The 57,671-nt window shown below is 50.5% G+C and carries 50 protein-coding genes (2 of these 50 cut by a window edge); 33 read left to right on the forward strand and 17 right to left on the reverse strand.

Annotation, left to right across the window (positions count from 1 at the left end; genetic code table 11):
- The 3 genes from acnD to D9T21_RS11085 all read left to right on the forward strand — a co-directional run.
- A protein-coding gene (gene acnD, locus D9T21_RS11075; RefSeq protein ID WP_123325003.1) for a Fe/S-dependent 2-methylisocitrate dehydratase AcnD crosses the window boundary here: on the forward strand, positions 1 to 1,556 show its 3' portion. 1,036 nt of this gene lie to the left of the window's left edge; the window shows 1,556 of its 2,592 coding nt (coding positions 1,037-2,592); its start codon lies beyond the left edge, outside the window; its stop codon occupies positions 1,554 to 1,556.
- Between the two features lie 60 nt (positions 1,557 to 1,616).
- Complete coding sequence (prpF, locus tag D9T21_RS11080) at positions 1,617 to 2,795, forward strand: 2-methylaconitate cis-trans isomerase PrpF (protein ID WP_123325004.1); 1,179 nt, start codon at positions 1,617 to 1,619, stop codon at positions 2,793 to 2,795.
- 185 nt (positions 2,796 to 2,980) lie between these two features.
- Entirely contained in the window at positions 2,981 to 3,400 is a 420-nt protein-coding gene (locus tag D9T21_RS11085) for a hypothetical protein (protein ID WP_105936444.1), read from the forward strand.
- Here the strand turns inward: D9T21_RS11085 and D9T21_RS11090 are convergent.
- Together D9T21_RS11090 and arcB are read right to left on the reverse strand one after the other, a co-directional pair.
- Positions 3,397 to 3,831 carry a hypothetical protein gene (locus D9T21_RS11090; protein WP_123325005.1) on the reverse strand — a complete coding sequence of 145 codons (435 nt, stop codon included), beginning with the start codon at positions 3,829 to 3,831 and terminating at the stop codon, positions 3,397 to 3,399. The genes D9T21_RS11085 and D9T21_RS11090 overlap by 4 nt on opposite strands.
- 24 nt (positions 3,832 to 3,855) lie before the next feature.
- The gene (arcB, locus tag D9T21_RS11095) at positions 3,856 to 6,216 is read right to left on the reverse strand and encodes an aerobic respiration two-component sensor histidine kinase ArcB (RefSeq protein ID WP_123325006.1); all 2,361 of its coding nucleotides are present in this window, start codon (positions 6,214 to 6,216) and stop codon (positions 3,856 to 3,858) included.
- 741 nt (positions 6,217 to 6,957) lie between these two features.
- Between arcB and gltB the strand changes: the two genes are divergently transcribed.
- Together gltB and D9T21_RS11105 are read left to right on the forward strand one after the other, a co-directional pair.
- Complete coding sequence (gltB, locus tag D9T21_RS11100; RefSeq protein WP_123325007.1) at positions 6,958 to 11,424, forward strand: glutamate synthase large subunit; 4,467 nt, start codon at positions 6,958 to 6,960, stop codon at positions 11,422 to 11,424.
- Between the two features lie 15 nt (positions 11,425 to 11,439).
- Positions 11,440 to 12,855 (forward strand): FAD-dependent oxidoreductase, encoded by a 1,416-nt coding sequence (locus D9T21_RS11105; protein ID WP_123325008.1) that lies wholly within the window; start codon positions 11,440 to 11,442, stop codon positions 12,853 to 12,855.
- Between the two features lie 66 nt (positions 12,856 to 12,921).
- On the opposite strand, the gene D9T21_RS11110 is transcribed toward D9T21_RS11105, so the two are convergent.
- A complete protein-coding gene (locus D9T21_RS11110; protein ID WP_123325009.1) occupies positions 12,922 to 14,610 on the reverse strand; it encodes a protein adenylyltransferase SelO in 1,689 nt (562 codons plus the stop codon).
- A 427-nt stretch (positions 14,611 to 15,037) separates the two neighbouring features.
- Between D9T21_RS11110 and D9T21_RS11115 the strand changes: the two genes are divergently transcribed.
- Both D9T21_RS11115 and D9T21_RS11120 read left to right on the forward strand, forming a co-directional pair.
- Positions 15,038 to 15,463, forward strand: a complete 426-nt coding sequence (locus D9T21_RS11115) for a hypothetical protein (protein ID WP_123325010.1) — start codon at positions 15,038 to 15,040, stop codon at positions 15,461 to 15,463.
- A gap of 132 nt (positions 15,464 to 15,595) precedes the next feature.
- Positions 15,596 to 16,195 (forward strand): DUF2726 domain-containing protein, encoded by a 600-nt coding sequence (locus D9T21_RS11120; protein WP_123325011.1) that lies wholly within the window; start codon positions 15,596 to 15,598, stop codon positions 16,193 to 16,195.
- A gap of 73 nt (positions 16,196 to 16,268) precedes the next feature.
- On the opposite strand, the gene D9T21_RS11125 is transcribed toward D9T21_RS11120, so the two are convergent.
- Together D9T21_RS11125 and D9T21_RS11130 are read right to left on the reverse strand one after the other, a co-directional pair.
- Entirely contained in the window at positions 16,269 to 16,709 is a 441-nt protein-coding gene (locus tag D9T21_RS11125; protein ID WP_241155691.1) for a hypothetical protein, read from the reverse strand.
- Complete coding sequence (locus D9T21_RS11130) at positions 16,709 to 17,860, reverse strand: hypothetical protein (protein ID WP_123325012.1); 1,152 nt, start codon at positions 17,858 to 17,860, stop codon at positions 16,709 to 16,711. Before D9T21_RS11130 ends, D9T21_RS11125 begins: the two co-directional genes overlap by 1 nt.
- A gap of 250 nt (positions 17,861 to 18,110) precedes the next feature.
- Between D9T21_RS11130 and D9T21_RS11135 the strand changes: the two genes are divergently transcribed.
- The 6 genes from D9T21_RS11135 to D9T21_RS11160 all read left to right on the forward strand — a co-directional run bounded on the left by D9T21_RS11135 (position 18,111) and on the right by D9T21_RS11160 (position 22,035).
- Positions 18,111 to 18,824, forward strand: a complete 714-nt coding sequence (locus tag D9T21_RS11135) for a 5'-methylthioadenosine/adenosylhomocysteine nucleosidase (protein WP_123325013.1) — start codon at positions 18,111 to 18,113, stop codon at positions 18,822 to 18,824.
- 18 nt (positions 18,825 to 18,842) lie between these two features.
- Positions 18,843 to 19,781 carry a cobalamin biosynthesis protein gene (locus D9T21_RS11140; protein ID WP_164464655.1) on the forward strand — a complete coding sequence of 313 codons (939 nt, stop codon included), beginning with the start codon at positions 18,843 to 18,845 and terminating at the stop codon, positions 19,779 to 19,781.
- Positions 19,778 to 20,590: a cobalamin-binding protein gene (locus D9T21_RS11145; RefSeq protein ID WP_123325015.1), complete on the forward strand. Its 813-nt coding sequence runs from the start codon at positions 19,778 to 19,780 to the stop codon at positions 20,588 to 20,590. The genes D9T21_RS11140 and D9T21_RS11145 overlap by 4 nt, the downstream gene beginning before the upstream one ends.
- Positions 20,591 to 20,598: 8 nt before the next feature.
- Positions 20,599 to 20,976 (forward strand): rhodanese-like domain-containing protein, encoded by a 378-nt coding sequence (locus tag D9T21_RS11150; protein ID WP_123325016.1) that lies wholly within the window; start codon positions 20,599 to 20,601, stop codon positions 20,974 to 20,976.
- Between the two features lie 92 nt (positions 20,977 to 21,068).
- Complete coding sequence (locus D9T21_RS11155; RefSeq protein WP_105936458.1) at positions 21,069 to 21,464, forward strand: DUF2721 domain-containing protein; 396 nt, start codon at positions 21,069 to 21,071, stop codon at positions 21,462 to 21,464.
- Entirely contained in the window at positions 21,445 to 22,035 is a 591-nt protein-coding gene (locus tag D9T21_RS11160; protein ID WP_377908298.1) for a GNAT family N-acetyltransferase, read from the forward strand. The genes D9T21_RS11155 and D9T21_RS11160 overlap by 20 nt, the downstream gene beginning before the upstream one ends.
- A 41-nt stretch (positions 22,036 to 22,076) precedes the next feature.
- Here D9T21_RS11160 and tyrS read toward each other — a convergent pair whose 3' ends face one another.
- Positions 22,077 to 23,276, reverse strand: a complete 1,200-nt coding sequence (gene tyrS / locus D9T21_RS11165) for a tyrosine--tRNA ligase (protein WP_123325018.1) — start codon at positions 23,274 to 23,276, stop codon at positions 22,077 to 22,079.
- A 184-nt stretch (positions 23,277 to 23,460) separates the two neighbouring features.
- Here tyrS and D9T21_RS11170 point away from each other — a divergent pair, with 184 nt between their 5' ends.
- From D9T21_RS11170 to D9T21_RS11185, 4 genes are all read left to right on the forward strand, one after another.
- Positions 23,461 to 24,777, forward strand: a complete 1,317-nt coding sequence (locus tag D9T21_RS11170) for an OapA family protein (RefSeq protein ID WP_123325019.1) — start codon at positions 23,461 to 23,463, stop codon at positions 24,775 to 24,777.
- Between the two features lie 4 nt (positions 24,778 to 24,781).
- Positions 24,782 to 25,909, forward strand: a complete 1,128-nt coding sequence (locus D9T21_RS11175) for an anhydro-N-acetylmuramic acid kinase (RefSeq protein WP_123325020.1) — start codon at positions 24,782 to 24,784, stop codon at positions 25,907 to 25,909.
- Between the two features lie 33 nt (positions 25,910 to 25,942).
- Positions 25,943 to 26,407 carry an Lrp/AsnC family transcriptional regulator gene (locus tag D9T21_RS11180; protein ID WP_105936462.1) on the forward strand — a complete coding sequence of 155 codons (465 nt, stop codon included), beginning with the start codon at positions 25,943 to 25,945 and terminating at the stop codon, positions 26,405 to 26,407.
- Positions 26,408 to 26,482: 75 nt separating this feature from the next.
- Complete coding sequence (locus D9T21_RS11185) at positions 26,483 to 27,607, forward strand: alkene reductase (protein WP_123325021.1); 1,125 nt, start codon at positions 26,483 to 26,485, stop codon at positions 27,605 to 27,607.
- A 72-nt stretch (positions 27,608 to 27,679) separates the two neighbouring features.
- On the opposite strand, the gene D9T21_RS11190 is transcribed toward D9T21_RS11185, so the two are convergent.
- Entirely contained in the window at positions 27,680 to 29,461 is a 1,782-nt protein-coding gene (locus D9T21_RS11190) for a trans-sulfuration enzyme family protein (protein WP_123325022.1), read from the reverse strand.
- A 102-nt stretch (positions 29,462 to 29,563) separates the two neighbouring features.
- Here D9T21_RS11190 and D9T21_RS11195 point away from each other — a divergent pair, with 102 nt between their 5' ends.
- Entirely contained in the window at positions 29,564 to 30,526 is a 963-nt protein-coding gene (locus D9T21_RS11195) for a D-2-hydroxyacid dehydrogenase (protein ID WP_123325023.1), read from the forward strand.
- On the opposite strand, the gene D9T21_RS11200 is transcribed toward D9T21_RS11195, so the two are convergent.
- Together D9T21_RS11200 and erpA are read right to left on the reverse strand one after the other, a co-directional pair.
- Positions 30,523 to 31,095, reverse strand: coding sequence for a glutathione S-transferase family protein (locus D9T21_RS11200; RefSeq protein ID WP_123325024.1), 573 nt, complete (start codon positions 31,093 to 31,095; stop codon positions 30,523 to 30,525). The two genes, D9T21_RS11195 and D9T21_RS11200, sit on opposite strands and share 4 nt — an antisense overlap.
- Before the next feature lie 66 nt (positions 31,096 to 31,161).
- Positions 31,162 to 31,506, reverse strand: coding sequence for an iron-sulfur cluster insertion protein ErpA (gene erpA / locus D9T21_RS11205; protein WP_105936467.1), 345 nt, complete (start codon positions 31,504 to 31,506; stop codon positions 31,162 to 31,164).
- 210 nt (positions 31,507 to 31,716) lie between these two features.
- Between erpA and D9T21_RS11210 the strand changes: the two genes are divergently transcribed.
- From D9T21_RS11210 to D9T21_RS11225, 4 genes are all read left to right on the forward strand, one after another.
- Positions 31,717 to 34,161, forward strand: a complete 2,445-nt coding sequence (locus D9T21_RS11210) for a CHAT domain-containing protein (RefSeq protein ID WP_164464656.1) — start codon at positions 31,717 to 31,719, stop codon at positions 34,159 to 34,161.
- A 27-nt stretch (positions 34,162 to 34,188) separates the two neighbouring features.
- Positions 34,189 to 34,968 carry a phytanoyl-CoA dioxygenase family protein gene (locus D9T21_RS11215; RefSeq protein WP_123325026.1) on the forward strand — a complete coding sequence of 260 codons (780 nt, stop codon included), beginning with the start codon at positions 34,189 to 34,191 and terminating at the stop codon, positions 34,966 to 34,968.
- Between the two features lie 86 nt (positions 34,969 to 35,054).
- Positions 35,055 to 35,594: a PH domain-containing protein gene (locus tag D9T21_RS11220; protein WP_123325027.1), complete on the forward strand. Its 540-nt coding sequence runs from the start codon at positions 35,055 to 35,057 to the stop codon at positions 35,592 to 35,594.
- 2 nt (positions 35,595 to 35,596) lie between these two features.
- Positions 35,597 to 37,132 carry a PH domain-containing protein gene (locus D9T21_RS11225; RefSeq protein ID WP_123325028.1) on the forward strand — a complete coding sequence of 512 codons (1,536 nt, stop codon included), beginning with the start codon at positions 35,597 to 35,599 and terminating at the stop codon, positions 37,130 to 37,132.
- 28 nt (positions 37,133 to 37,160) lie between these two features.
- Here the strand turns inward: D9T21_RS11225 and D9T21_RS11230 are convergent, their stop codons facing one another.
- The gene (locus D9T21_RS11230; RefSeq protein ID WP_123325029.1) at positions 37,161 to 37,871 is read right to left on the reverse strand and encodes a DUF6776 family protein; all 711 of its coding nucleotides are present in this window, start codon (positions 37,869 to 37,871) and stop codon (positions 37,161 to 37,163) included.
- 153 nt (positions 37,872 to 38,024) lie between these two features.
- On the opposite strand from D9T21_RS11230, the gene D9T21_RS11235 reads away from it, so the two are divergent.
- From D9T21_RS11235 to D9T21_RS11245, 3 genes are all read left to right on the forward strand, one after another.
- Complete coding sequence (locus D9T21_RS11235) at positions 38,025 to 39,701, forward strand: chloride channel protein (protein WP_123325030.1); 1,677 nt, start codon at positions 38,025 to 38,027, stop codon at positions 39,699 to 39,701.
- Positions 39,702 to 39,715: 14 nt separating this feature from the next.
- The gene (locus D9T21_RS11240) at positions 39,716 to 40,144 is read left to right on the forward strand and encodes a CopD family protein (protein WP_123325031.1); all 429 of its coding nucleotides are present in this window, start codon (positions 39,716 to 39,718) and stop codon (positions 40,142 to 40,144) included.
- Between the two features lie 72 nt (positions 40,145 to 40,216).
- On the forward strand, positions 40,217 to 40,405 hold the full coding sequence (locus D9T21_RS11245; protein WP_123325032.1) for a hypothetical protein: 189 nt from the start codon (positions 40,217 to 40,219) through the stop codon (positions 40,403 to 40,405).
- Between the two features lie 9 nt (positions 40,406 to 40,414).
- Here D9T21_RS11245 and D9T21_RS11250 read toward each other — a convergent pair whose 3' ends face one another.
- Entirely contained in the window at positions 40,415 to 41,038 is a 624-nt protein-coding gene (locus D9T21_RS11250; protein WP_123325033.1) for a UPF0149 family protein, read from the reverse strand.
- 90 nt (positions 41,039 to 41,128) lie between these two features.
- Between D9T21_RS11250 and D9T21_RS11255 the strand changes: the two genes are divergently transcribed.
- Positions 41,129 to 42,313 carry an Nramp family divalent metal transporter gene (locus tag D9T21_RS11255; protein WP_123325034.1) on the forward strand — a complete coding sequence of 395 codons (1,185 nt, stop codon included), beginning with the start codon at positions 41,129 to 41,131 and terminating at the stop codon, positions 42,311 to 42,313.
- A 53-nt stretch (positions 42,314 to 42,366) separates the two neighbouring features.
- Here D9T21_RS11255 and D9T21_RS11260 read toward each other — a convergent pair whose 3' ends face one another.
- From D9T21_RS11260 to typA, 3 genes are all read right to left on the reverse strand, one after another.
- Positions 42,367 to 43,497 (reverse strand): MalY/PatB family protein, encoded by a 1,131-nt coding sequence (locus D9T21_RS11260; protein ID WP_123325035.1) that lies wholly within the window; start codon positions 43,495 to 43,497, stop codon positions 42,367 to 42,369.
- A gap of 39 nt (positions 43,498 to 43,536) precedes the next feature.
- The gene (locus D9T21_RS11265; RefSeq protein WP_105936479.1) at positions 43,537 to 43,923 is read right to left on the reverse strand and encodes a response regulator; all 387 of its coding nucleotides are present in this window, start codon (positions 43,921 to 43,923) and stop codon (positions 43,537 to 43,539) included.
- A 112-nt stretch (positions 43,924 to 44,035) separates the two neighbouring features.
- Positions 44,036 to 45,865 carry a translational GTPase TypA gene (gene typA, locus D9T21_RS11270; protein WP_123325036.1) on the reverse strand — a complete coding sequence of 610 codons (1,830 nt, stop codon included), beginning with the start codon at positions 45,863 to 45,865 and terminating at the stop codon, positions 44,036 to 44,038.
- A 409-nt stretch (positions 45,866 to 46,274) separates the two neighbouring features.
- On the opposite strand from typA, the gene glnA reads away from it, so the two are divergent.
- The 4 genes from glnA to glnG all read left to right on the forward strand — a co-directional run bounded on the left by glnA (position 46,275) and on the right by glnG (position 50,908).
- Positions 46,275 to 47,684: a glutamate--ammonia ligase gene (gene glnA, locus D9T21_RS11275; protein WP_123325037.1), complete on the forward strand. Its 1,410-nt coding sequence runs from the start codon at positions 46,275 to 46,277 to the stop codon at positions 47,682 to 47,684.
- 96 nt (positions 47,685 to 47,780) lie between these two features.
- Positions 47,781 to 48,275, forward strand: a complete 495-nt coding sequence (locus tag D9T21_RS11280; protein WP_241155692.1) for a DUF4124 domain-containing protein — start codon at positions 47,781 to 47,783, stop codon at positions 48,273 to 48,275.
- A 141-nt stretch (positions 48,276 to 48,416) separates the two neighbouring features.
- The gene (glnL, locus tag D9T21_RS11285) at positions 48,417 to 49,496 is read left to right on the forward strand and encodes a nitrogen regulation protein NR(II) (protein ID WP_123325039.1); all 1,080 of its coding nucleotides are present in this window, start codon (positions 48,417 to 48,419) and stop codon (positions 49,494 to 49,496) included.
- Positions 49,496 to 50,908: a nitrogen regulation protein NR(I) gene (gene glnG / locus D9T21_RS11290; protein WP_123325040.1), complete on the forward strand. Its 1,413-nt coding sequence runs from the start codon at positions 49,496 to 49,498 to the stop codon at positions 50,906 to 50,908. The genes glnL and glnG overlap by 1 nt, the downstream gene beginning before the upstream one ends.
- Positions 50,909 to 50,962: 54 nt before the next feature.
- Here glnG and D9T21_RS11295 read toward each other — a convergent pair whose 3' ends face one another.
- Entirely contained in the window at positions 50,963 to 52,117 is a 1,155-nt protein-coding gene (locus tag D9T21_RS11295; RefSeq protein WP_123325041.1) for an HD domain-containing phosphohydrolase, read from the reverse strand.
- A gap of 268 nt (positions 52,118 to 52,385) precedes the next feature.
- Here D9T21_RS11295 and D9T21_RS11300 point away from each other — a divergent pair, with 268 nt between their 5' ends.
- Positions 52,386 to 53,111: a 1-acylglycerol-3-phosphate O-acyltransferase gene (locus D9T21_RS11300; RefSeq protein WP_123325042.1), complete on the forward strand. Its 726-nt coding sequence runs from the start codon at positions 52,386 to 52,388 to the stop codon at positions 53,109 to 53,111.
- Positions 53,112 to 53,150: 39 nt separating this feature from the next.
- Positions 53,151 to 53,528 (forward strand): ribonuclease E inhibitor RraB, encoded by a 378-nt coding sequence (rraB, locus tag D9T21_RS11305; protein ID WP_105936487.1) that lies wholly within the window; start codon positions 53,151 to 53,153, stop codon positions 53,526 to 53,528.
- Positions 53,529 to 53,739: 211 nt separating this feature from the next.
- Here the strand turns inward: rraB and D9T21_RS11310 are convergent, their stop codons facing one another.
- Complete coding sequence (locus D9T21_RS11310) at positions 53,740 to 54,201, reverse strand: hypothetical protein (RefSeq protein ID WP_123325043.1); 462 nt, start codon at positions 54,199 to 54,201, stop codon at positions 53,740 to 53,742.
- A gap of 157 nt (positions 54,202 to 54,358) precedes the next feature.
- Positions 54,359 to 55,546, reverse strand: coding sequence for an FAD-dependent oxidoreductase (locus D9T21_RS11315; protein WP_123325044.1), 1,188 nt, complete (start codon positions 55,544 to 55,546; stop codon positions 54,359 to 54,361).
- Positions 55,547 to 56,039: 493 nt separating this feature from the next.
- On the opposite strand from D9T21_RS11315, the gene D9T21_RS11320 reads away from it, so the two are divergent.
- Positions 56,040 to 57,671 carry the beginning of an ExeM/NucH family extracellular endonuclease gene (locus tag D9T21_RS11320; RefSeq protein ID WP_123325045.1) on the forward strand. It continues 2,775 nt past the right edge of the window, so 1,632 of the gene's 4,407 nt are visible here — the first part of the coding sequence; the start codon lies at positions 56,040 to 56,042; its stop codon lies beyond the right edge, outside the window.

Consider the following 57,671-nt stretch of genomic DNA (forward strand, 5'->3'; position numbering starts at 1 on the left):
AATACGAGCGCGTACTGACCTTTGATTTATCATCAGTGACCCGCAACATGGCTGGTCCTTCTAACCCTCACGCACGTTTGGCTACCAGCGATCTGGCTGCGCGCGGCATTGCCGGTAAATGGGAAGAACAGGAGGGCCTGATGCCCGATGGCGCGGTAATCATTGCCGCCATCACCAGTTGTACCAACACCAGTAACCCGCGTAACGTGGTGGCAGCCGGTCTGTTAGCCCGTAATGCAAACGCGAAAGGTCTGGTGCGTAAGCCTTGGGTGAAAAGCTCATTGGCGCCGGGCTCCAAAGTGGTGAAGATGTATCTAGAAGAAGCCAACCTGCTGCCCGAATTGGAGCAACTTGGCTTTGGTGTGGTAGCCTTTGCCTGTACTACCTGTAACGGCATGAGCGGCGCGCTGGATCCACGCATCCAGCAGGAAATTATCGACCGCGACCTCTATGCAACCGCAGTACTTTCCGGTAACCGTAACTTTGATGGCCGTATCCATCCATACGCCAAACAGGCTTTCCTGGCCTCACCACCGTTGGTAGTGGCCTACGCTATTGCTGGTACCGTGCGTTTTGATATCGAAAAAGACGTACTGGGCCACGATCAGGACGGCAATCCGGTTACCCTGAAAGACATTTGGCCGACAGACGAGGAAATCGATGCGGTAGTCAAAGCCTCAGTAAAACCTGAGCAGTTCAACAAGGTTTACGAGCCAATGTTTGACCTCTCGGTTGACTACGGTGACGACATCGACCCACTCTACGAGTGGCGCGAAATGAGTACTTATATCCGTCGTCCGCCCTATTGGGAAGGCGCCCTGGCCGCCGAGCGTACCTTAAAAGGGATGCGTCCGCTGGCTATCCTGCCGGACAACATCACCACCGATCATTTATCGCCGTCGAACGCGATTCTGGCGTCGAGTGCTGCCGGTGAGTACCTGGCCAAGATGGGCCTGCCGGAAGAGGACTTCAACTCTTACGCCACCCACCGCGGCGATCACCTGACAGCCCAGCGGGCTACGTTGGCTAATCCGAAAATTTTCAACGAGATGGTGGTTGAAAACGGCGAGGTGAAACAAGGCTCTCTGGCGCGAATTGAGCCGGAAGGTAAAGTCACCCGCATGTGGGAAGCTATCGAAACCTACATGGAACGCAAGCAACCACTGATTATCATCGCCGGTGCCGACTATGGTCAGGGCTCGTCTCGTGACTGGGCGGCAAAAGGGGTGCGTTTAGCCGGGGTAGAAGCCATTGTGGCGGAAGGCTTTGAGCGTATTCACCGTACCAACCTGATTGGTATGGGCGTCTTACCGCTTGAGTTCAAACCGGGCACTACCCGCAAAACGCTGGAGCTCGATGGTACTGAAACGTTTGATGTCATAGGTGAACACACCCCGGGTAACACCCTGACACTGGTGATCCACCGTGCCAACGGCGAAACCGTTGAAGTACCGGTAACCAGTCGTCTGGATACCTTTGAAGAGGTCTCCATTTACTCCGCTGGCGGTGTACTTCAGCGTTTTGCCAAGGACTTCCTGGAAGCCGAGGCAAACTAATCTGATAGCAGGGGGCAATGCGCCCCCTTTAGCAGTTAACAATCTTTTAGTGAGAGACTCATGGCTTTTGCACCACAAATAAAAATTCCGGCCACCTATATGCGTGGCGGTACCAGTAAAGGCGTGTTTTTTAATCTGGCCGACTTGCCTGAAGCTGCGCAACAACCCGGCGCATATCGCGACGCCATGCTGCTGCGCGTGATTGGCAGCCCGGACCCCTACGGTAAACAAACCGACGGTATGGGCGGCGCCACCTCAAGTACCAGCAAAACCGTTATTCTGAGTAAAAGCGAGCATGAAGGTTACGATGTGGATTACCTGTTTGGTCAGGTGTCTATCGATAAAGCCTTTGTGGACTGGAGCGGCAACTGCGGTAACTTAACCGCTGCGGTAGGCGCCTTTGCGGTAAATAATGGTTTGGTCGATGCCGCTCGTATCCCTGACAACGGCATTGTTGTGGTCCGTGTCTGGCAGGTGAATATCAGCAAAGCCATTAATGTGCATGTGCCCATTACCAATGGCGAAGTGCAGGAAACCGGTAACTTCGAGCTCGACGGTGTTACCTTCCCGGCTGCCGAAGTGAAAGTGGAGTTTATGGATCCGGCCGACGGCGAGGGCGATATGTTCCCCACCGGCAACCTGGTGGATGAACTCACCACACCGGAATTTGGCACCCTGAAAGCCACTATGATCAATGCCGGCATCCCAACGATTTTTGTGAATGCGGCGGATATTGGCTATACCGGCACCGAGTTGCAGGACGATATAAATAGCGACCCTATAGCACTTGCCAAATTTGAATCACTGCGCGCCCACGGCGCGGTAAAAATGGGCCTGATAGAAACTGTCAGCGAAGCAGCCGGTCGTCAGCATACGCCTAAAATCGCGTTTGTGGCGCCCCCTAAAGAATATACCTCATCAAGCGGCAAGCTTATTGAGATTGACGACATTGATGTACTGGTACGCGCCTTATCCATGGGCAAACTGCACCACGCAATGATGGGCACGGCGGCCGTAGCGATTGCCACTGCAGCAGCTATTCCCGGCACGCTGGTGAATGATGCAGCCGGCGGTGTAGACCGTTCTAACGTAGTGTTTGGCCACCCTTCCGGCACCCTTGGGGTTGGCGCAGAAGCAGCGTTAGTTAACGGCAAATGGACTGCCACCAAAGTGGTGATGAGCCGTTCAGCGCGAATTCTGATGGAAGGTCGCGTACATATCCCCGAACCTCAGGTTTAGCTTTAACTAACCCGCTGTGCACAGGTTACGTGCACAGCGACGCTTACGATTTCTCTGGGTGGCCAGCTACTATTGGGCATGGGCTGGTCACCCCTTTTCTTTTACAACACTGGCAATCTGCTTCTTTAAAGCGCACAATAATCATTCATCAGCGTAGTGGAGATGGACATACCTGGAGATGGAATATGGCAGGTAAATTTAATAAACACGGCTCTTTAAGTGTTGCCATTGACGGCAGACTGATTGTGTTAAATGGTGAAGGCCCTTGGAATGCAGAATCACTGCACTTATCTGACGATAAGATCATGCAGAACCTGCGTGCCATGTACGGCTCTCCCTGGGGCGTGCTGGCCATTTTTCGTGGCGAGGCCGTATATGTTCCCGAAGCATTCGCATTACTTCGCAAGCAAATTAAAAAAGAAATTACTCTCGGCCGGGTAGCCACGGCAGTAGTGTTTGAGGACGTCAACTCGCCGTTGTTGTCAAAGCACCAGTTTGAATCGATTTATGAGATGCCAGGCCATGAAGTGGCGTTTTTTGATTCGGCCGACGACGCCAAAACCTGGTTGAATTCACTGATTAATCAGCAGCAACAGCAAGCTTAAAAACGGTAAGCAATTGAGGCCAGTGGCGACCAGTCCTCACCGTCATACAGATAACTCGCCCCCAGCACGACGCCGGGCTTATTTTTACCCGCAAAGTAGATTTTGATACCCGTGGAGCCACCAAACTCATGATCTACATCACCGCTGTACGCATTGCTGGTGGAATTCATCCCGCCATAAGCACTGACGGCGAAATACTTATTGAGAAAAACACTGGCCCCCATGCCGCCGCGAAACGAGCCACCGGCTTCAGATGAACCATCAACCCCCACGGTGGCGAAAATTTCTAATGGTTTAAATGGCGTTTGCAAGGCTACCTGGGAGCCGATAACGCCGTACTCCCAGCCAATACCCGCTTCTGCCCGCAGACGCTCTGCACACTGACCGGCTGAAGCGGTCAGTAATAAGATAACAAACCCGATCCCTTTCATAGCGCTTCCTTGTTATTTTTCGAATCAATCGTCGATGGTTTGCTCTTTTAACCAGTCGTGCAGTTTTTCCATGTCGTGAGGTACCGCCATTTGCAGCTCCTCTACCCAGTCATGAACATTTTGCCACCACGCAGGGTGGTCGCCCTGCTGGATTTGATTGGCGATTCGTTGCACTCTTGCCAGGCCAACAGAGCTGGCTGCCCCCTTAATCTTATGGGCCTGGGCGCACACTTCCGATTTCTCATCGGCACTTAAGCTTAGCTGCAGAATTTCCATATATTCCGGCATTTTTTCGTGGAACACTTTCACACTGGCGCGCACCATATCCTCGCCAATGGTATCCACCAGCATCTGTAGCAACTCCATGTCCAGAATATTGGTCAGCAATTTACTGCTGTCGAGCTTCTTACGTGGCGGCGCTTCCGGCGCCGGCTGATCCACCTCAGATTCTGCAAACAGCATGTTAAGGACTTCAACCACCCGGCTCTTCTTAACCGGCTTGGCTATCACATCGTCCATTCCGTTTTGCAGATATTCTTCACGCTTTTTAATCACGTTAGCGGTGAGCGCCACGATTGGCGTTTGCATAACCAGGTCTTCTTCGTGCAGTGTGGCTGCCACATCAAAGCCATTCATATCCGGCAACTGAATATCGAGGAAAATAAGGTCGTAGGTCGTTTCCCGTGCTTTATCTATGGCTTCCTGACCGGTCATGGCCACATCCACATGCTGGCCTAACTTCTCCAGCAATGCCTTGGCGACCATTACATTAAGCTCGATGTCTTCAACCAGCAGAATATTAAGTCCGGTTACCTGTAACTGTGCCACCTGCATCGGACGGCTGGAAACCTGTAATGGCAATTCAACGATAAAGCGGGTGCCTTTGCCCTGCTCGCTCTCAACCCGGATATCACCGTGCATTAAATCAACCATCTGCTTACAAATTGCCAGCCCGATCCCGGTACCGGTAGCCGATTGATGGTCGGGATGATCCACCTGATAGTACATGGCAAAGATCTTATCGATTTCGCTGTCGGGGATCCCCACGCCGGTATCTTCAATAACATAGGTCACCAGCGAGATATCGTTATCCGGACGGGTGGCCGAAACGGTAAGCGACACATGTCCCTTCTGGGTGAACTTGACGGCATTGAACAGGATGTTCCACAGGATCTGACGTAACCGCGTGCCGTCTACTTCCACCTGCTTAGGTAACGGTTCAACGATATTAGTGATCAGCTCCAGTGATTTGTCTTTTGCCAGTAAACGAATAATCGAGCTCAGCTCGTCGGTGAAGTCACGCAGTGATACGGTTTTAAGCGAAAGCTCCAGCTTGTCGCGGTCGAGCTTATCCAAATCGATTATATCGTTGAAAATATTGCCCAGGGTAATCGCACTGGCATAAATGGTGCTCACCCAGCTCCACTGTTCTTCGTTAAGCTCAGTATCACGCAGCATGCGGCTTAACCCTACAATACCGTTAAGCGGCGTACGAAGTTCGTGGCTGATGGTGGCAATAAAGCGGGTTTTGTCGGTACTGGCTTTAGCTGCCGCACTTTCCGCCTGTTTACGCTCGGTCATATCACGGCCAAACGCGAGCAGACCTAAACGGGTACCATCCTGGTCGAAAAACGGTACCTTGCGCATTTCAAAGTAGCGCCGACGACCGTCAGCAAAACGTAACCACAGTTCTTCAGTAATACTGGCATTGGCTTCCAGTACTTCATGATCACTGGCCACCACCTGACGGGCCAAATCTTCTTCATATACATCGTGGGGTGTTAATCCAAGCAGCTCTTTCTCAGTTTTGCCAGTCATCTGTTCGGCCACCCGGTTACAACCGGCAAAGCGCCCTTCTTCGTTACGGTAATAGATCAGATCAGGCGAGGCATCAATAATAGAGCGTAACAGCGTGGACAAGCGTCGGGCCTGGGCCTCTTTCTCCGACTTATCCTGGATTTCTTTTTCCAGCTCCTTAAACACCGTTTCCCGTTCTTCCTGGGCGTGTTTACGTTGTTCTATTTCATGGTTGAGCTGACGTATATTGTTTTGCAGTTCGCGGTTGAGAAACACATCTTCTTCACGCAGGTGTTCCAACTGGCTGACCACTTCTTTTAAATTCGTCCGCGAATGTTCCAGTTGCTTTACCAGTTCACTGAAAAAGTACAACACCCAGGGCGCCGACAGCATGGTAAGAATAACGGCGCTGATAAAGTCATCAGGCTGCACGTCACTACCCAGGCTCACACGGATGACGTAAGAACCGCCTACCGTAAATGCCAGCGTTAATACGACAAACAATACACTTAGCTTAATAGTGCCAAAGCGCTCTACAAACTGCGCAAAACGTATCGCCCAGGAATCATTCGGAGTTTCTTGATGCATAACTGAAATACTTCGTTGTTTAGTGCCGCTATCCTAGCAGGTCTTAGCGACATTCGCATAGGTTACTACGCAGCAAAAAGCCGATAAAATGGCCTTATAGTAACTGTTTACCTTTATTCCCCTGCAATAATTGTCTATGCAACACTGGGCTTTTGCGGTAATTATTGGTTTAATGGAATCCTAGCCTGCCTTTATAATAGGTTCAATCCAACCGTACAGCGGACACCACCTGGTAAAACTGATGCGGTAGCCTTGTTCACTGCTGTCTATGAAGCAGCCGGATTAATTTAAAATAAACATTCAGCGTTGTTTGCGAAAACTGGGTAAATACCCAAATATTACGACTTTTTATGCAACTTAAGTTGTAGACATAAAAGCCTGATAATGGTTTCCAAGCTTCTATTGAGTATTTTTTTTCGATTTTTTTTGCGTCCAAGAATACACCTAAGCAGTTGATATTTATATGCAAAAAAGATTGTATACGATTTCAAAAAACCCGGCCCACACATTCCGATTGATTTTAGGAATCAATATCGGTATTTTGTACGGCCCGCTTGGCAATAGTGCATAAAAATGCGGTACATGACTGGTATCCACTAATAATAATTAACGACAAACCGGCGCAGACTGATTTTTCTTTATTTTTCAGTTTATTACGCGTTGTTACGACGTTGCGAAGTCACTTCTGGCTAAAAATGCAGCGCATACCTTGCCCAGTCTAAGGTTTAAGGAGTTAAGAGAATGAGTTTATATAATCCCAACGATTCACGGGATAACTGTGGATTTGGTTTGATTGCCCACATAGAAGGTGAGGCCAGCCATAAGCTGGTAACCACCGCTATAGAAGGGCTTGACCGCATGCAACATCGTGGCGGCATTGCCGCAGACGGCAAAACCGGTGACGGTTGTGGTCTGCTATTACAAAAGCCCGATGCCTTCTTCCACATGATCGCAGAACAGCATGGCTGGAAGCTCAGCAAGAAATATGCTGTAGGAATGATTTTCCTTAATCAGGACGAGTCACTGGCGCAAGCTGCGCGGGAAGTCGTTAACGAAGAACTGCAAAAAGAAACCCTGGATGTGGTGGGCTGGCGTGAAGTACCGGTTAATCACGACGTACTGGGTGAGTTGGCATTAACCGGTGTACCGCAAATCGAGCAAGTATTTGTTAACGCGCCAGCTGGCTGGCGTAAACGCGACCTTGAGCGCCGTTTATTTATGGTGCGTCGCCGGGTAGAAAAACGCCTCGAAAACGATCCTGACTTTTACATTGCCTGTCTGTCTGGCCTGGTAACCATTTATAAAGGTCTGGTAATGCCTAAAGACTTACCGGCCTTTTATAAAGATCTTGCCGATGAAAATCTGAAAAGCAGCATCTGTGTATTCCACCAGCGCTTTTCTACCAACACATTGCCTAAATGGCCATTGGCACAGCCTTTCCGCTATCTGGCGCACAATGGTGAAATTAATACCATTAAGGGTAACCGTGACTGGGCAATGGCCCGTACCGGGAAATTCGCTACGCCACTGATCCCGGATCTGAAAGACGCAGCACCTTTTGTTAACACAGAAGGTTCTGACTCATCGTCACTGGATAACATGCTGGAACTGTTCCTGGCCGGTGGTATGGATTTATTCCGCGCCATGCGCTTACTGGTGCCACCAGCGTATCAGAACAATGACACCATGGATCCAAAACTGCGTGCATTCTACGAGTTTAACTCTATGCACATGGAACCCTGGGATGGTCCTGCCGGTATCGTAATGACTAACGGTCGTCACGTTGCCTGTAACCTCGACCGTAACGGTCTGCGCCCGGCGCGGTATGTACTGACCAAAAACGGCTTCATTACCCTGGCATCAGAAATTGGTATCTGGGACTACGAACCCGAAGACGTAGTAGAAAAAGGCCGTGTGGGTCCGGGCGAAATGCTCGCAGTCGATACCTACAATGGTAAAATCTGGCGTTCTACCGAAATTGATGACGAACTTAAAGACCGTCACCCCTATCATGAGTGGATTGAGAAAAACATCCGTTCATTAACGCCGATTGAAAATATGGATGCCTCTCTGATTGGTCAGCGGGTATTCAACGACGACACCATGGCGGTGTATCACAAGCTGTTTAACTACAGCTATGAAGAAATTCATCAGGTTATCAAAGTACTGGGTAAAGACGGCCAGGAAGCTGTAGGCTCAATGGGTGATGACACACCAATGGCAGTGTTATCTTCCAAACACCGTACCCTGTACGATTATTTCCGTCAGCAGTTTGCGCAGGTCACGAACCCGCCTATCGATCCGCTGCGGGAAAACCACGTAATGTCACTGGCGACATGTATTGGTCGTGAGCAAAACGTATTCAGCGAAACCAGTGGTTACGCCGATCGCGTATTATTTAAATCGCCCATCCTGATGTACACCGATTTAAAACAGTTACGTGAATTCAACCCTGAACACTATTATTCAGAAGTGATTGACCTGCAGTATTCACAGGATGAAGGCCTGAAGAAAGCCATTGAGCGTGTGTGCCACGAGGTAGAGTACCTGGTGAAACAAAAACGCGCCGCTTTTGTCGTGCTGTCAGACCGTAACATCAAGCCAAACAAGCTGCCTATCCCTGCCGCGATGGCCGTTGGTGCGGTACACCGCCGTTTAGTGGATCAGCAGTTACGTTGTGACGCCAACATCGTGGTAGAAACCGCTTCTGCCCGTGACCCGCATCACTTCGCCGTTCTGATTGGTTTAGGTGCTACCGCGGTTTATCCGTTCCTGGCCTATGAAACCATCGAACAGCTGTGCGAAAAAGGCGAGCTCGACGTAACCGCTATGCAGGCAGTATTGAACTACCGTAAAGGTATCAATAAAGGCCTGTATAAGATCATGTCAAAGATGGGTATCAGTACCGTTGCGAGCTACCGTAGCTCGAAACTGTTTGAAGCCATCGGTATCAGCCATGACGTGATGCAAATGTGCTTTAAAGGGGTTACCTCAAGAATTGAGGGCGCTTCTTTTGACGACTTCCAGCAGGACGCTATCAATCTGTCGCGCGTTGCCTGGCTGAAGCGTAAGAAAATGTCCCATGGTGGCTTACTTAAGTATGTTCACGATGGCGAATACCACGCCTACAACCCGGATGTGGTCAAAACCCTGCAGAAAGCGGTGGTTAGCGGTGAATATACCGATTACCAGCAGTATGCAGCACTAGTTAACGACCGCTCTCCTTCTCACCTGCGCGACTTAATGAAAGTACTACCAGCGGGTGAAGCTGTGGATATCAGCGAAGTTGAACCGGCGGAAAAACTGTTCCCACGGTTTGACACCGCGGCAATGTCTATCGGCGCACTGAGCCCGGAGGCCCACGAGGCGCTGGCGATTGCCATGAACCGTTTAGGCGGTCAGTCAAATTCAGGTGAAGGTGGTGAAGATCCAAAACGCTTCGACACTGAAAAGAACTCTAAAATCAAGCAGGTTGCCTCTGGCCGGTTTGGCGTTACGCCACATTATCTGGTGAATGCCAATGTCATCCAAATCAAGGTTGCACAGGGTGCTAAACCAGGTGAAGGTGGTCAGTTACCTGGTGATAAAGTCAATAAGTATATCGCGCAGTTGCGTTTCTCGGTGCCAGGCGTAACCCTGATTTCACCACCACCGCATCACGATATTTACTCTATTGAAGATTTAGCTCAGTTAATCTTCGATCTGAAGCAAGTGAACCCAACCGCACTTATTTCAGTGAAACTGGTTTCTGAGCCAGGTGTAGGCACCATCGCAACCGGTGTTGCTAAAGCCTATGCCGACCTCATCACAATTTCTGGCTACGACGGCGGCACCGGTGCCAGCCCGTTAACGTCAGTAAAATATGCGGGTAGTCCGTTCGAGCTGGGTCTGTCTGAAACTCAGCAAGCACTGGTCGAAAATGGCCTGCGTCACAAGGTTCGCGTACAAACCGACGGCGGTTTAAAAACCGGTCTGGATGTGGTGAAAGCGGGTATCCTCGGTGCGGAGAGCTTTGGTTTTGGAACCGGCCCAATGGTTGCGCTAGGGTGTAAATACCTGCGAATTTGTCACCTCAACAACTGTGCAACCGGTGTAGCAACCCAGGACGACAAACTGCGCAGCGACCACTTTATTGGCCTGCCGGAAATGGTCATGAACTACTTTAAGTTTGTGGCACAGGAAGTCCGTGAAATCATGGCTTCTATGGGCGTTCGTAAGTTCGATGAATTGATCGGCCGCACTGAATTACTGGAAGTGTTAGACGGTTATACCGCCAAGCAAAATAAACTGGATCTGTCGCCCATACTGGCTAAGCCGGTTGCCGGTGAGCACACTCGTTTGTTCTGCAGCGAAACAACCAACGCGCCGCTCGATAAAGGTGTACTTAACGCGAAAATGCTTAAGGATGCCAAAGAGGCCGTTGTTAAAGGTTGTGGAATCAACTTAAGCTATCCAATCCGCAATACCGACCGCTCAGTAGGTGCCTTACTGTCTGGTGAAATCGCCAAACATTACGGCAACCATGATATGGAAGAAATGCCAGTCACCGTTACCTTTAAAGGTACCGCGGGTCAGAGCTTCGGTGTGTGGAACGCAGGTGGTCTGAACATGTACATCGAAGGCGACGCCAATGATTACGTAGGTAAAGGTATGACCGGCGGTAAGCTGGTTATTTATCCGCCGCGCAAAGGCGAATTCAATGCCCACGAAAGTGCTATTATGGGTAACACCTGCCTGTACGGTGCAACCGGCGGTAAACTGTTTGCTGCTGGCCGTGCCGGTGAACGTTTCGGTGTTCGTAACTCTGGTGCGATTGCGGTAGTAGAAGGTGTTGGCGACAACGGGTGTGAGTACATGACCGGTGGTATTGTGGCGGTACTGGGTCCGGTAGGCATTAACTTTGGTGCCGGTATGACAGGTGGTTTCGCTTATCTTTACGATGAGCAGGGCGATCTGAACAGCCGTGTTAACCAGGAGTTGGTTGAAGTAATGGATATCGACGATAAAGTCATCCTGGCCGAGCATTTACGCGGCCTCATCAACCAGCATTATGAAGAAACCGGCAGCCAGTTCTCACTGGATCTGCTGCACGATTTCGCCAATACCATGAAACGCTTTAAGCTGGTTAAGCCAAAAACCAGTGATGTGAAAAATCTGTTGGGCCATATTAGTCGTTCCAGCGCGGAACTGCGCATTCAGGCGCAATAGAGGGGTTAGAAGATAATGGCTAAGAATGTATATCAATTTATTGACGTAGAAAGGATTGATCCGCCGAAGAAACCGATAATGGATCGTAAAAACGGCTTTGCTGAGATCTACCATCCTCTGACCAACTCACAGGCAGAAGGTCAGGCAGATCGCTGCCTGGACTGTGGTAACCCATACTGCGAATGGAAGTGCCCGGTGCACAACTATATTCCTCAGTGGCTGGCACTGGCTAACGAAGGTAAATTTATTGAGGCAGCCGAGCTGTCTCACCAGACCAATAGTTTGCCGGAAGTGTGTGGCCGGGTTTGCCCGCAGGACCGTCTGTGTGAAGGTGACTGTACCTTAAACGATGAGTTTGGTGCGGTAACCATTGGTTCTATCGAAAAACACATTACCGACACCGCCTTTAAAATGGGCTGGCGTCCGGATATGAGCGGCGTTACCTGGACCGATAAGAAAGTGGCTATCGTAGGTGCTGGCCCGGCTGGCCTTGCCTGCGCAGACATTTTGGTGCGTAACGGCGTAAAGCCTGTGGTATTTGATAAATACGAAGAAATTGGTGGTCTGCTGACCTTCGGTATTCCTTCATTCAAACTGGAAAAAGACGTTATTAAACTGCGTCGCGAAATCTTTACCGAGATGGGCGTCGAGTTTGTAATGAATACCGAAATTGGTAAGGACGTGCCGTTTCAGGATCTGATTGACCAGTACGATGCCGTGTTCCTGGGCATGGGTACTTACAAGTCAATGAAAGGTGGTTTTGATAACGAAGGTGCCGACGGTGTATACGAAGCCCTGCCGTTTTTGATTTCAAATACTAACCGGGTCATGGGTCTGGAAAAAGACGCCGCCGACTTTATTGATATGAAAGGTAAAAAGGTAGTCGTACTGGGCGGTGGTGATACCACCATGGACTGTGTACGAACCTCCATTCGTCAGGGTGCTGAGCAGGTAACCTGTGCCTATCGTCGTGATGAGGCAAGCATGCCGGGCTCACGCCGCGAAGTGGTGAATGCCCGGGAAGAAGGCGTTGAATTTGAATTTAACGTCCAGCCGCTGGATATTGCTGTGGATGAAACCGGTAAAGCCATTGGCGTTAAGCTGGTACGCACCGAAATGGGTGAACCCGATGCAGCAGGGCGTCGTCGCCCGGTTGTGGTGGAAGGCTCTGAGTTTGTCCAGGAAGCCGATGCGGTCATTATCGCTTTTGGTTTCCAGCCAAGTCCGGCCCCGTGGTTTGCCGACTACGGTATTATTCTGGACGAGAAAGGCCGCGTGCGTGCGCCGGCAAAAGGCCAGTACGCTTATCAGACATCCAATCCGAAAATCTTCGCCGGTGGCGATATGGTTCGCGGCAGTGATCTGGTGGTGACAGCTATTGATGAAGGCCGTAAAGCCGCTGATGGTATCCTCGATTACATCGGTGCCTGATATAGCCTGACAGCAAGCTAAACCAAAAATGGAGCCGCAAGGCTCCATTTTTTTATCCGGTGTTTTTCATGAAGAGCAGCTGTAATGCGAAACTCCTCCGGCATCCAGGTACTCGGCAGGACGCAAGCGATAATAACTTGCCTCAATATTTTCAGACTGCTCGTCATAAGGGGCTGTTAATACGCTCTGCAGCTCCCTTAACAGTGTGAAATCGCCCTTTTCAGCCTGTTTATAGGCCGGTACCACTAACCATTCCCGCCAGGTATATTTGGGGTTAACATGTTTCATTCTGGCGGTAATTTCAGCGTAACTAAAGCGGTCGTCCAGATGTCGGTGCCAGCTTTGCAACCAGTCATTCCACTGCTGTTTTAATGCCGCATCCGCTGGTTGATAGAAACACTTTGTTATCGCTGAAACTTCATCGGGAAGCTGACACAGCTCGCGAAACAGCAGAGTGTAGTCCACTGACGAACGCACCATCAGCTTGAGTAACGACATTACCAGCTCAGGGTCGTAAACCTTAAGGCCCAGTTTAGACGCCCACATGCCCGCCAGTTTGTTTTCCATCATGGCGGCAAAGCCACTGCGGATGGCTTCCAGCTCGTTTACCCGGTCAGGCTCGTCCTGAAGCAGCGGCGCCAGTGCCCCACAGAACATCATAAAGTTCTTGTCGGCAGCCGCAGTTTGATTAAAAAAAGAAAAATGCCGGCCACCACCCGTCCAGGGCTGATAAACGGGATCAAACAGTTCGCAAAAACCAAAAGGGCCGTAGTCCAGAGTAAAACCACCAGCGGCGCAGTTATCACTGTTAAAGTTGCCCTGGCAATACCCGACACGTATCCAGTTGGCCACCAGCGAAGTCAGACGTTCCTGAAAAATTTCGGCCAGTTGAATGATCTGTTCTGACAAAACCAGACTGGTGTCTATTTCAAGGGAATATTCGCGCTCAATCAAATGGCTTACCAGCGCTTGTAATTCGGTAATAGCCTCCGGATGCTGTTGACTGCGCGCGCGACGACCAAACAATTCCAGTTGACCAACACGAATAAACGACGGCGCCACGCGCGTGGTAATGGCGACAGGATTGGCCACCATCACTTCAGGCTCAAAAGACGACGATCCTTCGTAATACCACGGCCGGTTAACGGTTTCAGCGTGCGACATCACTAAACTGAGAGAGCGCGATGTGGGCACACCGAGACTATGCATGTGTTCCTGGGCCAGAAACTCCCTGACACTGGAACGCAATACGGCACGTCCGTCTGCGCCCCGACAATAAGGCGTTCGCCCGCCGCCCTTAAGTTGCATCTCCCAGCGCTTGCCGTTAAACAGTCCCTCAAATACCGACATCGCCCTGCCATCCCCATAACCATTGCCGGTACCAAAGGGGCATTGCTGGGTATATTCTGTGCCGTAGATAGACAGAGCATAGCCTGTTGCCCAACCAGTCTTGTGCATAGGCTCAGGGGCTTGTGAAAGATCGCCGGAGAAGAAGCGAACAAACCCTTCGGTTACTGCCAGCTCGTCATCCAGACCCAGCTCGCGAAACAGGGAATTACTGTGCGCAACATAACCCGGCGCTTTTAATGGCGTTGGCGATACCGGCACATAGTGACCACAAAATACCTGCCGTGGCTGATGATCAACACCATCAGATGTAGCCTGAGGGTCTGCCTTAAGAGACGCTAAAAAAGAGTAATCGGCGCAGGCCGCCATGTCACTCAGAGTAGTAATTGAAGAAGTTTTGTCTGGCATTATGTCATACCTCTTAGCCCCCGCGGCAGCGATCACTGCCGCAGGCTGAAGAGCACGCCCCTACCTGAACGTGCTGAAGTGAATTGCACCAGGGTATTGTGCATTATGGTAAATAGTATGGAAAGCTTTCACAAAGTTACTCTGCGCAGCCCTGATACTGTCTTTCGCATAAGAGTTGCTTTATGTGTTATTCACATCGTTACAGGCAGTGTAGATCTTATTTGCCCTTTACGGTCGAAACGTAATTTAAGTGGCAGGAAAAAAACGAGGAATGGAGGACAACGTGCGTTGCCTGTCGACAAGCTGCACTTCGCATCGGGAATTATACTTATAGCTGCGTTGCAATACTTTAATCAAGGCCACTGCAATTGCTTAGCGTTCAGAGCTCTCCTATAGTAACAGTATGTACAAAAGTAAACGTCAGACTATGAAATTCACGCCGCGTAAACTCATTCTGGTAACCAGCCTGATGGTGATGGCTTCGTCGCTGATGGCAACCGACTCAATGGCCACTACGGCCCCGCAGTCACAGCCGCAAATCACTAGCTGTCCGGCCGAGTTTTTTGCCGTCAAAATTCACGAGGATGCCAGGCAGTGTCAGCCTTTTGACACAGAAATGCCAGCTTCTATGGTTTACTTTATTGGCGATACGCCCGACGCCATTGTGGCTTACTATCTGGCGCTGATGCCAGACCTATCGCTGAAGGGCGAGCACAACGAACGTGTGCTGCTGGTCAATGACGCCCAGAATGTCCGCGTGGTGGTGTCACCGGATGGTGATGGCGCCCAGGTAGATATTCTGGTGCTGGGCTCAGCAACACCTGCTCCCCTGGCCAGCCTGACCAACGACTAACTTTTATTTCTCTTGCCTGCCAGTATTTCGAATAACTGGCACCGCCTTTGCAATTTCTCTGACAAGTTTGTCCTGCCGCCCGGGTGTGTCATTTTATTGACGCTCGTGCGCATTGAATTGTTGAGGAAGCGTATGGAACTTGCCATTATTTTGTTTATGCTGCTGATAGTTGTCACTGTTGGTGCACTTAAACTCTCTGATCACGGTATGAGCTTTCCCTTTCGTAAAAAACAACAGCTTTTTACTCAGGTAGAGCATACCTTTATCAATTTGCTGGAACAGGCCGTTGGCCGTGAATTCAGAATTGTCTCACGGGTTCGCCTTAACGACCTGCTTGCCGTGCGCGACAGCACCAATAAACGTCAGGCTCGCCAGGCGCTTTTGCGTGCTGGCAGTAAGCAACTCGACTTTGTGCTGTGTCGTCGCGACGATATGACACCGGTACTGGCCATTGATTTGGTCCACAAGCAGGGCAAGGAAGGGTACAAAACACAGCGCGACTGGTTTGTATCCGGCGCCCTGGATGCAGCCGGTATTCCCCACGCCCGCTTTAAGGTGAAATCCGGTTACTCAGTAGAAGAGGTCAAAGAGTGCGTAGAAACTAAATTGATCCCGCTACGTAAACAGCAGGCTAAACTGGCCGCCAGTAAAATGAACCCACCGCAGCCAAAGCGCCCTACCCGGCCGCTGCGTTCCAGCCGTCAGCCTGGCGGTGAACAGGTAGCGGCGTAACTTGAGTTGCAACGTAAGCTCAAACGCAAAAAGGGCCCGAGGGCCCTTTTTGCGTTTTATAGATAGTTACTCTTTACATCTTTGCCGTTGAATATACCACAGTAAGATGAGCCGGGATGTCAGCACTAACCGGAACAAAAGCCACCGTATCCTTATGGCTGGATACATAACTTATCAACTGATCCACAGTCGATATTTCCCTTGGCGGACGAGAACGTCCGCTAAAGCGCATCTGCGACCAGTACGACTGGATCCGCGATTCGGTTAAGCCGATTATCTTGGTGTTAAATACCGCTCTGGCCAGAGTTTGTGGCGGCAGCGACACCGGTTCAAGCCCCACATTGCTGGCATTACCCATAAACAGATTGCGGATTTCGACCTTGTCCAGTTTCACTGTCTGGTTGTCAATATTGGCCACCACCATAATGTCGTGTTCCTGCGCTGGGGCGTTTACAGTGTAAATCCCGAACACGGAAGCCATTAACAGCTTTCTGAGAGAATGTGTTATTTGCATCAGAAGACAAACTCCATACCCACCTGATAGAGGTTCACCCGCTCATCGAAGGCGTCTCTGTCACCCAACGCCTCAAAGGTTGAGATCCCCAGGGCTCCCCGGTAATGGGTTACCTCGGCTTTAAAAGCCCCCCTCACCCCGGCATCCCAGCGGACACCAAGGGTTATACTTTCCAGATCAGCAGCCTGAGTTCTGGCAAAAACGGTTTGATAGGCGTAATAAAGCTGGTCGAGATCCGGTGCTAAACCCAGTGGAATATCGCTTGCCGCCGACTGCGGATTCGTTGCCATATCAGCATAAGTCAGATGTACGGTAATTGGCTGGAACACTAACCCGCCCTGCATATAGTAACTTTCGATATTCGGCGCCAGTACGGTATCAGACTCAATTTTCATCCATTCCCAGGCAAGATTATAATCGAGCTCATCCAGTGCCAAACCCACCTGGTAAATATCAAACTCACCTTCCATTGTCAGAGAATCGGCACTTTCAACAAAGCCAAAGCTTCGAAGCTGATCGGCAAACGCAGTGATTTCGGCCAGATTCACACTAAAATCGGCGGTGGTATAAGATGCTCTGAAACGCACATTTGCGTTGTAAACACCGCTGAAAACAAGCCCGGTCAGGCCATCAACATCGGTGGCATAGCGGCGATCCTGAAACTGAGTGTCACCGTTAAAAGAGCCATAATAGCCTTCAACCGAACCACTGAAATTTCCCAGCGCAAAGTTGTGGATTACGCTCGCACCATCGTATTGGTTAAACAAGAATGCACTGTAGAGTTGTTGCGGCGGTGAAATCCATGGATAAGCAAATCCCACATCAATAACGTCACTGTAATGATAAAACGGAGTTCTCATCCGGCCGCCTTTTACCAGCCAGTTATTGTGCGGTACATAGCTGGCGTACAACCACTCAACCCCGGAGTCTCGCTCGCTGTTGGTGTGTGCCAGTAACTGTGAGGTTATCGTCAGATTCTCCAGCAAGTGATAATCCACTTGCAAAGCCAGCAGCGTCTGTTCCTTAAATGACAACTCATTCTCGTAGCCTTCGAAAGACACGTCAGGATCATCAGTAAACCCGGCTACCACCCGGCCAAAACCAGAGATTTCCAGTTTTTCACTACTTGCCAGTGCAGCCGGTGAGACCAATAGACAACTACAGAGCACGGCAGCAGATAATGTGTTGCTAAAACTTGCGTTCATAGGTTTTACAAACAACTAATTCAAAATGCGATCACAGGACAACGCCAGACTAAGGGGCCGATTGACCCTCCTTTTACGAATCCTGGTGTACCCGATAACACATTCATATTACACTTCATTCATAGAGTATATAGTAGTGCATCAGTAAATCCTGCGCACTCATTTCCCAGTTAAATAAGCAATTTAAAGGCAGATTATGAAAATTGGTATCCTTGGCGCCATGGACCAGGAAGTCGCCCAGTTAAAAGAGTCTCTCGACCAGTTACAAACCCAGGAAATCGCACATCTGACGTTCTACACCGGCACCCTGCACGGTGTTGATGTAGTGCTGGTAAAATGTGGCATTGGCAAGGTAGCAGCCGCAGTCGCCACCACCATTCTTATCCAGTCATTTAAACCGGACTTCGTGGTCAATACCGGCTCTGCAGGCGGTTTTGATACCAGCCTTGATATTGGCGACATTGTTATTGGTAATGGCGTTCAACACCATGATGTAGACATTACGCACTTCGGCTATGAACCAGGGCAGTGTGTTGGCATGCCAACCGTCTTTGAGTGTGATGAGCAACTTATTACCGCAGCTGAACAAGCTGCGGCCAATGCGTTGCATGTTAAAACGATCCGCGGCCTGATCTGCACCGGTGACTCATTTATCGGCACAGATGAAGCTGCCGCCCGGCTGCGCGAAGCTTTCACGGCCATCAGCGCATCCGAAATGGAAGGCGCCGCCATTGCTCAGACCAGCCACATGTTAGGTACGCCGTTTCTGGTGATCCGTTCACTTTCGGATATCGCCGGCAAAACCTCTACGGTTTCCTTCAATGCTTACCTGGAGACCGCAGCAAAGCACTCCGCAGAGCTGGTGATGGGTATGATAAAAGTCATGACCGACCGCACAACCGGCGCCTGATTCAGTCCGATGATAGCCTTGCCGCCCCCCATCACACTGTCATTGATCATCGCGCTTAGCGTGATCCTGCTTGATCGGGTGTGGCGGATACCTCCCCAAACGCATCCAATGACACTTTACCGGATGCTGGTCACTAATCTGGCTGCCAGGGTTTGCCCGGCTCCCTCCGCTCCGCATTCGCAGCATTATATTAGCGGTACGCTGGGTATTGTGGTGTTAACCCTGCCTTTTCTGGTGGTGCTGGCTTTTGTGCTTAGCCTGGCCGAGTACACCTGGTTTTTTGATGCACTGGTGCTGTTCTGCTGCATAAATTTTTACCCGGTACGACGCCAGTATAAGTTGATCACGCAAGCCCTCAGCGGCAACAAAAAGCTACTCGCCCGCGAACGCCTGGGCGTGCTGGTCGCCCGTCAGACGGATTCTCTATCTGATATTGGCATCGCTAAAGCGGCTATCGAGAGCTATCTACTGCGCTTTATGCAGCAGTTTGTGGGAGTGCTGTTATGGTTTTTACTGGCCGGCCCGCTGGCCGCCCTGACTTACCGACTGTTGCTGGAGTTTCGCTGGCAATGGCACCGCAAAAAACGCCAGTTCAGCGCATTTAGTCTGCCGGCCTACTGGTTGAGTCAGGCTATGATTATTATTCCCTATTGTCTGGGTCTGTTGTTGATTATTTTAAGCACTTCACCGCTTGGTGCCATCAAGGGGCTACGGCACGCGACCGAAAAAGATTTAACCTCTTTACTGCTGGCGGCATTTGGCGGCGGCATGGGGATCAAGCTCGGTGGCCCGGCTTTTTACGACGGCATCAAATTACGTCACTCCCGAGTGGGCGGCTCCCGTCAGGTGCGCTTTTCTGATCTGACCTATGTGTTACGAGCCATTAACCGACAGACCTGGCTGGTTACCGTACTGTTCACCCTGCTATTAATACTTTGCTGGCAATTAAAATTATGAAAAAACAGCTCCTCTGGCTATTACTGCCAGTACTATTAGCTCCCCTGCAAGCGCTGTCTGCAGAACGCATCGTAACCCTGTCTCCTCACCTTACCGAATGGGTTTACAGTTTATCTGCACAGGACCGTCTGGTTGGGGTAAGTGCCTTCAGTGATTACCCGGCACAAGCCGCTGAACTGCCGGTTATCGCCGACTATCAGGGCGTGGATTTCACTGCGCTGATGGCTCTCGAACCTGATCTGGTACTGGCCTGGGGCGGCGGCAACAAACCACAGGACATTGCCCGCCTCAAAAGTCTCGGGCTTGAAGTGTACATTTCCCAGCCTCAAACATTAGATGATATTGGCACTGAGTTACTCGAAGTTGCAGCTCTGACCGGTCAAACCGATATTGGTCAGACACTGGTAACCGGCTACCGCCATGAGCTTGAAAAAATTAAGCAGCAATACCAGCATCTCGCCCCGGTTAAAGTATTTTACTACATGTGGTCACAGCCACTGATGACCATTGGTGAGGGCGCATGGGCCAATAAAATTCTGGCCAGCTGTGGTGCTGAATCGGTTTTTATAGACTCCCCCATCGATTACCCTGAGGTGTCAGTAAAGCAGGTTTTATTGCGTCAACCAGCATTACTGATTGCGGCAAGCGATCAGTCGGAAGAGACACTTGAACATTTCTGGACACCTCACCGGTCTGTTATTAAAGCACCGCTGATTACTGCTGATGCTAACGCCCTGCATCGCTTTACACTGCGAATTACCCAGGCAATAGACACCCTGTGCCAACGAATCGACAGTTACCGACAATAGGAGCGTACATGCGATTACTCACCTTAACTCTGGCTGTGCTAGTTTTACTGCTGTCTGCTACCGCCTGGGGGCATGACGCTATCCCTGACATAAGCCCCGAAAGCCTGTACAGCAACGGCTTTGAAGGCCTGATTCTGGATGTGCGTAGCGCCGAAGAGTTTGCTGAGGGTCATGTTCCTGGTGCGCTCAATGTTCCCCATTCCGAGATTGCCTCTCACCTGGCCACGCTCGGTTCTATCCAAAAGCCGGTGCTGGTTTATTGTCGTTCCGGGCGTCGCGCCGGCATTGCTCTGGAGGCACTAACCGAGCTTGGTTTTGAGCAGTTGTATCACCTCGATGGCGATATGCAGGTGTGGCAGAGTGAATCACTACCGATTGAACAATAACCCTCTGCTGTATCGCCCGGTTCACATCCTGGCATAGACATATTGCGGCTTTGGCGGCATCATAACGGTCTTGTTGCTCCACGCGTTTTATTATGACTATTGATATTTCAACGCCGGCCATGTTGTTCCCGGCGATTTCCCTTTTGCTACTGGCTTACACCAACCGTTTCCTCACTCTGGCGTCGTTAATTCGCCACTTTGACAAGGGCGAAGACAACGAGAGTACCCAGGCGCAAATCAAAAACCTGCGCAAGCGTATTCATTACATTAAACGCATGCAGGAAACCGGCGTGTTCAGTTTTTTTCTGTGCGTATTGTCGATGCTGGCCATCTACCTGTCGTATCAGTTAGCCGGTAACTGGCTGTTTGCCGCCAGTCTGGTTTTTCTACTTTATAGTCTTTGGCAGTCGGTTCTGGAGATCCGGATATCACTGGATGCCCTCGACGTACACTTACAGGGAATGGATCTTGGCAAAACCAAAAAGTAGCACTGATATTACCTATACGGCGCTCACTCCGGACCACTTTGCCGCGGTCCTGGAACTGGGCAACCGGGTGCAGGGCGAAGGATATCTGAACCTGAATAATTTAACCGATTATTACCAGCGCGGCTTAAAAGACGACATTAATGCTGGCATCGTTGCTTTTTACCGCGACCAGTTAGTCGGTTTTCGCCTTACTTTTGCCCAAGGCCAGTGGGATATTGATCAGTGGGCAACTCCGGCGGAGTGGGACGTGGATCCCGCCACGGTTTGCTACTTTAAATGCAATACGGTTGATCCGGCGATGCAGGGTTACGGGATTGGCTCCACCTTACTGAGCAAAGCCATCGACGCCGCTAAGCGCCAGGGGAGTAATGCGGGCCTGGCCCATATCTGGCTGGCAAGCCCAGGTAACAGCGCGTTTAAATACTTCAGTAAGAATGGCGGCCGACTCATTAAAGAACACCCCAATAAATGGCAATATGCGGCCATGTATGAAGGCTACGAATGCCCGGTGTGTGATTCACTTTGTGCCTGTGTGGCGGCGGAAATGCTGCTGACGTTCAGCCAGCAGTAATTATGTAAAAAGTGCGCTGCAGGACGCAGCGCACCAGAAGCTTACGCCAGAGTGACGCGGGCAAACTTGCGCTTACCTACCTGATATACCTTTTCACCCTGTTCAGTGAGTACCAAACGGGTATCAGTGACTTTTTCACCGTCGATTTTTACCGCGCCCTGTTTAATCATCCGCATCGCATCAGAGGTTGAGCCAACCAGTCCGGCTTCTTTCAGCAGGTAACCAATCGTTAATTCACCGTCGGTTAATGCAACAGTGACTTCCGGCATGTCATCAGGAATGGCATTTTTCTGAAAACGCTGAATGAAGTCCTGATGCGCAGCTTCAGCGGCCTCTTCAGAATGGAAGCGGGCAATGATTTCTTTCGCCAGGGTAATTTTAATGTCACGAGGGTTCGCGCCATCCGCCATTTGTTGCTTAAGCTCAGCAATTTCGTCCAGCGGCTTGAAGCTCAGCAGATCGTAATAGCGCCACATCAGTTCATCAGAAATGGACATGATTTTGCCAAACATCTCATTCGGCGCATCAGTAATGCCAATGTAGTTGTTTAACGACTTGGACATCTTCTGCACGCCATCAAGGCCTTCGAGCAGCGGCATCATCAGTACCACCTGTTGAGACTGGCCCTGCTCTTTTTGCAGTTCACGTCCCATCAGCAGGTTAAAACGCTGATCGGTACCACCAAGCTCAACATCGGCTTTTAGTGCCACAGAATCCCACCCCTGAACCAGCGGATATAAAAATTCATGAATGGCAATAGGCTGCTCGTTGGCGTAACGCTTTTTAAAGTCATCACGCTCAAGCATTCTGGCTACGGTCTGACTGGCTGCTAACTTGATCATGCCTGCCGCGCCCAGTTGATCCATCCACTCGGAGTTAAACCGAATTTGCGTTTTCTCCGGGTCTAAGATTTTGAATACCTGTTCCTGATAGGTTTTAGCGTTAGTAAGCACTTGCTCTTTGGTGAGTGGCTTACGAGTAACATTCTTACCCGTCGGGTCGCCAATTAAACCGGTAAAATCACCAATCAGGAACACCACGTTGTGGCCTAATTGCTGGAAAGCGCGCAATTTGTTGATCAGGACCGTATGGCCTAAATGCAAATCCGGTGCGGTCGGATCGAACCCCGCTTTAATGGTTAGCGGCTTGCCTGACTTTAACTTTTCGATCAGGGTATCTTCGGGCAATATTTCGTCAGTACCCCGTTTAATTTCGGCCAGGGCTGCTTGCCAGTCACTCATTTTTCTGCTTCCATCTAACTTCATTCTGGGCGGGCATTTTACGCGCGCCGACCGTCTATTAAAACCCTTTATGCACTTTCTGCGCCCTACAACGCGATTATTTGCCGTTTTGAGCCTCTGATCCTTTGAATTTTGCCTGATCCCTCTAGCATCTCAGGGCCGAAACCGCTATTCTCAGGCTGTTATGAGAAAGATATATAGACCACAATTACTCACTGATTTATTTAAGCAAATGCCGCGGCCGCACCGTATTGGTCTGGTGGCAGCCAGTGCATTTGTTGGATTACTCATTTTACTGCCATCTGAAAAGGTGGAAGCGTCACGCCATACTGAGTCGCTGATTCTGGAAACCGGCAAGCGTTATCCTCTATCGATGACGTTAACGCAATCCGATGTGCTCATTGAGCAGGATGACGAACCTCAGTGGCAAACCTACACGGTGAAAAGCGGCGATACGCTGGCCAAAATATTCAAGCGCGCCGGATTAAGCCCTAAAGATACCTACGCAGTCAGCCATGCAGGTGAACAGGCAAAAACCCTGGTAACCCTGCTCCCCGGCGACAAGCTGGATCTCAACGTGATTGATAATCAGTTTGCCGGTTTACGTTATGCCCTGTCGCCTACCGATACCCTGTATATCGAACCTCAGGAAGACAGCGACGAACTGCTATCTCACATCGACAGTAAACCGGTGGAAGTGCGTCACAATTTTGCCCAGGGTGAAATTACCTCAAGCTTCTGGAACGCCGGTGTGGCCGCTGGCCTTACAGATAACCAGATTATGCACCTGGCCGGAATATTTGGCTGGGATATCGACTTTGCTATGGAAATCCGTGGCGGCGATACGTTTAACGTAGTGTATGAAGAACGCTATATTGACGGCGAGTTTGTTGGCTATGGCGATATTGTTGCCGCCGAATTTGTTAACCAGGGTGAAAAATTCGCCGCCATTCAGCACGCAGACGGCAACTACTACACTCCTGAAGGCCGCAGTATGCGCAAGAGCTTCCTGCGCGCGCCTATCAACTTTAAGTACGTTAGCTCCAACTTTAGCAAGGCACGTTTTCACCCGGTTCAAAAGCGCTGGAAAGCGCATCGCGGTACCGACTATGTTGCAGCCGTAGGCACGCCGGTGATGGCAGCCGGCGATGGTAAGGTGATTGAAGCCAGTTACAACAAATACAATGGTAATTATGTATTTATTCAGCACGGTGAAAAATACACCACCAAATACCTGCATTTTAAAAAGAAAGCAGTGAAGAAAGGTGACATTGTAAAACAGGGTCAAACCATAGGTTATCTTGGTAGTACCGGGCTGGCATCAGGCCCCCACGTACATTACGAGTTTTTAGTCGATGGTGTGCATCGCAACCCGCGTACCGTGGATTTACCCAAGGCGCTGCCTATCGACCCGAAACAGCGCGATGCCTTTATGCAAATCGCCGAGCAACGCCTCGCTCAACTCGGCACTTCACGCCGTATAATGCTGGCCATGCAATAAACCCATGGCCTACTATATTGGCGTGATGTCGGGAACCAGTATGGATGGTGTAGACGCCATCCTGACTGATATTACCGATACGTCCATCGCGCCAATAGCCGCAGTTTCAATACCTTACCCAGCCGAACTTCTCGAACTACTGCATCAGCTTTGCACTGTTAGTCCCAACGAAATCAATCACCTTGGCCAGGCCGATCGGGCCGTAGGCCGGGTATTTGCTGAGGCGGTAAACAAATTGCTGGCAGAACAGCACTTATCACCGGCGGACATCCGCGCTATTGGCTCTCATGGTCAAACCGTTCGTCACTATCCCGATGGCCCTCCCGGCCACCAGGATGACAATGGCTTTACCCTGCAAATCGGCGATCCTAATACTATTAGCACTCTTACAGGCATTGATGTGGTCGCCGACTTCCGCCGTAAAGACATTGCCTATGGTGGCCAGGGCGCGCCATTAGTACCAGCCTTTCACGCAGCCAGGTTTGCCGAAGCCGGCGAACATCGTGCAATCGTAAATATCGGCGGCTTTGCCAATATTACCGTGCTCGAGGGCGTTGATGCCGGAGCGACCCGCGGCTTTGATACCGGGCCAGGCAATACGCTGATGGACGCCTGGTGTTTACAGCACCTGAACCAACCCTTCGACTGCGACGGTAACTGGGCTGCCAGCGGCACGGTTAACCAGCCATTATTGAATAGCCTGCTCGCCGACCCGTATTTCTCGGGTACCGGGCCAAAAAGTACCGGCCGGGAATATTTTAATCTGGTCTGGCTACGCCATCACCTGCATGACATGGGTACCATTATCGCCCCCGAAGATGTTCAGGCCACCCTGCTGGCCCTTACGGCTACTACCATAGCCAATGCAATACGAGCACTGGAACAGGTAAAGCAGTGTTATGTGTGCGGTGGCGGTGCGTTTAACGGTCAGTTAATGGCACAGTTAGGCGAGCTACTCCCGGACTGTACAGTTAAAGCCACGGATAGCCTGGCTTTGCACCCGCAGTGGGTTGAGGGCGTTGCCTTTGCCTGGCTGGCGTGGGCCTATTTACACCGGGTGCCGGGTAATGTGCCAAATGTCACCGGCGCATCGCGGGCGGTGGTGCTCGGTAGCCTGACACTGGCTGATTGATTAACCTACCTGAATCGTAAGGGAAAACGGATAATGCGTAAACTTGATGAAACCGATATAGCCATATTGGCCTGTATCTTCAAAGACCCCTGCATTACCAACAAAGCCATTGCCAGCCATGTGGATCTGGCGCCGTCTTCCTGCCTTGAACGCATCAAACGCTTGCAAAATGAGGGGATAATTTTAGGCGCCCGCAGCCAGTTTAATTACACCTTACTCGGCGGCCATATTCAGGCCATGGTGGCGGTCCGGCTGGCCTCACATAACCGTGATACCGTTGCTCAGTTTCAGCAGCAGCTGGTCGGGCAAAAAGAAGTGCTCAGTGTGTTTCATATGGGCGGTGAAAACGACTTTTTACTCCATGTGTGTGTACCCGATGCATTGCATCTGCGCGACTTTATTTTTACTCAGGTAACCGGCCGGGATGAGGTAGTCCACGTAGAAACCACCCTCATTTACGATCACGTCACCAGCAACTCCCTGCCCTACTTCGGATAAACTAAAAACCACCTTGCTGCGTAATAAAGAAGTTGGCGCATGAGCGCCAGATTTACTACACCGCAAGGAGATTTGATGACAGCACCGCATTTATTATCCCCGGTCACATTTGCTGGCCAGGAGCTGAAAAACCGTATGGTACTTGCCCCACTCACCCGAGGCCGTGCCGGCCCGGACAGAGTCCCAAATAAAATTATGGGCGATTACTATGTACAGCGCTCTGCAGGCGGCCTGCTGATCAGCGAGGCAACCAGTATCTCGCCAGAGGGCAATGGCTGGGTGGATGCACCGGGTATCTATACCAGCGAGATGACGGCCGGCTGGAAAAGTATTACCGACAGAGTACACGCCGCAGGCGGTCGAATGGTGTTACAACTGTGGCACACCGGCCGGGCCTCGCACAGCGACTTCCATAACGGCGAGCTGCCTTTTTCTGCATCGGCGGTTGCCATTAACGATGGCGATGGTATTTATACCCCAAAAGGCAAAAAGCCCTTTGAAGTGCCACGCCCCATGGCTGTTGAAGACATTAAGCGCACCGTGGAAGACTATCGTCAGGCTGCTATCAATGCCAAAGAAGCAGGTTTTGACGGCGTTGAAGTTCACGCTGCGAATGGCTATCTGATTAATCAGTTTCTTGATAGCCGCAGTAATCAGCGTGACGACGACTATGGCGGTAGTCTGGAAAATCGTTACCGCTTCTTAGCCGAAGTCATGCAGGTGGTTCTTGAAGTCTGGCCTGCCGAACAGGTTGGCGTGCGCTTGTCCCCTAACGGCGTGTTTAACGATATGGGCGCCGACGACTATAAAGAAACTTATATGTTTGTGGCAGATAAGCTCAATCAATTGGGCATCGGCTATCTGCATGTGATGGACGGCCTGGCGTTTGGTTTTCATGAACGCGGCGAAGCCATGACCCTGCAGGAGTTCCGCCATGTGTATAAAGGATTACTGATAGGAAACTGCGGCTACGATAAAGACACCGCTGAGCAACGTATCAGCAGCGGCGACGCTGATATGATCGCCTTTGGCCGCCCCTGGATCACTAACCCTGATTTACCGGTCAGGTTTGCTAATGATTATCCGCTTGAGTCATTCGATGATCCGAGTCACTGGTACGGTGGCGGAAGTGAGGGCTACAGCGATTATTCAGACTACGAAGAAGCTACTGGTATCGACCAGGCCGAAAAACTCTTATAAAAAGCTCGTATAACCTGGCAATTAAGTATCAACGGGGTATCTGCAGATACCCCGTTTTACTATCTAGCTCAATTATTTCAGCATTTCTACCAGTGTCGGTTGCGAGCCATAATATTGAGCGTGGACCTCTGCCGCCACACGCTGGTGTAATTCATCCAGTCGCGCCGCCGCCATAAAGCCATCACTAAACCCGGGATGAATCGGATCGATAGCCTGCTTTAGCGCCAGTACAAAATGCGCGATGAGTGATTTAACACAGTCACAGCCCATGGCAATACGCATGGTGGTTAATGCAATACCGGCCTTTTGCTGCTCAGCCCGACTCATTTCAGAATGAGAGGTTAGCGCCGGGCACAGGATCAGCGTGTTGGTCTGACCGATGCTTATCTGATGGCCGAAAGCAGGTTCCAGCGAATCAAAGAAGCGCGCAAATTGCACCCGGTCTAGTTCAGGCAGATCAAGCTCAGCGGTAAACAAAGCACAAGGCCATCCATGACTGTGTTGCTGTTCGCGCAGGCCGGCATTTTCGTGATGACTCAGGGCATGACTGTTTACTTTAATGTGCGGATGGGAGTCGAGGAAATGAGTAAATACCTGAGTGTTAATCACCTTGGTCAGCATTCGCTGAGTCAGCGTTTTCATGCCGGTCAGCACATCAAAGGCCTTCTCTGAATCAAGGAATGCCCCCTTAATATAATACACGTCCCAAAACAGGGTTTGCGACCAGTCGACGCCCTCACAGCTGGTACCTTTGGGTTGGAACATACGGTGATTTTCGCCAATGACCACGCCTGCTGTAGTGGTGCCGGTACCGCAAATATCCTTGGTGTAGCTGTGCACCACATAGTCCGGTCGGCATTGTTTATCGGCATGTTGCAAAGGCTTATGTAACACTGGCGTAGCCAGCGTGGAATCGAGCATGACCAGCAGCTGCTGCGCATGGGCAAGTTTGCAGATACCCGGTACATCCAGCACCAGCCCATGGGGGTTGCAGGGCGACTCAATGTACACATGCAAACGGCTACCGGCTGCCAGCTTATCAGCATACTGCTGTTGAATCTGGGCAAGATGATCGGCAAATTCCTCTGCCGAATAACCGTCGAACCAGGCCAGTGTTACGTTTAAGCGGTTCTCGCGGGCGAAGAAATCATGCAGCAACTGATACACGCCACCATACACATTGCGTGACACAATCAGAATATCACCGTGGCTTAGTACGTTTGATAACAGCGCATCAATAGCCGCCATACCAGAGTTAAAGTTCCAGGCCAGATACGCGCCTGCCTGATCGCCTGCTTCCAGATCTACAATGGCATTGGCCAGTGAAATATTGGTTGGATTCATTAACCGACTGTAGATCTGATGCGTTGATTCTTTGCCTTCAAAGGCGTCTTCTATCCACTCCGTGCAGGCATATACGTAGGTTGCGGTTTTCACTACCGCAGGTGTCGCCGAGAACAGCGCCGGCACGTTGTCAAAAATCGGGTAGTGTTGCGGTGCGGATTTATTCAGACTCTGCCAGGTTTGCCGAAAGGGGTTTTGCAGAGTATCGAGTACTTTGGCTATCTGAAATGATAAGAACTTTTTAGCATTGAAATAGCTCAGCTTGTCGGTTTGATCTAACCTTTCCAGGGTATCTCGTGTAACCTGCCAGAGTTGCTGAACACCCTGCTGCGCGCCATAGAGATGACGTGCCGTATCAGCCAGCGCCTGACCGTAAGCGGTATCAGGACGAATATTAAAATGCGCCAGTTGCTCTTCTACCAGTTGCTCTACTGAGTTAGCGTCGCTGGTATGACGGCGGGGCGACAGTGGACGACAGGTCTCCACGGATAATGATTGGTTTGATTTCATATGCGTTCCTTTTTGCTTTAATCTGAATATAATTCGGATTTAAAACAAAATTAAGGAATATAATTCACATAAAAATCACAAACAGGAAACTTTTCTTTACTTATGACCACTTCTACGTCATCTGCCACCTGGCAATTCAGCATCTTAAGCCGCGACTACGAGGTTTATTCAGAGCTTCTTGCGCCATTGTTACCAGACAACGTCCGCTTGTCAGTTGCCACCGATGACCCTGAACAGTTTGATTGTCAGCACGTCCAGCTGGCGCTGGGCGATCCCGATTTGCTGGCCCAGGTCGTTAACCAGTGCCCGCAATTATGCTGGCTGCAATCCACCTTTGCCGGTAATGCGCCGTTATTACGCGCTGGCAAACGGGATTATCAGCTTACCGGAGTAAAGGGGATCTTTGACCAGCAAATGCGCGAATACGTGTTTTCCTATTTGTTGTATTTTGCGCGCAATATTGAAGGCTTTGCCCTGGCCGGGCAGGCTCCCGCGAATAAATGGCAGCCGCCGGGCTTCGACGCACTGGCAGGAAAAACCCTGGGCATCGCCGGGGCCGGTGACATTGCGGCCAGCCTGGTGGATGTGGCAACGGTATTTGATATGAAAGTGGTGGGGCTTAATCGCCGTGGCAGCGCCACAGCCGACTACACGCAGGTGTTTACGCCCGATAACAAATTGGAGTTTGCCGCTGCCTGCGACTTTGTGCTGAGCCTGCTGCCCGACACACCCGCAACCCGCCATTTCATCGATACGGAATTTTTATCAGCAATGGCGCCACACAGTATTCTGATAAACGCCGGAAGAGGTGTTGTGGTTGATGACAACGCCCTGATCCAGGCGCTTTCTACAAAGCAACTGCGCGCAGCGGTACTCGACGTGTTTGTAGACGAGCCTTTAGCCGACGATCATCCGTACTGGGCATTACCCAATGCTTACGTCACCCAGCATACGGCGGCTATTTCCAGAGAGCAGGATGTGGCGGTGATATTTAAGGGTAACCTAATCCGGTTTCTTGAAAACGCCCCGCTCATCTACCTTTTTGACTTCGATCGGGGATATTAAACCCGCGGATCGGTTGAGGCGATATCGGCCTGTGTCTGCTGCTGTTGCCAAAAGGCCTGCAGCGCAGGATAGGCATCGAAGCTGGCTAATTCTCTGAAGGCCACCCAGTCTAATAAACAGAACAGGCAGATTGCCGGATAATCCCATTGAGAGAAGTGCCCGGCCTCAACTTCAGCGTTCAGCGTAGCCAGCAAGGTGTCGACGCGTTCATTATTGAGCTTAAAAAACAGCTTATCCGGCTGATTGGCAATGTCGGAGCGCTTAAGCATCATCAACTGCACAAACGTATCGTTGGCCGCATCAATCAGAGTCAGACGATTTTCTTCCGGCCAGCTTAAAGGAGCCAGCGCAAACTTTTCGCTCAGATACCGAAACACCACTCTGGAGTCATAAATAATTAACTCGCCGTCTTCCAGCATCGGTACTTTAAGGGCCGGATTCTTGGCTCTCAGCAGTTCGCGGCCGGGCCCCGCAAAGATATCCATGTTGATAAACTCATAGTCTTTACCGGATAAAAATAAGCGAATACGGCGAACATAGGGCGACGTGGTAGAGCCATATAGTTTCATAGAGTTATTCCCTGTTAAAAGAAGCCAGAAAGTAAAAAGCAGCCCTTAGGCTGCTTTAGATAATCATTAAACGCTGAAGCTGGCTCCGCAGCCGCAGGTAGTGGTAGCATTCGGGTTATTCACCAGAAACCGTGAGCCCTCCAGGCCATCCACGTAATCAACCGTGCCGCCCACTAGGTACTGTAGACTCATCGGGTCAACAACCAATGTAACCTCGTTCTTTTCGATGGCCATATCGCCTTCGTTCACTTTCTCGTCGAAAGTAAAACCGTACTGAAATCCCGAACAACCGCCGCCGGTAACATAGACCCGCAGTTTCAGGTTCGGATTTTCTTCTTCTTCCACCAATTCGCGGACTTTCAATGCCGCCGCGTCTGAAAAATCAATGGGTAACGCCATTTCTACTGACATATTCACCTCAATCCTGAGCCGACATCACTCGGCAATTAATAGCACTATTATCCAATACCTGAGTAAATACATCAACTATTGTCAGCCGTGTTCTGACCGCGGCTGAACAGTAAATACACCTCGCTTTCTATACGCATTCTGCCCTTGGTGGGTTTACTGTCGCCGGGTTTATGACTAAATTTGACAAACAGGCTAAAGAAGGTGATTGCCGTGCGTCGTATTTTACTCCTTGCTATCACAGTATTTGTTACCGGGTGTACCTCAAATGTTACCCGCTCGACCTTAAGCGGGGATTATAAAACCCTGGCCGATGAGGGGCAGCAAACGCCGGAACTGTTATCACTGCCCACCAATGAGCTGTGGGCTTATTGTCAGAGTTTTGTGAAAAGCCGGGTATTTACCCCTATTGATGGATGCTTTAACGAGCTCGATAAACGCTTTAAAGACGCCGATGACACTCTGCTGTATATGGTTCAGGGCTGGTTTGACACGCAGTTTATTGCCCCAGGAGCATTTGGTGAGGGCATGCTCACCGAACTGAAACTCGAGGCGGCAATGGCCAGAGGCAATATCAAGAACACCGAACGGTTTGCCAACTCACTTTACAACCTGACCACCTCCTACGCCTACCCGCTGGCGGTCACCAGCACCGACTATGCCGACAGATACCCGCAAATTGCCGGCTACGATGAAAGTGGCTACAGCAATATTTACCGGCTAAAACATCAGGTGCTGGCACTAGGCGCTTTGGGTTTAATGGCTGCCCGCAATAACGAGCCTGAACTCGCCAGCCGCTATGCCAGTGAAATCGCCGCCATCGACGCGTCATCGACCAATGCCGCGCAGTGGCGGCTGCCCCAGGCCAAAGCGCTGTGGCTGGGCCGTATCTACTTAACTATTGGCGACTTTGAGAAGGCCTATCAGGCTTCCATTATTGAGAAAAACGCCATGTATGAATTTCTCGACGGGCTGACGACCGCCCTAGATGTGATTGGCCCGATAATGTATGCCGCCATGGTAGATGCCTACGGCGACACCGATTATAAAACCGCACTGAATTTTACCGCTGAGTTTGAACCGCGTTTTATGCGCCACCAGGCAGAGCTTGAAACCGGTCGTCTTGCCGCAGCACAAGAAGGTTATCAGGCCATTATCAACGAGCCTAAGGTAAAAGGCTTCGGCACTGTTTACTGGCAGGCACTTTATGGCCTGGGCCGCATTGCCGACTTACAGGGCAACAACAGTCAAGCTATCGACTATTACCGGCAGGCCGTTGAGGTGATTGAACGACAGCGCAAGAGCATGGATACCGAAGCCGGGCGCATTGGTTTTGTTAACGACAAGCAGGCCGTATACGGTGATATGGTGTCCTTACTGGTAAAAACGCAACGCTTTAGCGAGGCCTACGATTATGTGGAACGTGCCAAGGCCCGCGCCCTGGTGGATTTACTCGCCACCAAACAACGCTTTGGCAGCCAGCTACCGCCCGCCACCGAACAAGCCCTTACGTCATTACAGTCTATCGAACAACAAGCACTAGTGAACAATAGCGGCATCACCAACGAAGCCACACGCGGTATTGCCGTGCAATTAAAAGCCATAGAACAACATACGCCGCAGCTCGCATCCCTGCTCACCGTATCACCGCCATCGCTGTCCTCGATACAAAACCGGTTAGGCAAGCAGGAAACCCTGCTGCTGTATTTTTTCACTCAGGGGCGGCAGCCGGAGTTATTTACTTTTGTGGTAACGGCCTCATCTCTCGACGTGCATTCTCAGCCGTTACCGGCACTTGAAGAGGCCATTACATCCCTGCGGGATGCTATTAACCAGGCTGACAGCGATGCCTGGCAAAAAGAGGCGGCGCAGCTTTACAGCCATTTAATTGCGCCGGTAAGTAATGAACTCAGCACTGCCGGAGCGCTCACTGTTGTGCCTCATGGCGCGCTTCACTATCTGCCGTTTACTATTCTTACCGCCCCTGATGGTCGCCTGCTTGGTGAGCAATTTAACTTGCGCTTGCTGCCTGCTGCCTCGGTATTGCAATTTGTCGATGAGAAGGTGGCCGGCGAGCAGTTGCTGGCCCTGGCTAACCCGGATTTAAACGCACCGGAACTGGATTTGCCCGGCGCTCAGCGCGAAGCACAGCAGATCAGTAAACTCTGGCCACAAAGTCAGATTTACAGTCGCACTCAAGCGTCTGAAAGTTTATTAAAACAACAGTCGGCGAGTTTTCAGATTATCCACCTGGCCTCACATGGCGTGTTTAATCCTGATGCGCCGTTGCAGTCGCGACTGTTTCTGGCTGCCGATGCTGCCAACGATGGCCTGCTAACAGTGCCCGAAATTTACGATTTAAACCTTAATGCCAACCTGGTGGTACTGTCGGCCTGCGAAACGGGCCTGGGCGATATCTCTGCCGGTGATGATGTTGTGGGCTTAAACCGGGGTTTTCTGTTTGCCGGAGCCAACGGTATTGTCAGTAGCCTCTGGCAGGTGCCAGATGAAGCCACCACCTATCTGATGAGCCGCTTTTACACCTATTTGCAGTCTGAGGCACCGAGTTCAGCCCTGGCATCTGCGCAACAGGATACCCGCGCGCTTTACCCGCATCCCTTTTACTGGGCCGCGTTCCAACTAACCGGCGGGCAATAAGCCGCCGCTAAAAAGGAGTTTTCGGCCTTGGCCAGCGCAGATATCGCCACGCAATACGAACAATCAGGTTTCGTGTATCAGCCCGCTTTTCTTGACCAACAGGAACTTGAGCAATTGCGCCGGATCACCGCGCGCTTTCACCAGCACTGGCTGCAGGAAAATCAAAACTTTTACCGGCAACGGGCCATTAACTCAGCTTACCTTACCCATGCCGAGCGCATGTCAGACGAAGACCGCCACGCAATGTTTACCATTATTGGCTCGGCCAAAATAGCGTTAGTGGTTAAGCCACTATTGCCCGATGGTGCAGCATTTATGAATACCCAGTTATTTTTTGACCCGCATAACCCGCAGCAGAAAAATTACTGGCACCGGGATACCCAGTATCTTTACTCACCCGAGGAAGAACAGGCCCAGCTTGGCTCTACCCGTGTATTGCATTACCGCCTGGCACTATATGACGAACCGGGTATCGAGTTAATTCCCGGTTCGCACCGATACTGGGACAACCCGGAAGAACTCGACGTAAGACTGGCTCGTAATGGTCGCGAGGCTTATCACGACTTACCCCGTGGTCAGCAAATACCATTAAACGCCGGCGACTTGCTGATTTTCGATGCGTCTATGCTGCATCGCGGTTTATATGGCAATAACCGTTTTGCCCTGGATGTGCTGTTTTGCGAAGTGCGCCAGGATCTCCTGCAACATGTGGACGCAAACTGTCTGCCCGGCGAGGCTCTCCTCCGCAAACTCGACTACCCGGCGCCTTTTGAAGCCAGCCGCAACGCCCTACGACAAACTCCGTAACAATTTAACCCGGCACGGATATTTCACCGCTTTTCGGCGGTGGTATAGTAGAGCTACGTCAATCCCGGTTAAGTAACGTTACTACTATGGAACATCCGTCAGTCACTAATAACCCGCTTTATTCACAGGAGCTGCCCTGTCTGGGTGAACTGCCAAGCGAAGCGATCTCACCCGGTTACCGCAAACTGAACCTGACGGTAACGGTAGCAATTTCGCTGCTGGTGTTTACGGTACTGCTGATTGTGGCTTATCAGCCCTGGTTTTCTCTGCCGGTAAAACTGGAATTTTCCTTAGGCGTTGCTGGTGCGATCACTGCCCTGCTTGGTGGCCTGATATTTACTTACCACTATTTTGCCGATCGGCTGATTTACTACACCCTGCGAGAGCAGGACATCGTCCTGTTTAAAGGATTGATCTTTAAAAAGGTCATCTGTCAGCCCATGTTACGGATCCAGCATATTGATATTCAACGGGGGCCTCTGGAGCGCCTGGCGGGATTGGCAACACTGAAAGTCTATTCCGCCGGCGGCAGCGACCATACGCTGGCGATTCCGGGACTGCCCGAAGAGACGGCCGAGAAGATGCGCCAGTTTGTGTTAAACCATTCAGACCTCACCCGGGATTAGTCGTGACAACGCCATCAGAATCGGTGCTCACCGAACAATCACAGTGGCAACGCTTGTCACCCTGGTCGGTGCTGCATTTCCTGTTCATGCAATTAAGGCAATCAGTCAGTTTCGCCATTTATGTCATTCCAGCCTACGTAGTGGGTGGTCATAAACTGATTGATTCTGAGTACTTTCCTTTGTTGCTAATGGCAATGGGTGGAGGCTGGGCCATTTCGTCGGTGCTCAAGTATTATTTTTTCCAGTTTACGGTAACGGATAAAGGCATAGCCATTCGCTCCGGAGTGCTCGACCGAACCTTTACCGATTTGCCCTATGAGCGGATCCAGAATGTAAAGTTCGATCAGCCCTTTTATTTTCGCTTTAATGATTTACGTATCGTCACCCTGGACACCGCTGGCTCGGCTAAACAGGAAGCCCACTTTGCCGGGGTGACCTCAGCATACGCGCAGTTTGTTAAAGAAACAGTAATGCGCGCACATCGCCAGCAATCGGCAACCACTAGAGAAGAATCACCATCCTCAACTGCCACCGACGAAGAGCTACTTAACGAACGTTCTATTCGCGACCTTGTTTTGCATGGCATTACCAATAATCGGGTGTGGATTGTGCTGGGCACCCTGGCGCCTTTTTATGAACAAATCTCAGAATTTATTTTTGGCCAGATGAATGCCCTGCGCCCCCAGGCTGAAGCCTGGCTTGGTGAGCAGGTGGTAGCGTTATGGTATGTGGGGGTAATGAGCGTGCTCATTGCCATTGTACTGCTGATCCTGATGGCGCTCTTTTCCATAGGGGGCAGTGTGCTGATGTTTTACGGGTACCGCCTCACCCGGCAAGGGGATAAATACATTCGCAACAGTGGTCTGTTGAACCGTCAGGAAGTCAGTATGAAACGCTCGCGGGTACAGATAGCCCGTCAGCAACAAGACTGGCTCGACAGGCTACTCGGCAGGGTAAACCTTTACTTTGAACAAAATGTCACCGGCCGGACCAACCCCAACGAACTCAAGGCCACCCATAAACTGCTGGTGCCATCAGTGACCGTTGCCGAATCGGATGAGCTTACCAGCAATGTCTTCTCGGCGCAGCAGGCCAGGCATGTGAACTTTGAGCCAATTCACAAACGCTACTTCTGGCGCCAGTTAATACTGTGGATCCTGCCCCTGACCGCCCTGGCAGGTTTCGTCAGCTTCAAGGTACTTGGCGCCACAGGCGCACTGCCGACGCTGCTGATACTAAGTGTTATGGTCACACTGACCTACCTTCGCTGGCAGCGCTGGGGAATTGCCAGCGACGCTACCTACATTTACGTTCGCAAAGGCATCATTGGCATCGACTACTGGTGTTTCCCGCTGGCTAAGGTGCAACAGGTTGAGGTAAGACAGAGTCTGTTTATGCGTCGTCGGCGGCTCAGCACCTTAGGTTTTGTACTGGCCAGTGGCAGAGTAAAAGTTCCCTTTGTTGCCACTGATTTTGCCTCGCCGCTGATTGAAAGGGTATTGTATGAAGTCGAGGTGAAAAAGCCCGGCTGGATGTAATGTCCCTGACCGAAGAGGGTGGCTTGTCTTACTGATCGGCTACCAGAATATCCTGCCAGTTGTAGCTGCGCTGATAGTCTCCCCGGCGCCGCTTATACTGATAAACGGTCGTAGTAAACTCGATGCTTTCTGGCTCGAAGTTTTCCGGCAGTTGCAGGTATAGGGTGACTGGCTGGAAATATTTAAACCCGTAAGTCACATTTCCCTCAGGCAAAATTGCATTGTCGTCAGAGGTAAGAATGCGATGTTTACCATTTTGGATGCCGGTAACCGCGACTTTAAGATCGCCACGAACAATAGCGCTGACTGCTCGTTGCTGCAGTAACACCATGGTCGCTTTAAAATAGCCATCCGTTGTGGTCTCAAAGAGTTCCAGACCATCAATAAAAAAGCCGTCCTGAGTGGTTTCTGGCGCGACTACATGCTGATAAAACGCTTTATCTTTTTGCAGATTAAACACCACTTCTTCCAGACGCACCACTTCCTGCTTAAGTTGCTCGGCACGCATTTCGGCCAGTTCCAGCTTTACATCCAGCTGATTAGCCTGGGTCTGGAGCTGTTCATTCTCTGTTTGCAGGTTGCTGATGGAGTGTTGCAGTTGCCGGGTTTCATCAACTAACTGGCCACGGTCTGCGTTGGCAAGAAACATCCCGAATACCAGCATGGCCAGCAGACTGGCGCCTAACAGCAGAACGGTGCGGGTCTGACCCAGCTTCTGAGGTATTTCAGATAAGTGCATGGCAATCACTGTGGAACTAAAAACCGAACTTTGCCCGTTTTACCGCAATTATTCAAATATTCCTCGGTTTATGCCCACCATTGGCAGGCCATTACTTTGCAAACCAACTACTTGTGATACTATTTAGCTATTCCTCACCAGCGTTCCTTACTTATGCAATTGCGCGCACTGCGACAAGAACTGGCTCACCCCCGCACCTCCGTTCAGGTATGCTTGCTGGGGATCATTGCCGGTGTTACGTCGGCGCTGCTGATTGTGCTTTTTCGTTTAGGTATCGACTGGTTACAATCTTCCGGCGTTAGTCTGCTACAACAGTGGGGATTGAGTGCTAAATGGGTGTGGGTAGTCATGCCCGTTTCAGCCGTAATACTTATTCTGCTGATTGCTTTTCTGACCGGTTTTAAGCATTACCGGCTGGGCATTCCTTTTGTTATTCACCGCGTAAAGCAACACTACGGCCATATCCCCTGGCGCACCACCGTGAATCAGTTTTTTGGCGGTATGCTGGCACTGGCTGGCGGTTTTGTCGTCGGCCGTGAAGGGCCATCGGTTCATCTTGGCGCGGCCGGCAGCAGTTTGTTTGGTCAGGCGCTCAAATTGCCGCATAACAGTATTCGTACGCTGGCCGGTTGCGGCATTGCAGCGGGTATATCAGCCTCTTTTAATACTCCCTTTGCGGCGGTCATTTTTGTCATGGAGGTGGTATTAAGAGAATATAAAATTCACGTTTTTGTCCCGGTAATGCTGGCAGCAGCCTGTGGCTCGGTGATCACCCGCATAGTGTTTGGAGAAGGCAACGAGCTGGCCTACTTTTCTTTTTCATCGTTCAGCCAGTGGTTGTATCTGTATCTGATTGTATTTGGCTGCCTGCTGGGCGTTCTGGCTACGTTATTTAATCAGTTGCTGATGTCGGTGATGAGATTCTTTCGCAAGGTTTCCATGGTTTGGCGGTTGTTACTCGCCGGGCTCCTAACGGCTATTGGCGGCGCATTATTACCCGAAGCTCTTGGTGCCAGTTTCGAGGACGTCAACGCATTATTCTCTACCCATCCAACGGCGCTGATCCTGCTTGAAATTCTGTTAATGAAATTCCTGCTCGCCACCTTCGCAATAGGCCTTGGTATCCCAGGCGGTATTATTGGTCCGGTAATGGTACTGGGTATGTTATCTGGTGCTGTTTTGTTGCTGCCCGTGGCACACTGGTTACCACTGGAAGACTTTACCTCCAGCTTTGCCCTGCTTGGCATAGCCGGTATGCTTACCGCGGTATTGCACGCCCCGCTGGCAGCGCTGTCGGCGGTAATGGAGTTATCTTACCGGCCGGAGATCATCTTACCCGCTATATTGGTAATTGTGCCGGCTTACGTCACTGCTACGCAGTTTTTAGGTAACCGCTCTATTTTTATTCAGCAGCTGGATTTCCAGAAACTGCCCTATGCCATTACTTCGATTCGCGAGGCACTGGAGAAAACCGGCGTTCTGGCCGCCATGGAAAGGGACTTTAAGCTCTTTTATGATGCACCGGAAGCGGCACTGGAAAAAGTGCTGTCGAATAATCCGACCCAAACCGTTATTCAGCAAAAACGCTTTGAGCAGGATATTAACTATTCCTGGGTGCACTATGATGTCAGTTTGGATCGCCACGCTCACCCCATTAGTTATCAGGCGATGCAGGGCGTATCAGCCCAGGCCACCCTGGCGGAAGTCTATGAATTACTGAAAAGTACCCGCTCCGGTGCGGTGTATATATTTGAGGATGATCCGGCCAAACTCACCGGCGTAATTACCTGGAACCGGTTGCAGAGTTTTCTGCAACGCGCCCAGTTTTAATAAGAGAAGAGACAATGACAATACTGTGGTTAAAAGCCCTGCACATTTTTTTTATGGTGGCCTGGTTTGCCGGTATCTTTTATTTACCCCGCTTGTTTGTTTACCATGCTGAAACCAGTGAACAGGCGGTTAAAGACCAGTTTAAGGTAATGGAACGACGCCTTTGGCTATTTGTTACCCCTTTTGCGCTGTTAACCTTGGTATTTGGCCTGGCTCTCATCTACACTTATGGCTATGCATGGTTTGCCGCATCGACCTGGTTGCATATCAAGATAGTGCTGGTGGCTTTGCTGTACGTTTATCACTTTTACCTGTGGTCACTGGTTAAACAATTTGCAGCCGATAAGATCACGCATTCGTCGCGCTATTTCCGTATTTTAAACGAAGCACCTGTACTGATTTTGCTCGCCGTGGTATTACTGGCGGTGGTAAAATTTATTTAGGGCAAAATGGTTTAAGCCCTGCTAACCCACACACCCAAATGGAAGTCGTGGTGTTTAAAAGGACCAATTTAAATGGATGTAAATAACCAACTGCTAAAGGAACTTCTGCATAAGACCGACATTGCCTTTCGCGCCCTGATGGATGAGCCGGCGTCTTCTGAACGCCAGTCGGCCTACGACGAGGCAAAAATGGAACTTGATCGCTACGTGGTTAAGTTTCGCGAACAACTCCAGTACCGTAATAGTCAGAAAGTCCGCTAAGCGCTATTCTCAGGTTGTCTTTGGGACTACCTCAAACTGATTCGGCAGAACCTGCACTAATTCGCCGCTTATCGCTACGTATTCTTTTAACATTGGTGGCAAACTGGCTGCCAGCCGAGGCAGTCCGTCGGTGAGTTCCTGGCGCTTTTCAGGCGGTGTTTGTTGCAACCTCGATTGCGGATCGGCCAGCGTAGTAAATAGCTTTAAACAGCGGTTGAGCCGGCCAGACAGCGCTGGCAAATCCAACGTTTGCTCACTCATTTGCCAGGCTTGTTGCCATTGTTTTTCCAGTTGCTGATGCGCGGTAAGCAGGCCTTTCAGCCACTGTTGCAGCTCGTCATGTTGCAGCCCATTGCCGCGCCACTGGTACTCTTCAGGCAGTAAACGCTCCTCTTTACGCATGCTGTCCAGCGTATCCCGTAACCGGCCCATCAGGTAATCGGCCAGCTCATCGGCTTGCTGCTTGCTGATAGCGGTATTCGCATCGGCCCGGATTGCCCAGGGCATCCACTGCTCAGGCATGGGGATTTCCGGGCAGGCGGCGACGCCAAAAATAAGCCCTTCCAGATACGCCTGTTCTGGTAGTACCGCTACCATTGCCAGTTTTTCATAGTCAGTTTTGCTGCCAACCATGCCATTCCCCTGAGATACTAAATGGTGTTAATGTACTTTCACCGCTCACAGCACTTGTGCCCGTACATCCAATAATAAGAAGAGTGTAACATGTCGCAACGTCGAACCAAGTCAGGGTTTATTATTGCCGCCGCCTTTATCGGCCCCGGTACCGTATCCACCGCCAGTCTGGCCGGTGCTAACTTTGGCTTTCATCTGGTCTGGGCCTTAGTCTTTTCGGTGCTGGCCACCATTATTCTGCAGGACATGGCGGTAAGACTCGGCTATGCCACACGCTCAGGTATGAGCGAAGCGTTAAGAACTCAGATTGCTAACCCGTTTATCCGTGTGCTGTTGTCATTGCTGGTTGTCGGCGCCATTGGCATTGGCAATGCGGCCTATGAATCAGGAAACCTGACCGGAGCCGCCATTGGCCTGAACAGTATTGCCGGCATTGGCATCCCGGCCTGGAGCTGTCTGCTCGGCGGTTTAGCCATCTTGCTGCTGTGGAGCGGCCACTACAAGCTAATCGAAACCGTACTGGTGATGCTCGTTGCCATTATGGCCATGGTATTTGTGGTTACGTTTGCGGTGAGTGAACCAGACTGGGGAGCAATGGCCGGCCAGTTGTTCGCACCGGTGGCCTCTATGGACAGCATTACCACCATTCTGGCCCTCATCGGCACTACCATTGTGCCCTATAACCTGTTTCTGCACGCCAGTCTGGTTGCGCAAAACGAGCAGGATGGCTCTCAGCCTGCCAGCTACTATCGTCGCCAGTCGGCGCTGGCCATTGGCGTTGGCGGTCTGATAACGCTGTTTATTATGGCCACCGCCATGCAGGCATTTTACGGCCAGGCCGAGGCGCTGAATGCCGGAAATCTGGCCAAACAACTGGCACCGCTGTTAGGTGACTTCGCCGAACTGTTTTTTGCTCTGGGTATGTTTGCCGCAGGCTTAACCAGTGCGATTACGGCACCTCTGGCGGCGGCGTATGCTGTAACCGGCGCATTAAACAAACCATCAGATATGCGTGGTAAATGGTTCAGAGCGGTCTGGCTGAGCATTATTCTTATTGGCGTCGGATTTACTTTAAGCGGCACTAAGCCTTTGATGGCAATTATGTTTGCCCAGGCGGCGAATGGCTTGTTGCTACCTGTTATTGCACTGCTGCTGTTATTTATGATGAATCGCCACTCGCAGTTAGGGTTGTTAAAAAACCACTGGAGTGCCAATGTGGCCGGGCTGGCTGTGGTGGGCTTAATTGGCTGGCTGAGCTGGCAAAAGTTTATGTAAAAAATGGGGCCCGAAGCTATCAGGCCCCGTGGAAATATTCCCGCTAAGCCAGTCTAGCTGCTCAGTCGGTCGAGAATATCTTTAAGCATGGCACGGCTGCAGCCAAAGTTGATCCGGAAGAACCCTGGCTCACCAAAGTCCCGGCCCGGAGATGGTCCTACGCCTTTGCTCTCACACCATTTAAGTACATCTTCAACACCCAGGCCGGTGGCATCAATCCAGGCCAGGAAGGTGGCCTCTGATGACACTACCTCGAGTCCGTCAATGGCGTTGATACGCTCTACCAGGTAATCGCGGTTACCACGCAGATAAGCAATCTGCTCTGCCAGCCAGTCATCACACTGCGTAAAGGCTGCCTCGGTGGCGACCAGTCCCATTACATTTGCCCATGGCACAATACCCGCAGCACCCTGAGTAAATTTACGACGTAAAGAAGCATCCGGAATAATGGCAAAAGAGGTACCCAGACCAGCCACATTAAAGGTTTTACTGGCTGCCATCAGAGTAACGCTGCGGTTAGCCAGTTGCTCTACACGCCCAGCAGGAATGTGACGCACACCCTCTTCCAGAATCAGATCGCAGTGGATCTCATCAGAACACAATGCCACGTTATGACGGGCACAAATTCCCGCAATGGCATCTATCTCTGCCTGAGTCATTACTGAGCCCACCGGATTCATCGGGTTACACAGAATTATCAGCTTACACAGCGGATCGGCGGCTTGTTCTTCCAGCGCAGCCAGATCAATGGTCCAGCGTCCGGCTTCCAGTTTGGTGGGAATATCTACCCGCTGGGTGTTATTCAAGCCCGGCGCTGCCAGTAAGGGCGGGTAATTAGGCGTTTGGATAAGCACCTTATCACCCGGCTCGCAATAGGCCTTAATGGCCACATTGAAGGCTGGAACCACGCCGGGAGTCCAGACGATCCATTCGGCTTCGATGGCCCAGTCGTGCTTATCTTTAAGCCAGCGTACCACGGCCTGATTAGCCGGCTGATGCTGAGCAGGCAGTGAGTAGCCTAAATTGCCGTACTCGGTTTGTTTTTGAATCGCCTCAAGAATCGGCTGGGCACAGCGAAATTCGGTATCGGCTACCCAACAGGGGATCACGTCCTGCCCCGCGTATTTTTGCCATTTGAAAGACCAGAAGTCACGACGATCGGGGGTATTATCAAATTGACTCAATGTTGCTACCTTTTAATTCGGAGTAAGCGGCATACGCCACTATTTTGCATATGACGACATAGTTTGCTTGATCAGACTCACCAGCTTTTTGCGCACAATAGGCTTAACCAGATAGGCTACCGCACCTAATTGACGGGCAAGCAATTTGGTTTGTCTGGATTCGTAGGCGGTCATAAAGATGAAGGGAAACATTAAATCTGCCGATCGAACGTCCCGCAGTAAGGCCAGCCCATCAAATCCGGGCATCACCATATCACTAATTACCATGTCGAGTGAATCGGATGTTTGTTTAAGCAGGAATTCACGCGCCAATGCACTGTTGGAAAAGCTAACAACATTTACCGGCAACTCAGACTCCAGTACATCCACTATGAGTTCGAGTGTGATTTCGTCGTCGTCAATTACAGCGATATTAAGTGGTTGCATGATCCGTCTGTGAATAAATAGTCAGACTATAATTCTAATAGAAAAAGGCCGATTGTGTTAACAACCGGCCTTTTTACTTGAACCATTCAACGTTTCACTTGCAAGCAGTGAATTACTTCGGCGCGCGTGATGCCCGCTTACGATCGTTTTCGGTCAGCAGCTTCTTACGAATACGAATGCTTTCTGGCGTAACCTCTACCAGTTCGTCTTCGTCGATAAACTCAAGCGCCTGTTCCAGTGACATCTTCACCGGTGGTACCAGGGTTTGAGCTTCGTCGGTACCTGAAGCACGAACGTTAGTCAACTGCTTGCCTTTTAACGCGTTTACGGTCAGGTCGTTGTCACGGCTGTGAATACCAATAACCATCCCTTCGTATACTTCAACACCGTGTCCGATAAACAGACGGCCACGTTCCTGCAGGTTAAACAGGGCGTTGGTCAGTGCCTTACCATTAGCGTTAGCAATCAGTACACCATTCTTACGCTTACCAATTACACCGCCTTTGTGCGGGCCGTAGTGGTCAAATGAATGGTACAGTAAACCTGAACCTGAAGTCAGTGTCATAAAGTCAGTCTGGAAACCAATTAAGCCACGGCTGGGGATCATAAAGTCGATACGTACACGACCTTTACCATCCGGTGACATGTCGGTCATTTCTGCTTTACGCAGACCCAGTTGCTCCATGATAGAGCCCTGATGCTGCTCTTCACAGTCGATAGTCAGCGTTTCAAACGGTTCCATTAACTGGCCGTCTTCTTCTTTGATGATTACTTCAGGGCGTGATACCGCCAGCTCGTAACCTTCACGACGCATGTTTTCAATCAGGATACCTAAGTGCAGTTCACCACGGCCTGATACGCGGAATTTATCCGGGTCGCTGGTTTCTTCAACGCGCAGTGCAACGTTGTGTACCAGTTCGTCCTGCAGACGCTCAAGGATGTTACGTGAAGTGACGTATTTACCTTCCTTACCGGCAAATGGTGACGTGTTGACCTGGAAGGTCATGGTTACCGTTGGTTCATCAACGGTTAACGCCGGTAATGCTTCAACAGTGTTAACGTCACAAATGGTGTCTGAAATTTTCAGTTCACCCAGACCACTGATAGCGATGATGTCGCCAGCGGTCGCGTATTCTACTTCGTGGCGTTGCAGACCAAGGTAGCCATATACCAGGCCAACCTTACCGTTACGCTTCTTGCCATCAGCACCAACAATAGTGACCTGCTGGTTAAGCTTAACGCTACCACGCTTGATACGGCCAACACCGATTACACCTACGTAAGAGTTGTAATCAAGTTGCGAAATCTGCATCTGCAGCGCGCCTTCGATATCGGCATCCGGTGGTGACACCTGATCAACGATAGTCTGGAACAGCGCAGTCATATCTTCTGCTGGCTCATCAGCGTCCAGTGACGCCCAGCCGTTCAGTGCTGAGGCATAAACCACCTGGAAATCCAGTTGGTCGTCGCTGGCACCCAGGTTATCAAACAGATCAAATACCTGATCCATTACCCAGTCAGGGCGCGCGCCTGGCTTGTCGATTTTGTTGATTACCACAATCGGCTTTAAGCCCTGGGCAAATGCTTTTTGCGTTACGAAACGCGTTTGCGGCATAGGGCCTTCCTGCGCATCAACAAGCAGCAGTACCGAGTCAGCCATTGACATTACGCGCTCAACCTCACCACCGAAATCGGCGTGTCCGGGAGTATCTACGATATTGATGCGGTAATCGTTCCAGTTGATGGCGGTGTTTTTCGCCAGGATGGTAATACCACGTTCTTTTTCAATATCGTTAGAATCCATCACGCGTTCCTGTGCCTCGCCTCTGGTTTCTAAAGTACCAGACTGCTGCAGCAGTTTATCTACCAGGGTAGTTTTACCATGGTCAACGTGCGCGATGATCGCGATATTTCTTAGCTTATTGATGTCAGTTACATTCATTGAATTTCAACCCGCAAAAATACTCCCACGCAGCATCATTACCGATGCGACAAAGAGATTTTGCAATTTTCTCGTACAGATAAAAGGAAATGAGCGCGGATTGTACAGAAATTCTCGCTGCATTGCGCATGTTTTTTTAGGTTTAAACAAAAATTAATCTGTTGATTAAGCCTGCGGGCAGTGAAAGAATGCTAGAAGGAAACAAAGCTTTGCTGACACTTCCCTATGCACCAAAATAAAACATAAAATCACCATAATGGTGCATAATGAGTTATATGAATTGACGACAGCCCGGAATATTGCGTTGTTCAGCCTTTACAAGTAGCTGGCATGAATATCGCTTACGATTTTTCCACCTGATGATTCGGCTCCCCGAACATCAAATTTACGAAACAACCTGGAGGACACGATGTCAATTGAGAAGGCATTAGAATTAATTAAATCAAGCGAAGCCAAGTTTGTTGACCTTCGCTTTACCGACACTAAAGGTAAAGAGCAACACGTCTCTATCCCTGTATCATGCGTAGATGACGATTTCTTCGAAGAAGGTAAGATGTTCGATGGCTCTTCAATCGCTGGTTGGAAAGGAATCAACGAATCAGACATGATCCTAATGCCTGACGCGGCAACTGCCGTTGTTGACCCGTTTGCTGAAGAAACTCAGGTTAACATCCGTTGTGACATCGTTGAGCCTTCAACTATGGAAGGTTACGACCGTGACCCACGCTCTATCGCACGCCGTGCTGAAGAGTTCCTGAAGTCTACTGGTATCGGTGACACCGTTTTATTTGGCCCAGAGCCAGAATTCTTCCTGTTTGACGACATCAAGTTCCACACTGATATGTCAGGCTCTATGTACAAAATCAATTCTTCTGAAGCAGCCTGGAACTCAGGTTCAGAATTCGCTGACGGTAACATGGGTCACCGTCCAGGCGTTAAAGGCGGTTACTTCCCGGTTCCACCAGTAGACTCTGCACACGATCTGCGTGCTGCAATGTGTATGGTTATGGAAGAAATGGGTCTGGTTGTAGAAGCACACCACCACGAAGTAGCCACTGCTGGTCAGAACGAAATTGCTTGTCAGTTCAACACTATGGTTGCTAAAGCTGACGAAATCCAGATCTACAAGTATGTTGTTCACAACGTAGCTCACGCTTACGGCCAGACAGCGACTTTCATGCCTAAGCCACTGGTTGGTGATAACGGTTCTGGTATGCACTGTCACCAGTCTATCGGTAAAGATGGCAAAAACATCTTCGCTGGCGACAAGTACGCAGGTCTGTCTGAAGAAGCACTGTACTACATCGGCGGTATCATCAAGCACGCTCGCGCGATCAACGCTTTTGCTAACGCTTCTACTAACTCGTACAAGCGTCTGGTACCAGGCTTCGAAGCGCCGGTAATGCTGGCATACTCTGCACGTAACCGCTCAGCTTCAATCCGTATTCCATACGTAACCAGCGATAAAGCGCGTCGTATCGAAGTACGTTTCCCTGACCCAACAGCTAACCCATACCTGGCATTCACTGCCATGCTGATGGCGGGTATCGACGGTATTAAGAACAAGATCCACCCTGGTGATGCAGCGGATAAAGACTTATACGATCTGCCAGCTGAAGAAGCACTGGCTATCCCAACTGTTGCAAGCTCGCTGGAAATGGCACTTGAAGCTCTGGATAACGACCGTGAGTTCTTAACTGCTGGCGGCGTAATGTCTGACGACATGATCGACGCTTACATCGAACTGAAGATGGAAGAAGTGACTAAACTGAACATGACAACTCACCCTGTTGAGTTCGACATGTACTACAGCGTATAAAACGTTGTATTAAGATATATACCAAAAGCCCGCATCTGCGGGCTTTTTTTTTGCCCGTAAATCACTACAATCAAAGACATGCTGAGATTATTTTTAATGCTTAGTTTGTGTGTCACACCAGGCTACGCTCAGGAAATCTACAAAGTTGTCAATCAGGACGGCTCGGTGACCTATACCGATAAACCGGTGGTTAACGCTGAGCCGGTCGAACTTGGCCCGGATAACCGCATGAGTATGCCAACGCCGCCACCGCAACCGGTGCAGACTGCCACAACAACCAGTAAGGCCAGTACGCCCAAGCCGGTTATCGAGGTCGTTCAGCCTAAGCCCGAGGCCACTGTGCGTAATAACGCCGGTAATATGACCATCGCAGCCAATGTGAGCAATGCAGACAAGCAGGGCAAATTTAAGCTTTATATCAACGATACCCTGGTAAAAGAACAATCCAACGCGGTGTTTAAGCTGCAGGGAATTAACCGCGGTGCCCACACATTTTATATTACCCACACAGACAATACGGGCAAGACTCTTGCATCTACCTCACCACAAACTTTTTACCTGCATCAGGCATCACGTTTAATCAACAATTAGTAAAGTGGTTATAACAGTGCAAGCTATGGATCCCGCGCACCATGGGGGGTCAATCAGACTTTTAATCGGAAAGTCGTTGCACGCCTGATAGCAGCCTGAAATAATAAAGCACCATATTGGTGCAACTGGAGAAAGCCCGGCATGCACGCCACGCCGTTTGATACCAATAACTTGCTCGAAAACCTCAATACAGTGCTGGTTGTAATCGATAACTCACTGCGTATTGTTTATGCCAACCATGCCGGACAGGCGTTGTTTGCAACGGGCATCAAGCAACTTTACGGTCAGCCGCTGGCTGATTTCTTTGTGCCAAACACCATCAACAAAGCCAGGCTACGCGCCGCTTTTCGTCGCGGTGAAGACTTCACCGAGAATGAAATCAAATTGTATTTTCGCGATAACCGCGTAGTGCTTGCCGACTTAACGGTAACCAATCTGAGTACCGAAGATGGCCCCACACTGCTGTTCGAAGTGAAAAAAATCGATCAGCAAAAGCGTATCTCCCGGGAAAATCAGCAGCACGCTCAGCATTATGCCGCCCGCGAGTTGATCCGCGGCCTGGCGCATGAAATTAAAAACCCCTTAGGTGGCATTCGCGGAGCAGCACAATTACTTGAGAAAGCCCTCGAGTCTGCCGAGCAAAAGGAATTTACTCAGTTAATCATTGAGCAGTCAGATCGCCTACGTAATCTTGTTGACCGTTTACTTGGGCCTAATTCACTGCCCCGTCTGGAATGGTGTAACCTGCACCGCCCGCTGGAAAAAGTACGTAGCTTAATGAAAGCCGATACCACCCAGGCGATTGCAATTACCCGGGATTACGATCCCAGTATCCCGGAGGTGCGGGTTGACCCGGATATGCTCCAGCAGGCAGTACTTAATATTGTGCGCAATGCGGTGCAGGCATTACGGGATTCAAAAACGCCAAATCCACAAATTCGCCTGGTTACCCGCATCGAAAGGCAGCTGACTATTCACGGCCACCGCCATCCGCTGGCGGCGCAAATTAAAATCATCGACAACGGCCCGGGTATTCCCAGTGAAATTCGGGACACGTTATTTTATCCCCTGGTAACCAGCAAAGACTCTGGTTCAGGACTGGGCTTATCCATAGCCCAAACACTTGTGAATCACCATGATGGAAAAATTGAAGTTGATAGCCGACCCGGCCATACAGAGTTTATCTTATCCCTGCCAATCGACCGTAAGGAGTCACAATAATGAATACTGAGTCTGTATGGATTGTTGATGACGACAGCTCTATCCGATGGGTGCTGCAAAAAGCCCTGCAAACGGCCAATATTGAATGCTGTAGCTTTGAAAACCCGCAGGACTTGCTGTTACAGCTCGAGTCAGGCCATTACCCGGAAGTGGTTGTATCTGACATTCGGATGCCACAGATGGACGGTATGACGCTGCTCAATGAAGTGCATCAGATAGCCCCCATGATCCCGGTGATCATTATGACCGCCCATTCCGATCTGGACAGCGCAGTAAATGCTTACCAAAGCGGTGCGTTTGAGTACCTGCCTAAGCCGTTTGATATCGATGAAGCGGTGACACTGGTAGAACGGGCACTGGTGCATGCCAGGGAACAATCACGGACCATTCAGGTCCCGCAGCAGGAGTCGGCTACTGAGATCATTGGTGAAGCTCCGGCCATGCAGGAAGTATTCAGAGCCATTGGTCGTTTGTCCCGCTCCTCAATTAGCGTATTGATCAACGGTCAGTCCGGTACCGGTAAAGAACTGGTAGCTCATGCTTTGCATCGTCACAGCCCGCGGGCCGCGAATCCGTTTATTGCGCTGAACATGGCGGCGATTCCAGCCGACCTGGTTGAGTCGGAATTGTTCGGTCACGAAAAAGGCGCTTTTACCGGCGCGCAAACGGCCCGGCAAGGTCGCTTTGAGCAGGCCAATGGCGGCACGCTGTTTTTGGATGAAATCGGCGATATGCCACTGGATGTGCAAACCCGGTTATTACGGGTTCTGGCCGACGGCCAGTTCTATCGCGTGGGCGGCCATCAATCAGTGACTGTTGATGTCAGGATCATCGCCGCTACTCACCAAAACCTTGAACAAAGGGTCGCCGAAGGCAAATTTCGTGAAGATTTATTTCACCGGCTAAACGTTATTCGGATCCATATCCCTTCGTTATCAGAACGTCGAGAAGACATCCCGCTACTCGCTCACCACTTTTTACGCCGGGCCTCCAAAGAACTGGACGTAGAAACCAAGGTGCTGAGTAAAGAAGCCGAAAAAGTTATGGCGCAACTGCCCTGGCCCGGTAACGTGCGACAACTGGAAAACGTTTGCCGCTGGCTAACTGTTATGGCGTCTGGTCAGGAGGTGTTACCGTCAGACTTGCCACCGGAAATTCATGCCGATAACAGCGCCGAAAAGAATGCCCCACAAAGTGGCGACTGGACGGAGTTACTTTCAGTCTGGGTCGACAAACAGCTTAAGGATGGTCAGCACAATATTCTCGATGATGCGCTGATGACCTTTGAGAAAATCATGCTCGAAAGAGCATTGCATTATACCCACGGCCACAAGCAGGAAGCCGCTAAGCGCCTTGGCTGGGGGCGTAATACGCTTACCCGTAAACTCAAGGAACTGGATATCGAAGGGTAGTTCAGGCGCTGAGCCGGCGGGCTGTGTATAGCCTCCGGCTCCGAATCTCCACGGCTAGCGGGTTAATACGCGGGCCATTGCCTGATTAAAATAATTCAGCCAGGTGGCATTGAACTTATTCTGGTTATAACGGTTTAACGCCACCACTGCCTGCTTTTTAGAGTACTGGGGCTTATCCTGACGTGACTGACAGTGCGTCATGGAATCAAAGGTATCCAGAATGGCCAGCAATTTGGCGCCATCACAGATATCATCATCTTTTAAGCCCAGCGGGTAACCACTGCCATCGGCGCGCTCGTGGTGTTGCATCACAATCTTGCGGGCCATATCCCATTGATCAAGGTGCTCCAGCAAGCGGGAGCTCTTATAGACATGAGAACGCATCAGATTAAATTCATTATCGGTGTAAGCCTGTTGCTTATGCAGCAGTTTTAACGGCATGAATGCCATGCCAAAGTCGTGCACATAACAGGCAACGGCGAGCTGATCTTCTTCAATTGGATTACCCGCAATATCGTTCACATATAACGCCAGTTTGGCAATCCGGTCGCCCTTACCGACCCACTCCTCAGAGCGCTTTTCGATGGTTTGCATCAGGTCGCGGAAGAACAATATGTCCTGGCGCTTTTCTGCGCTGATATCTTTAGGTACACCGGTTTTAGACAGCTTGGGCTCACTCGGATGTGGTGCTTTTTCTGTTTCTACAGGACTGTCTGGCTCGGCCTGCGCACGCGGCTGATCAAGCTCCGGATTAAGTAGCAGCACAGCCTCACCAAGCAGCCGGTCATGATCGCCCTGATTCTCCGGCGTAATGCGGGTAATGGCCATAATCAGTTGCTGATACAGTACCCCATCATATTCTGCTTTGCCGATTGCGATGACGCTTTCAACAAACTGCTTGACCCGATCCATGGTCAGCAACACCAGGTCGCTCATGATGCTGGTGTAGTCCACCTGCCCTTTACGCAGGTAATCCAGTAAATCCTCAACATGTTGCAGTAACGGAATGATAGGCGAAAAGTTTACCAGCCCAAGGTCGCCCTTAATGGTATGCACCGAACGAAACAACGCCCGCTGAAGTTCGTTATCCTCGGGCTTGAGTTCCAGTTCGATTAAGGTTTGTTCACTGGCCTCGTATAGCTCATTAATCTCTTCAATCAGATCAGTGAGGATCTCGGGTTCAAGGTCTTCAGGGATAAATGTCTGCATTGTTTAGACAACTCAAATGATAAATGCCGTTTAATACTGCTAACCAGTCGCCAGGCCTGCTCAACAGTTCAGGTGGCGAAAAACGACATTAAAACTATGTTTATATGACATTTAGCATAGCACGAGATTTTTGATCTTGGATACTTTTAGACCCTCCGGGCACGAACAAACACAGCCTTGCACTGATTTTAAAAATCAGACTGATCGGACATGCACTGCGCATGTAAACCGTTATAATCCCAGGCCAAATTTTGTAACAGGTAAATAAGTGTTAGCTCTCATCCGAATTCCAGTCGTACTGGTGGCTTTTTTAATCCTCAATGTACTGGTGCTCATCGTCTGCCTGGCCCGACCCTTTCATCGCGATAATGTCTACCTCGCCGGCCAGCTCTACAGCCAGATAGCCAAATTACTGGGCCTGAAAATCACTATCCGCCGCCCGCCCGGTCTTGATACCGATAAGTCTTATGTGGTGGTGGCCAATCATCAGAACAGCTACGATATTATCACCATCTGTAAAGCCGCTTTTCCGGGTGTGGTGACCATTGGTAAAAAGAGCCTTAAGTGGATCCCCATCTTCGGCCAGATGTACTGGCTGAGCGGTAACATCATGATCGATCGTAAAAACACTGCTAAAGCCCTGGATACGCTACAGTTAACCGCTAAAAAGATCACCGAAAACAACCTGTCTGTGTGGTTTTTCCCCGAAGGAACAAGGTCTTATGGCCGCGGGATCCTGCCTTTTAAAGTCGGCGCTTTTCGTTTAGCCATTGCTACCGAAACACCGGTGATCATGGTCACCGCCAGCAACCTGCACGATAAAATAAAGTGGAACCGCTGGAATAACGGCGAGCTGATCATCCACATGAGCGCTCCCCAACAGCTTGATAGCAGCCGCTCAGCGAAAGGCTGGATGGCTTTTTATCATTCCGAAATGGAAAAAAAGTTTGCCGCTTTAAACGACGAAGTCGCCCAAAGCGATAAATCGCGATAAAATAAACGAGACAACTCTTTTGCTAATCAGGCTTTTATTATGACTCAATATGACGAACGTACCGAATGGTACGAATTCAATCAGGAAACTATCGATGCGCTGTTGAGCGACGGCAGCGAAGCCGACGCTACTTATACCATCGAGCATCACATGGCCTGTAAAGACTTTGATCGTCTGGAAAAAGCCGCGGTTGATGCCTTCAAGGCCGGCTTTGAAGTAACCGATGCCGAAGAAGTATACCTCGATGACGGTGGCACGGTATTTTGTTTCGACATTATTGCCGAGCGCCAGTTAAATCGCGAGCTACTCGATACTGACATTGACGCCCTGCTACAAATTGCCGACAAGCACCAGGTGCACTACGACGGCTGGGGAACCTACTTTATTGGTGATGGCGCCACCGGCGAAGAAGAGTAACCCTTTGATATAGCGGCCCCCGCCAGCGCCATGCTGCGGGGGACAGTGTCTTGTTAACTGCCTCAGGCGAAAATCATTACCTCACTAGGCAACTCTTCCCTGCTTTTGATATTCATCTACCTGGTCAAATTTAATGGCGAAAAGATAATTAAAAGCCTATCTGATTACACATTTAAGTGCAGACGTAAACGTATCACCCTACCGTGGAACGTTATCGGTTCACCTGATGGCACACCGCACAGCCACCTGCGACTTTACCGGCAAAATAGTAGCGGGGCTCAGCCAGTGATGCGGCACCTCGTGCTTTGTCGACCTTAGCCACAAAGTCACGCATAAAATCCTGCATGTAAGGGTGATTGGATCCCGCATCCACGCTTTGCAGGCCAGACGCAATGTTTTCAATATTGTTCAGCGCTGCCATCACTTCTTCGCGCTGATTTTCCCGCGCGGCAGGATCGCTGCTATCTACCGGTGCCAGAGCAATATCCAGCAGACGAATTTGCGCCGCCATTCTGGCCATATCGGTTTTGATATCCTGGGGTTCGATATAATTAAAATCAGGTGGATAAGTGACTTTTCTGACATCAGACAAGTTATAACTGCAGCCTGCCAGCAATGCTGTAATAACAACCGCTGCGCCAGCCATCTTCCGGTGCAAAATAGTTAACCGCATAACATCAACTCCTCTTTAGCCTATAGCAAAGCTAAGCCGGTAAGGGATGTTATGCAAACATCAGCGGCGATTCAGTTGACCTGCAACAATAAATGCGTTGCTTTTATCCGGTTGCCGCCGATGTTTTATACCAAACTGTAATAAAGGTTTGGTATGACTACCTTTTCATTTCTGCCATGATGGCAGCGAGCTGTTCTACAGCCTTTATCGACTCCTGAGGGTCAATGTTTGCCAGCGGATTATTAAAATCGCCCTCAGCGCCGGCCTGCACCAGCAACCCATCGCGACGCGGATATACTGAAGTGTGCCGGTCGAAGTACTGAATGCCATATTTTACTTCCGGTTGCGGCATTAATTTGCAGGTTTGCCCTCGCACCGGAATGATAGAGTCATCATTCAGTAAAGCCTTTGCGCCATACCCGGTGCAGTTAACTATTACCGATTCATCAAATTGCTGAAAATCTGCCATTGAGGTCAGGGTTCGGTCTATGATTTGGCCACCGCTACGATAAAACAAGTCGAGTAAATACTGTGAGTAGGCGCTGATGTTAAACATCAAAAGAGGAAATTGTCTGACGTGGGGCGTGGCAAAAGGATTCTGCGATGGCGATACGTCCCGCGCTTTGGGATTTAAGTCACTGAGCAACTCCTTACGGTAATTCGGATAGGCCGGCTCGCCAGGGATATTGTGCCCGCCGTGATCATCAAAGGGTTTGTCAGCCAGACGGAACATGGTAGTCCACTCCACCGGATTGCCGGCCAGCCCCAACAGCGTTTGAAAACGCAGGTAAGACATCCTGGCCATCCATTGCCAACGTTCGGCAAAGGGCTGAGCATTGGCCAGTGTGACGATACGGGAGTCCGGCGACCAAATCCCGGTGGCATAAGAAGAACGCACGTAAGGCGGTTGTTCTTTGGCATAAATCGTTACTTTATAGCCCGCCCGCTGACACTGAATGGCAGTGGTTAGCCCAACGGCTCCACAGCCCACAACGGCTACCGGCGTTTGTTTATCGGCATTGATCAATGATTCTGCCAGCGCAGCGGTGCCCCAGGATAACGACCAGCCACTGCCGCCGTGGCCGTAATTATGAATGAGAGTTTTTTTACCAACGGTTTCGGTTTCTATCCGTGGTCCGGTTGCCCGAAAAGGCCGGGTACAAACGTTGGTACTGATGATCCGATCCGGATAAGCATTGATTGGGGCCATCTCCGGTAGTGATAATGGTAAGCTTGCGGGCGATAAAGGTAACTGAGAAGAAGATGGTTTAGCCGTGACATAACCACCAAGGGTTGCTGCGATACCTGAGCCTGCGGCTCCCTGAAGAAAACGACGACGATGCATGAGGGCTCCATTAACTTCCCGCCTGAAACAGGCAGGATTCAATTAAGTCCTGATGTCAAAAGTGCAAATGCTAAGGGTATGGTCTTTATGCCATTTACCCCAGATTACCCAGTCCCCAACTGGTAAACAAGGTTAATTGTCGTGGTATGCGGGGATCTGCCTTTAGCGAATCGATTTTCCGGCACCTGGGCAGTGCGCAAAGATACTTGCGAATCCTCAACCCAAACGGCTACAGCCAGTGCATGCCAGGTGCCAAAAAACCGTACTATTTTACTTAAATAAGCTTATTTTAAGCCGGTAAGCTTACCGTAGATAAGTAATTTCACCCTCTTACCTGCCAGCCAGAGTGCATGGTTACTGCACTAATAAAAGAGCTGCTCAACAATTCCACAGCTCCGTCAAAAACTTGTCATTTCTCTGTAGCAAAGCACTTATAGTGTTACCTGCACTTCAGGACAGTAATCCAAAAATATCAAGCAGGAGCAACACACAGATGAAAGCAAAAATCCTGTTGCCTCTAGTACTCGGCCTACCGGTATCAGCACTCGCTGATGACCTGTTTATTTCCGAGTACATAGAAGGCAGCTCAAACAATAAAGCGATAGAAATTTATAATCCCACAGACACTGCCATCGACCTGACAGGCTATCGTCTGGAAATCTATTCAAATGGCAGCACTTCTGCCGGCACCACTATCGCTTTATCAGGCATGCTCGCAAGCGGCGATGTATACGTAGTCGCTGATGATGATGCAGATACCGCCATTCTTGCCGTTACCGACCAGACCAGCACTAGCTCATTCTATAACGGTGATGACGCGGTACTGCTGGTGAATGGCACCGCTGTGGTAGATAGTTTCGGACAACTCGGGGTTGACCCTGGCAGTTACTGGGAATCTAACGGCGTCAGAACGCAAAACAGAACTCTGGTTCGCAAAGCTTCGGTAACTGCCGGTGATATCGTTCCTGAAGATGCTTTTGATGTATCGCTACAATGGGAACAATTCTCTGAAGACGACTTTGCCAATCTTGGCGCTCATAGCTCAGATGGCGATACTGGCGGCGGCGATGACGATGAAGATTTAACTGACGTATGTACCAACTGTCCGGACCTGGACAAAGTAGCAAACGCAGCAACCTTCGATCCGGTTAGCTACTACGCACCGGTTCAAACCGAAATCGACGCCAACTCGCCGGTCGAATTTATAAAAATGGCCCTCAACACGGTTATCAGCGCCGACCATACGGTGCTGACCTACAGCGAAGTCTGGACTGCACTGACAGAAACCGACGAAGATCCGGCAAACCCAGACAACGTAGTGCTATTCTATTCAGGTATTTCACTACCTAAAACCAGCAATCAGTCTGGCGTCAACAATAACGATTTCTGGAATCGCGAACACGTATGGCCTAACAGCCATGGCTTTAGCAGTGATTCCTACGAGGGTTATACCGATATTCATCATCTGCGTCCTGAAGATGTAACGGTAAACGGCTCCCGGGGTAACCTGGATTTTGATTACAGCGACAGCCCGCTGGCTGAAGCCCCGGAAAACCGCATTGACGGCGATTCCTTTGAGCCTCGTGACGCAGTAAAAGGCGACGTAGCGCGCATGATGTTGTACATGGATGTGCGTTATGAAGGGTCTGGCAGCGACAGCACCCCTGATCTGGTGCTGGTTAACCGCACCACCGGCCCGGGTGAAGCCGCTTTGGGTCAACTGTGCACCCTGATAGCCTGGCATAATGCCGATCCGGTTGATGCAGCTGAAGCACAACGTGCAGATACGATTTATGAGTATCAGGGTAACCGTAACCCGTTTGTGGATCACCCTGAGTGGGTAGAGTTGCTGTATCCGGCTGATAGCTGTGATGACGAACCTACCGACCCTGAAGAGCCACCAGTGGATCCGGAAGACCCGCCAGTTGGCGGCGCCAGCCCGCTAATTCTGAGCGGTGTGATTGACGCCGATTTAAGTGGCGGCTTACCGAAAGCCGTGGAAGTTTTCGTAACTCGTGATATCGCCGACCTTAGTGTTTGTGGTATCGGTTTCGCCAACAATGGTGGTGGTACGGATGGACAGGAATACACTTTCCCGGCTGACTCAGCCCTGGCAGGCGACCGC

The organism is Marisediminitalea oceani (assembly GCF_003731635.1).
Taxonomy (GTDB): Bacteria; Pseudomonadota; Gammaproteobacteria; order Enterobacterales; family Alteromonadaceae; genus Alteromonas; species Alteromonas oceani.

Coding starts and splice junctions, on each gene's coding strand:
- prpF (WP_123325004.1), top strand. CDS start 1,617: ATGGCTTTTGCACCACAAATAAAAATTCCGGCCACCTATATGCGTGGC.
- D9T21_RS11085 (WP_105936444.1), top strand. CDS start 2,981: ATGGCAGGTAAATTTAATAAACACGGCTCTTTAAGTGTTGCCATTGAC.
- D9T21_RS11090 (WP_123325005.1), bottom strand. CDS start 3,831: ATGAAAGGGATCGGGTTTGTTATCTTATTACTGACCGCTTCAGCCGGT.
- arcB (WP_123325006.1), bottom strand. CDS start 6,216: ATGCATCAAGAAACTCCGAATGATTCCTGGGCGATACGTTTTGCGCAG.
- gltB (WP_123325007.1), top strand. CDS start 6,958: ATGAGTTTATATAATCCCAACGATTCACGGGATAACTGTGGATTTGGT.
- D9T21_RS11105 (WP_123325008.1), top strand. CDS start 11,440: ATGGCTAAGAATGTATATCAATTTATTGACGTAGAAAGGATTGATCCG.
- D9T21_RS11110 (WP_123325009.1), bottom strand. CDS start 14,610: ATGCCAGACAAAACTTCTTCAATTACTACTCTGAGTGACATGGCGGCC.
- D9T21_RS11115 (WP_123325010.1), top strand. CDS start 15,038: ATGAAATTCACGCCGCGTAAACTCATTCTGGTAACCAGCCTGATGGTG.
- D9T21_RS11120 (WP_123325011.1), top strand. CDS start 15,596: ATGGAACTTGCCATTATTTTGTTTATGCTGCTGATAGTTGTCACTGTT.
- D9T21_RS11125 (WP_241155691.1), bottom strand. CDS start 16,709: ATGCAAATAACACATTCTCTCAGAAAGCTGTTAATGGCTTCCGTGTTC.
- D9T21_RS11135 (WP_123325013.1), top strand. CDS start 18,111: ATGAAAATTGGTATCCTTGGCGCCATGGACCAGGAAGTCGCCCAGTTA.
- D9T21_RS11145 (WP_123325015.1), top strand. CDS start 19,778: ATGAAAAAACAGCTCCTCTGGCTATTACTGCCAGTACTATTAGCTCCC.
- D9T21_RS11150 (WP_123325016.1), top strand. CDS start 20,599: ATGCGATTACTCACCTTAACTCTGGCTGTGCTAGTTTTACTGCTGTCT.
- D9T21_RS11155 (WP_105936458.1), top strand. CDS start 21,069: ATGACTATTGATATTTCAACGCCGGCCATGTTGTTCCCGGCGATTTCC.
- tyrS (WP_123325018.1), bottom strand. CDS start 23,276: ATGAGTGACTGGCAAGCAGCCCTGGCCGAAATTAAACGGGGTACTGAC.
- D9T21_RS11170 (WP_123325019.1), top strand. CDS start 23,461: ATGAGAAAGATATATAGACCACAATTACTCACTGATTTATTTAAGCAA.
- D9T21_RS11175 (WP_123325020.1), top strand. CDS start 24,782: ATGGCCTACTATATTGGCGTGATGTCGGGAACCAGTATGGATGGTGTA.
- D9T21_RS11180 (WP_105936462.1), top strand. CDS start 25,943: ATGCGTAAACTTGATGAAACCGATATAGCCATATTGGCCTGTATCTTC.
- D9T21_RS11185 (WP_123325021.1), top strand. CDS start 26,483: ATGACAGCACCGCATTTATTATCCCCGGTCACATTTGCTGGCCAGGAG.
- D9T21_RS11190 (WP_123325022.1), bottom strand. CDS start 29,461: ATGAAATCAAACCAATCATTATCCGTGGAGACCTGTCGTCCACTGTCG.
- D9T21_RS11195 (WP_123325023.1), top strand. CDS start 29,564: ATGACCACTTCTACGTCATCTGCCACCTGGCAATTCAGCATCTTAAGC.
- D9T21_RS11200 (WP_123325024.1), bottom strand. CDS start 31,095: ATGAAACTATATGGCTCTACCACGTCGCCCTATGTTCGCCGTATTCGC.
- erpA (WP_105936467.1), bottom strand. CDS start 31,506: ATGTCAGTAGAAATGGCGTTACCCATTGATTTTTCAGACGCGGCGGCA.
- D9T21_RS11220 (WP_123325027.1), top strand. CDS start 35,055: ATGGAACATCCGTCAGTCACTAATAACCCGCTTTATTCACAGGAGCTG.
- D9T21_RS11230 (WP_123325029.1), bottom strand. CDS start 37,871: ATGCACTTATCTGAAATACCTCAGAAGCTGGGTCAGACCCGCACCGTT.
- D9T21_RS11235 (WP_123325030.1), top strand. CDS start 38,025: ATGCAATTGCGCGCACTGCGACAAGAACTGGCTCACCCCCGCACCTCC.
- D9T21_RS11240 (WP_123325031.1), top strand. CDS start 39,716: ATGACAATACTGTGGTTAAAAGCCCTGCACATTTTTTTTATGGTGGCC.
- D9T21_RS11245 (WP_123325032.1), top strand. CDS start 40,217: ATGGATGTAAATAACCAACTGCTAAAGGAACTTCTGCATAAGACCGAC.
- D9T21_RS11250 (WP_123325033.1), bottom strand. CDS start 41,038: ATGGTTGGCAGCAAAACTGACTATGAAAAACTGGCAATGGTAGCGGTA.
- D9T21_RS11255 (WP_123325034.1), top strand. CDS start 41,129: ATGTCGCAACGTCGAACCAAGTCAGGGTTTATTATTGCCGCCGCCTTT.
- D9T21_RS11265 (WP_105936479.1), bottom strand. CDS start 43,923: ATGCAACCACTTAATATCGCTGTAATTGACGACGACGAAATCACACTC.
- typA (WP_123325036.1), bottom strand. CDS start 45,865: ATGAATGTAACTGACATCAATAAGCTAAGAAATATCGCGATCATCGCG.
- glnA (WP_123325037.1), top strand. CDS start 46,275: ATGTCAATTGAGAAGGCATTAGAATTAATTAAATCAAGCGAAGCCAAG.
- D9T21_RS11280 (WP_241155692.1), top strand. CDS start 47,781: ATGCTTAGTTTGTGTGTCACACCAGGCTACGCTCAGGAAATCTACAAA.
- glnL (WP_123325039.1), top strand. CDS start 48,417: ATGCACGCCACGCCGTTTGATACCAATAACTTGCTCGAAAACCTCAAT.
- glnG (WP_123325040.1), top strand. CDS start 49,496: ATGAATACTGAGTCTGTATGGATTGTTGATGACGACAGCTCTATCCGA.
- D9T21_RS11295 (WP_123325041.1), bottom strand. CDS start 52,117: ATGCAGACATTTATCCCTGAAGACCTTGAACCCGAGATCCTCACTGAT.
- rraB (WP_105936487.1), top strand. CDS start 53,151: ATGACTCAATATGACGAACGTACCGAATGGTACGAATTCAATCAGGAA.
- D9T21_RS11310 (WP_123325043.1), bottom strand. CDS start 54,201: ATGCGGTTAACTATTTTGCACCGGAAGATGGCTGGCGCAGCGGTTGTT.
- D9T21_RS11315 (WP_123325044.1), bottom strand. CDS start 55,546: ATGCATCGTCGTCGTTTTCTTCAGGGAGCCGCAGGCTCAGGTATCGCA.